General features: G+C 70.1%; 50 protein-coding genes and 1 pseudogene (2 of these 51 only partly in view). 23 read left to right on the top strand and 28 right to left on the bottom strand.

Going from position 1 to position 55,588, the window contains the following annotated elements:
• Positions 1 to 1,404, bottom strand: partial view of an aminotransferase-like domain-containing protein gene (locus MWN52_RS17295; RefSeq protein WP_286575664.1) — the 5' portion only. Its footprint begins 12 nt before the window's first position; only the first 1,404 of its 1,416 coding nucleotides appear in the window; it begins with the start codon at positions 1,402 to 1,404; its stop codon lies beyond the left edge, outside the window.
• Between the two features lie 103 nt (positions 1,405 to 1,507).
• Between MWN52_RS17295 and MWN52_RS17290 the strand changes: the two genes are divergently transcribed.
• Entirely contained in the window at positions 1,508 to 2,425 is a 918-nt protein-coding gene (locus MWN52_RS17290) for a DMT family transporter (RefSeq protein ID WP_286575663.1), read from the top strand.
• Between the two features lie 139 nt (positions 2,426 to 2,564).
• On the opposite strand, the gene MWN52_RS17285 is transcribed toward MWN52_RS17290, so the two are convergent.
• Together MWN52_RS17285 and MWN52_RS17280 are read right to left on the bottom strand one after the other, a co-directional pair.
• Positions 2,565 to 2,900, bottom strand: a complete 336-nt coding sequence (locus MWN52_RS17285; RefSeq protein ID WP_130525173.1) for a hypothetical protein — start codon at positions 2,898 to 2,900, stop codon at positions 2,565 to 2,567.
• A 63-nt stretch (positions 2,901 to 2,963) separates the two neighbouring features.
• Positions 2,964 to 3,908 carry a DegV family protein gene (locus tag MWN52_RS17280; RefSeq protein WP_286575662.1) on the bottom strand — a complete coding sequence of 315 codons (945 nt, stop codon included), beginning with the start codon at positions 3,906 to 3,908 and terminating at the stop codon, positions 2,964 to 2,966.
• A 331-nt stretch (positions 3,909 to 4,239) separates the two neighbouring features.
• On the opposite strand from MWN52_RS17280, the gene MWN52_RS17275 reads away from it, so the two are divergent.
• Positions 4,240 to 4,794 (top strand): DUF924 family protein, encoded by a 555-nt coding sequence (locus MWN52_RS17275; protein ID WP_286575661.1) that lies wholly within the window; start codon positions 4,240 to 4,242, stop codon positions 4,792 to 4,794.
• A 336-nt stretch (positions 4,795 to 5,130) separates the two neighbouring features.
• Here MWN52_RS17275 and grxD read toward each other — a convergent pair whose 3' ends face one another.
• Positions 5,131 to 6,060: a Grx4 family monothiol glutaredoxin gene (grxD, locus tag MWN52_RS17270; protein WP_286575660.1), complete on the bottom strand. Its 930-nt coding sequence runs from the start codon at positions 6,058 to 6,060 to the stop codon at positions 5,131 to 5,133.
• Positions 6,061 to 6,127: 67 nt separating this feature from the next.
• Here grxD and MWN52_RS17265 point away from each other — a divergent pair, with 67 nt between their 5' ends.
• Positions 6,128 to 6,901, top strand: a complete 774-nt coding sequence (locus MWN52_RS17265; protein ID WP_286575659.1) for a polysaccharide deacetylase family protein — start codon at positions 6,128 to 6,130, stop codon at positions 6,899 to 6,901.
• A gap of 1 nt (position 6,902) precedes the next feature.
• Here MWN52_RS17265 and MWN52_RS17260 read toward each other — a convergent pair whose 3' ends face one another.
• The 4 genes from MWN52_RS17260 to MWN52_RS17245 form a co-directional block, all read right to left on the bottom strand.
• A complete protein-coding gene (locus MWN52_RS17260; RefSeq protein WP_286575658.1) occupies positions 6,903 to 7,211 on the bottom strand; it encodes a hypothetical protein in 309 nt (102 codons plus the stop codon).
• Between the two features lie 101 nt (positions 7,212 to 7,312).
• A complete protein-coding gene (locus MWN52_RS17255; RefSeq protein ID WP_286577783.1) occupies positions 7,313 to 7,984 on the bottom strand; it encodes a class I SAM-dependent methyltransferase in 672 nt (223 codons plus the stop codon).
• Positions 7,985 to 8,036: 52 nt separating this feature from the next.
• Entirely contained in the window at positions 8,037 to 8,684 is a 648-nt protein-coding gene (locus MWN52_RS17250) for an SGNH/GDSL hydrolase family protein (protein WP_286575657.1), read from the bottom strand.
• Positions 8,685 to 8,689: 5 nt separating this feature from the next.
• Complete coding sequence (locus MWN52_RS17245) at positions 8,690 to 9,970, bottom strand: pyridoxal phosphate-dependent aminotransferase (protein WP_286575656.1); 1,281 nt, start codon at positions 9,968 to 9,970, stop codon at positions 8,690 to 8,692.
• Positions 9,971 to 10,109: 139 nt separating this feature from the next.
• On the opposite strand from MWN52_RS17245, the gene rsgA reads away from it, so the two are divergent.
• On the top strand, positions 10,110 to 11,198 hold the full coding sequence (gene rsgA / locus MWN52_RS17240) for a ribosome small subunit-dependent GTPase A (protein ID WP_286575655.1): 1,089 nt from the start codon (positions 10,110 to 10,112) through the stop codon (positions 11,196 to 11,198).
• Here the strand turns inward: rsgA and MWN52_RS17235 are convergent.
• Positions 11,195 to 11,586: pseudogene (locus MWN52_RS17235) on the bottom strand (MerR family transcriptional regulator). The gene rsgA and the pseudogene MWN52_RS17235 sit on opposite strands and share 4 nt — an antisense overlap.
• Before the next feature lie 89 nt (positions 11,587 to 11,675).
• Between MWN52_RS17235 and MWN52_RS17230 the strand changes: the two are divergent.
• Positions 11,676 to 12,599: an alpha/beta fold hydrolase gene (locus tag MWN52_RS17230; RefSeq protein WP_286575654.1), complete on the top strand. Its 924-nt coding sequence runs from the start codon at positions 11,676 to 11,678 to the stop codon at positions 12,597 to 12,599.
• A gap of 105 nt (positions 12,600 to 12,704) precedes the next feature.
• A complete protein-coding gene (locus MWN52_RS17225; protein WP_286575653.1) occupies positions 12,705 to 13,529 on the top strand; it encodes a COG4705 family protein in 825 nt (274 codons plus the stop codon).
• Here MWN52_RS17225 and MWN52_RS17220 read toward each other — a convergent pair.
• The gene (locus MWN52_RS17220; RefSeq protein WP_130521732.1) at positions 13,459 to 14,421 is read right to left on the bottom strand and encodes a LysR family transcriptional regulator; all 963 of its coding nucleotides are present in this window, start codon (positions 14,419 to 14,421) and stop codon (positions 13,459 to 13,461) included. The genes MWN52_RS17225 and MWN52_RS17220 overlap by 71 nt on opposite strands.
• A 117-nt stretch (positions 14,422 to 14,538) precedes the next feature.
• Here MWN52_RS17220 and aceB point away from each other — a divergent pair, with 117 nt between their 5' ends.
• The 4 genes from aceB to MWN52_RS17200 all read left to right on the top strand — a co-directional run bounded on the left by aceB (position 14,539) and on the right by MWN52_RS17200 (position 19,590).
• Positions 14,539 to 16,173, top strand: coding sequence for a malate synthase A (gene aceB, locus MWN52_RS17215; protein ID WP_286575652.1), 1,635 nt, complete (start codon positions 14,539 to 14,541; stop codon positions 16,171 to 16,173).
• Positions 16,174 to 16,274: 101 nt separating this feature from the next.
• Positions 16,275 to 17,606, top strand: a complete 1,332-nt coding sequence (gene aceA, locus MWN52_RS17210; RefSeq protein ID WP_286575651.1) for an isocitrate lyase — start codon at positions 16,275 to 16,277, stop codon at positions 17,604 to 17,606.
• 252 nt (positions 17,607 to 17,858) lie between these two features.
• Positions 17,859 to 18,230 (top strand): hypothetical protein, encoded by a 372-nt coding sequence (locus tag MWN52_RS17205; RefSeq protein WP_286575650.1) that lies wholly within the window; start codon positions 17,859 to 17,861, stop codon positions 18,228 to 18,230.
• Positions 18,231 to 18,579: 349 nt separating this feature from the next.
• Positions 18,580 to 19,590: a DUF2884 family protein gene (locus MWN52_RS17200; RefSeq protein WP_286575649.1), complete on the top strand. Its 1,011-nt coding sequence runs from the start codon at positions 18,580 to 18,582 to the stop codon at positions 19,588 to 19,590.
• A gap of 256 nt (positions 19,591 to 19,846) precedes the next feature.
• On the opposite strand, the gene MWN52_RS17195 is transcribed toward MWN52_RS17200, so the two are convergent.
• The 8 genes from MWN52_RS17195 to speE all read right to left on the bottom strand — a co-directional run bounded on the left by MWN52_RS17195 (position 19,847) and on the right by speE (position 29,672).
• On the bottom strand, positions 19,847 to 21,361 hold the full coding sequence (locus MWN52_RS17195; RefSeq protein WP_286575648.1) for a YifB family Mg chelatase-like AAA ATPase: 1,515 nt from the start codon (positions 21,359 to 21,361) through the stop codon (positions 19,847 to 19,849).
• Between the two features lie 35 nt (positions 21,362 to 21,396).
• The gene (gene ubiK / locus MWN52_RS17190; protein ID WP_130521742.1) at positions 21,397 to 21,651 is read right to left on the bottom strand and encodes a ubiquinone biosynthesis accessory factor UbiK; all 255 of its coding nucleotides are present in this window, start codon (positions 21,649 to 21,651) and stop codon (positions 21,397 to 21,399) included.
• 193 nt (positions 21,652 to 21,844) lie between these two features.
• Positions 21,845 to 22,360: a GNAT family N-acetyltransferase gene (locus MWN52_RS17185; protein WP_286575647.1), complete on the bottom strand. Its 516-nt coding sequence runs from the start codon at positions 22,358 to 22,360 to the stop codon at positions 21,845 to 21,847.
• Positions 22,361 to 22,403: 43 nt separating this feature from the next.
• Positions 22,404 to 23,120: a DUF998 domain-containing protein gene (locus MWN52_RS17180; protein ID WP_286575646.1), complete on the bottom strand. Its 717-nt coding sequence runs from the start codon at positions 23,118 to 23,120 to the stop codon at positions 22,404 to 22,406.
• Positions 23,121 to 23,565: 445 nt separating this feature from the next.
• Positions 23,566 to 24,225 carry a BUD32 family EKC/KEOPS complex subunit gene (locus MWN52_RS17175; RefSeq protein ID WP_130535469.1) on the bottom strand — a complete coding sequence of 220 codons (660 nt, stop codon included), beginning with the start codon at positions 24,223 to 24,225 and terminating at the stop codon, positions 23,566 to 23,568.
• 470 nt (positions 24,226 to 24,695) lie between these two features.
• Positions 24,696 to 26,990, bottom strand: a complete 2,295-nt coding sequence (locus tag MWN52_RS17170; protein WP_286575645.1) for a TonB-dependent receptor — start codon at positions 26,988 to 26,990, stop codon at positions 24,696 to 24,698.
• 154 nt (positions 26,991 to 27,144) lie between these two features.
• Positions 27,145 to 28,260, bottom strand: coding sequence for a glycerophosphodiester phosphodiesterase (locus MWN52_RS17165; protein WP_286575644.1), 1,116 nt, complete (start codon positions 28,258 to 28,260; stop codon positions 27,145 to 27,147).
• Between the two features lie 551 nt (positions 28,261 to 28,811).
• The gene (gene speE, locus MWN52_RS17160) at positions 28,812 to 29,672 is read right to left on the bottom strand and encodes a polyamine aminopropyltransferase (RefSeq protein ID WP_131660992.1); all 861 of its coding nucleotides are present in this window, start codon (positions 29,670 to 29,672) and stop codon (positions 28,812 to 28,814) included.
• A 116-nt stretch (positions 29,673 to 29,788) separates the two neighbouring features.
• Between speE and MWN52_RS17155 the strand changes: the two genes are divergently transcribed.
• Both MWN52_RS17155 and speA read left to right on the top strand, forming a co-directional pair.
• Positions 29,789 to 31,639, top strand: coding sequence for a M48 family metallopeptidase (locus MWN52_RS17155; RefSeq protein WP_286575643.1), 1,851 nt, complete (start codon positions 29,789 to 29,791; stop codon positions 31,637 to 31,639).
• A gap of 61 nt (positions 31,640 to 31,700) precedes the next feature.
• Positions 31,701 to 33,590 (top strand): arginine decarboxylase, encoded by a 1,890-nt coding sequence (speA, locus tag MWN52_RS17150; protein ID WP_286575642.1) that lies wholly within the window; start codon positions 31,701 to 31,703, stop codon positions 33,588 to 33,590.
• A gap of 310 nt (positions 33,591 to 33,900) precedes the next feature.
• Here speA and MWN52_RS17145 read toward each other — a convergent pair whose 3' ends face one another.
• Entirely contained in the window at positions 33,901 to 34,911 is a 1,011-nt protein-coding gene (locus MWN52_RS17145; protein WP_286575641.1) for a pyridoxamine 5'-phosphate oxidase family protein, read from the bottom strand.
• A 296-nt stretch (positions 34,912 to 35,207) separates the two neighbouring features.
• On the opposite strand from MWN52_RS17145, the gene MWN52_RS17140 reads away from it, so the two are divergent.
• The 4 genes from MWN52_RS17140 (at position 35,208) to MWN52_RS17125 (ending at position 38,789) form a co-directional block, all read left to right on the top strand.
• The gene (locus MWN52_RS17140; RefSeq protein WP_286575640.1) at positions 35,208 to 35,732 is read left to right on the top strand and encodes a nuclear transport factor 2 family protein; all 525 of its coding nucleotides are present in this window, start codon (positions 35,208 to 35,210) and stop codon (positions 35,730 to 35,732) included.
• Positions 35,733 to 35,737: 5 nt separating this feature from the next.
• Positions 35,738 to 36,805, top strand: coding sequence for a sensor histidine kinase (locus MWN52_RS17135; protein WP_286575639.1), 1,068 nt, complete (start codon positions 35,738 to 35,740; stop codon positions 36,803 to 36,805).
• The gene (locus MWN52_RS17130; protein ID WP_286575638.1) at positions 36,802 to 37,548 is read left to right on the top strand and encodes a LytR/AlgR family response regulator transcription factor; all 747 of its coding nucleotides are present in this window, start codon (positions 36,802 to 36,804) and stop codon (positions 37,546 to 37,548) included. The genes MWN52_RS17135 and MWN52_RS17130 overlap by 4 nt, the downstream gene beginning before the upstream one ends.
• A gap of 104 nt (positions 37,549 to 37,652) precedes the next feature.
• Positions 37,653 to 38,789 carry an acyltransferase family protein gene (locus MWN52_RS17125; protein WP_286575637.1) on the top strand — a complete coding sequence of 379 codons (1,137 nt, stop codon included), beginning with the start codon at positions 37,653 to 37,655 and terminating at the stop codon, positions 38,787 to 38,789.
• A 27-nt stretch (positions 38,790 to 38,816) separates the two neighbouring features.
• On the opposite strand, the gene MWN52_RS17120 is transcribed toward MWN52_RS17125, so the two are convergent.
• The 5 genes from MWN52_RS17120 to radC all read right to left on the bottom strand — a co-directional run bounded on the left by MWN52_RS17120 (position 38,817) and on the right by radC (position 43,315).
• The gene (locus tag MWN52_RS17120) at positions 38,817 to 39,566 is read right to left on the bottom strand and encodes an SDR family NAD(P)-dependent oxidoreductase (RefSeq protein ID WP_286575636.1); all 750 of its coding nucleotides are present in this window, start codon (positions 39,564 to 39,566) and stop codon (positions 38,817 to 38,819) included.
• On the bottom strand, positions 39,548 to 40,012 hold the full coding sequence (locus MWN52_RS17115; protein WP_286575635.1) for a hypothetical protein: 465 nt from the start codon (positions 40,010 to 40,012) through the stop codon (positions 39,548 to 39,550). The genes MWN52_RS17120 and MWN52_RS17115 overlap by 19 nt, the downstream gene beginning before the upstream one ends.
• Positions 40,009 to 40,827 (bottom strand): SPOR domain-containing protein, encoded by an 819-nt coding sequence (locus MWN52_RS17110; RefSeq protein ID WP_130525142.1) that lies wholly within the window; start codon positions 40,825 to 40,827, stop codon positions 40,009 to 40,011. The genes MWN52_RS17115 and MWN52_RS17110 overlap by 4 nt, the downstream gene beginning before the upstream one ends.
• A 27-nt stretch (positions 40,828 to 40,854) precedes the next feature.
• Positions 40,855 to 42,546, bottom strand: coding sequence for an arginine--tRNA ligase (argS, locus tag MWN52_RS17105; RefSeq protein ID WP_286575634.1), 1,692 nt, complete (start codon positions 42,544 to 42,546; stop codon positions 40,855 to 40,857).
• Positions 42,547 to 42,640: 94 nt separating this feature from the next.
• A complete protein-coding gene (radC, locus tag MWN52_RS17100; protein ID WP_130532294.1) occupies positions 42,641 to 43,315 on the bottom strand; it encodes a RadC family protein in 675 nt (224 codons plus the stop codon).
• A gap of 141 nt (positions 43,316 to 43,456) precedes the next feature.
• Between radC and coaBC the strand changes: the two genes are divergently transcribed.
• The 3 genes from coaBC to MWN52_RS17085 are packed head-to-tail and all read left to right on the top strand — an operon-like array spanning position 43,457 to position 47,519.
• Positions 43,457 to 44,671, top strand: coding sequence for a bifunctional phosphopantothenoylcysteine decarboxylase/phosphopantothenate--cysteine ligase CoaBC (gene coaBC / locus MWN52_RS17095; protein WP_286575633.1), 1,215 nt, complete (start codon positions 43,457 to 43,459; stop codon positions 44,669 to 44,671).
• A complete protein-coding gene (gene dut, locus MWN52_RS17090; RefSeq protein ID WP_130525138.1) occupies positions 44,668 to 45,126 on the top strand; it encodes a dUTP diphosphatase in 459 nt (152 codons plus the stop codon). The genes coaBC and dut overlap by 4 nt, the downstream gene beginning before the upstream one ends.
• A gap of 17 nt (positions 45,127 to 45,143) precedes the next feature.
• On the top strand, positions 45,144 to 47,519 hold the full coding sequence (locus tag MWN52_RS17085; protein ID WP_286575632.1) for a phosphomannomutase/phosphoglucomutase: 2,376 nt from the start codon (positions 45,144 to 45,146) through the stop codon (positions 47,517 to 47,519).
• 491 nt (positions 47,520 to 48,010) lie between these two features.
• On the opposite strand, the gene MWN52_RS17080 is transcribed toward MWN52_RS17085, so the two are convergent.
• Positions 48,011 to 48,664, bottom strand: coding sequence for a hypothetical protein (locus MWN52_RS17080; RefSeq protein ID WP_286575631.1), 654 nt, complete (start codon positions 48,662 to 48,664; stop codon positions 48,011 to 48,013).
• A gap of 26 nt (positions 48,665 to 48,690) precedes the next feature.
• A complete protein-coding gene (pyrE, locus tag MWN52_RS17075; protein ID WP_130521764.1) occupies positions 48,691 to 49,347 on the bottom strand; it encodes an orotate phosphoribosyltransferase in 657 nt (218 codons plus the stop codon).
• 100 nt (positions 49,348 to 49,447) lie between these two features.
• On the opposite strand from pyrE, the gene MWN52_RS17070 reads away from it, so the two are divergent.
• The 3 genes from MWN52_RS17070 to MWN52_RS17060 are packed head-to-tail and all read left to right on the top strand — an operon-like array spanning position 49,448 to position 51,790.
• Positions 49,448 to 50,248 carry an exodeoxyribonuclease III gene (locus MWN52_RS17070; protein WP_130532291.1) on the top strand — a complete coding sequence of 267 codons (801 nt, stop codon included), beginning with the start codon at positions 49,448 to 49,450 and terminating at the stop codon, positions 50,246 to 50,248.
• Complete coding sequence (locus MWN52_RS17065) at positions 50,245 to 51,582, top strand: AmpG family muropeptide MFS transporter (protein WP_286575630.1); 1,338 nt, start codon at positions 50,245 to 50,247, stop codon at positions 51,580 to 51,582. Before MWN52_RS17070 ends, MWN52_RS17065 begins: the two co-directional genes overlap by 4 nt.
• Positions 51,560 to 51,790, top strand: coding sequence for a hypothetical protein (locus tag MWN52_RS17060; RefSeq protein ID WP_130521767.1), 231 nt, complete (start codon positions 51,560 to 51,562; stop codon positions 51,788 to 51,790). Before MWN52_RS17065 ends, MWN52_RS17060 begins: the two co-directional genes overlap by 23 nt.
• A gap of 61 nt (positions 51,791 to 51,851) precedes the next feature.
• Here MWN52_RS17060 and MWN52_RS17055 read toward each other — a convergent pair whose 3' ends face one another.
• Positions 51,852 to 52,931: an anhydro-N-acetylmuramic acid kinase gene (locus MWN52_RS17055; protein ID WP_425608136.1), complete on the bottom strand. Its 1,080-nt coding sequence runs from the start codon at positions 52,929 to 52,931 to the stop codon at positions 51,852 to 51,854.
• A gap of 71 nt (positions 52,932 to 53,002) precedes the next feature.
• Entirely contained in the window at positions 53,003 to 54,460 is a 1,458-nt protein-coding gene (locus MWN52_RS17050) for a peptidoglycan DD-metalloendopeptidase family protein (protein ID WP_130532289.1), read from the bottom strand.
• Positions 54,461 to 54,642: 182 nt separating this feature from the next.
• Between MWN52_RS17050 and tyrS the strand changes: the two genes are divergently transcribed.
• On the top strand, positions 54,643 to 55,588 hold the 5' portion of the coding sequence (gene tyrS / locus MWN52_RS17045; RefSeq protein WP_130521769.1) for a tyrosine--tRNA ligase. The gene runs 263 nt beyond the window's last position; the window shows 946 of its 1,209 coding nt (coding positions 1-946); it begins with the start codon at positions 54,643 to 54,645; its stop codon lies beyond the right edge, outside the window.

The raw sequence follows: 55,588 nt of genomic DNA, 5'->3' as shown, positions 1-55,588 counted from the left end.
ACCGCTCTGCCTGGCCGCCAGCCTGCCGAGCTGGCGCATCGCCTGGTCCAGGCGCGCATCCCATGGCATGCCGCAGCTCAGGCGCACGCAGTCGCCGTAGTCGCCGCGGCTGGAGAACAGCACGCCGGGCGAGATGCCGATGCCGGCGGCCAGCGCGGCATCGAACAGCGCCAGGCCGTCGCCGCCGGCGGGCAGCTGCAGCCACAGCGACAGCCCGCCGGCCGGCGCGCTGCAGCGGGTGCCGGTGGGCCAGTAGCGGGCGACGGCATCGCGCATGCGCTGGCCATTGTCGGCCACGGCGCGCCGCAGGCGCCGCAGATGGCGCTCCAGCCTGTGGCGCGCCAGGTATTCGCCCACCGCCAGCTGCGGCAGGCTGGCATTGCTGGAGCTGGAGAAGTACTTGGCCCGGCCCAGCGCCTCGGTCCAGGCGGCGCCGGCCAGCCATCCCACGCGCAGCCCTGGCGCCAGCGTCTTGGAGAACGAGCCGCAGGTGATGACGTTGCCGCCGGTGTCCCAGTGGCGCAGCGGCAGCGGGCGCTGGCCCGACCAGGCCAGCTCGCCATACACATCGTCCTCGATCACCACGGTGCCATGCCGCGCGCAGCTGGCCAGCAGCGCCTGCTTGTCGGCATCGCAGGTCAGGCTGCCGCTGGGGTTGCTGAAGTTGGGCACCAGGATCGCCGCGCGCACCGCGGTCTGCTGCAGGACACGGTCCAGCCGCGCCACATCGATGCCCTGGCCGAGCCGGTTGGGCACTTCCAGCACCTTCAGTCCCAGCGCGGCCACCGTCTGCAGGATGCCGTAATAGGTCGGCGTCTCGACCAGGACCACATCGCCGGGCGAGGTGGCCACGCGCAAGGCCAGGCTGAGCGCCTCGGTCGCCCCGGCGGTCACCACGACCTCATCGGCCTGCATCGGCGTGCCGGTCTGTTCGTAGCGCAGCGCGATCTGCCGGCGCAGCGCCGGGTCGCCCTGCGGCGGGGCGTATTCCAGCGCGGCGCTGGGTCGCCGCCGTGTGGTGCGGGCGAGGGCGACGCTCAGGGACGCCTGCGGCAGCAGGGAATGGTCGGCCACCGCCGCGTGCAGCGGGAACAGGCCCGGGCGCTGCGGGAGCTCCAGCAGCCGCTGCAGCGCAGGGTTGGCCACCTCGCCGGGCGCGCGCCGGCGCGGCGTCGGCAGCGCGGGCAGCGCGGAGGGCGCGGCATGGACGAAGTAGCCCGAACGCGGGCGCGCCTGCACCAGGCCTTCGCGCTCCAGCTGCAGGCAGGCCTGGACGGCGGTGGCCGCGCTGATCTGGTGCGCCTGCGCGAGCTGCCGCACCGACGGCAGGCGCTCGCCCGCGCGCAGCGTGCCCTGGGCGATCTGCCGGCGCAGGCCGTCGGCGATGGTTTCGTAGAGCAGCATGGGGTGGCATCTGTATTGGTCAAATTCGAGATTAACTGAATCTGTATTGCCGCGCGTGGCCGGCCTAGCCTGTCCGCTCCCCTCCTGCCGCGAAGCCGCCGTCATGTCGCCTGCCTCTCCCCCCGCCGCGTCGCGCACCGCGCTGTGGCAGCTGCTGATCGCCGAGGTGCTGATCGGCTCGGTCGGTGTGTTCGTGCACGAGAGCGGGCAGGACCCGGTGACCGCCGTGTTCTACCGCTGCCTGTTTGGCGCGCTGTTCCTGCTGGCCTGGGGTCTCGCGCGCGGTCATCTGCGCGGCGTGCTGCGCGACCGGGCGCTGCTGCGCGGCGCGGTGATCTCCGGGGTGCTGCTGGTGCTCAACTGGGTGGCCCTGTTCGCCGGCATGGCGCGCTCGTCGATCGGCGTGGCCACGCTGGTCTATCACTTCTTCCCGTTCGTGATGCTGATCCTGGCGGCGCTGCTGCTGGGCGAGCGCACGCGGCCGGCGGACTGGGGCTGGACCGCGCTGGCGTTCGTCGGCGTGGTCTGTTCGGCCGATCCGCTGCGGCTGCTGCAGCATGTCGATGCCGGATACCTGGCCGGCATCGGGCTGACCCTGTTGGGCGCGGTGCTGTGCGGTGCTTCCCTGCTGATGTCGCGCAGCGTCGGGCGCCAGCGGCCGTTCGCGGTGGTCACCATCCAGTGCTGCGTCGGCTCGGTGATGCTGGCGGGCTTCTCCTCCGGCACCGCACTGCACTTGGGCACGCACTGGGCCTGGCTGGTCGGCCTGGGCGTGATCCACAGCGGCATCGTGTATGTGCTGTTCTACTCGGCCTACCGGCACCTGTCGGTGGCGACCATCGCGGTGATCGCCTTCGTCTATCCGCTGGTGACGCTGGTGCTGGACTACGCGCTCTACGGGCATCGTCTGGACGCCGTGCAGCTGCTCGGCGTGGCGCTGATCATCCTCGGCACGCTGGGCGTCAACCTGAAGTGGCGGCTGCCTTCGCGCCGCGCGGCGCCGTTGGATGTAGTCCGGTAAACGCCGTCGGCAATGCTTCAACCATCGTTCCCGCGTTCGCGGGAACGACGGATTCCTGTTGGCGGTTCCAGTGGCGCCCGGCCCAGGAAAAAGAAAGGCCGCGCATGGCGCGGCCTTTCGCAGCCCTGGCGTTGCGCCATCAGCGCACGTCGTGCAGCCGCCAGCCGCTGCCGGCCAGCAGGCCCAGGCGATGCTTGAGCACCTCGCTCGGCAGGCTGGTGTCCACCACCAGGTCGATGTGCAGGTCGTCGATCTTGCCCTGCACATGCGCGGCCGGATCGACCGCACCCAGCGAGGGCGGCACCTGGTCCGGCTCGTCCTGCGCGTCGCGCCAGCGGGCGAACAGCACGTCGGTGCGCAGCGCATCCTGCAGCTGCTGCGCATAGCCCTCGGCGCTGCTGGAGGTGAAGCTGAACTCCGGCTCCGGGCCGCGCGCCTTGTCGGGGTCAGGCAGGGCGATGTAATAGGTCGTCATGGGTGTTCCCTCCGCGATGGCATTGAGGCGCAGCCTAGGACGGCGCGCGTCAGCGCCCCGTGTTCAGGCCGAGAAGGTGTGCGGCGGCGCGGCGAAGCCCACGCCCAGCGCGCCCTTGCCCACGTTGACCATGCCGGTCAGGCTCATCACCGACTCGTACAGCCGCACTCCGTGTTCCTCGCAGGTCTGGCGCAGGCGCGCATAGCCGGGCAGGGCGTGCAGCTCGGCCAGTTCGCCGCCATAGCCCAGGTTGACCACCGGCGTCAGCAGTCCCTCGCGCACCTTCTGCCCGGTGAACTCGAACAGCTTCTGCGCCGAGGGCTCGAAGCCCTTGAGCTTGGCCACCGGCTCGGTCACGCCGCGGTAGGCGCGCAGCACCGGCTTGATGTCCAGCGCGCTGCCCAGGGCGGCGCTGAGCAGGCCCACGCTGCGGTCGCCCTTGGTGCGGGCGCGGGCGCGCAGGTAGTAGAGGTCGCGCGGAATCATGTAGCCGTAGGTGTTCTCGGCCAGCGCCTCCAGCGAGGTGCGGATCCTGGCCACGCTCTCGCCCGCATCGCGCAGGCGCACGGCCTCGATCGCGGCCACGCCTTGGCCTGCGAACACGTTGAGCGTGTCGATCACGCGCAGGGCGAAGGGCGAGGTGTGCCCGGCCGCCTGGCGGATCGGCTTGTAGTCGTTGAGGATCGCGAAGCTCGCCTGCATCGCGTTGTCGTGGATCTGGCTGCGCAGGCGCGAGATGGTCAGGCAGAACACGTGGTCGTAGTCGATCGCCAGCCGCTGCAGGAACAGGTCGCGGATCTGCACCACCGAGAACGGCGTGGTCTGAGCCTCATGGCCGCGCTCGGCCACATGCGTGCGCAGGAACTCCAGCGTGGCCTCCTCGTCGCGGTGGTCGGCCAGGATGGCATCGCCGATGCGCACCGTGATCGGCAGGACGACGAGGTTGTGTTGACGGATGAAGTCGGCGGGCAGATCGCACGCCGAGTCCACCACGATCCCGATCCGCATGCGCTTTCCCCTTCGAAAGCCGGCGTGAGCCGTGTTGCCAGGTCTTGTGATGATGTTGCGGCGCGTCACGTCGATCCGTGGCGGCGCCCTCCCGGCGCGCATTGTGGACGATCCGGTCACGGCAAAATTGCAGGACGTTTCGCAGTTGTCGAACCCCAGCGGCTGCCAGGCGACGCATGACGGCCTTGTCAGCCAACTGGACCGGCCCTGCGGGTTTGCACGTCTCGTTCATCGCCGCTTCTTATGCTCGCCGGTCCATCCATCCCGTTGAGGCAGGCGGCATGTCCAGGCGCAAGCAGGCAGGCGAGGCAGGTCAGGTGAGGCGCCGCGCATGCCGGTGAAGCGCAAGCCGAGCCGGCAGCAGGAAGTGGTGGAGTTCTGGCGCCAGGCCGGGCCGGAGCGCTGGTTTGCGAAGAACGAATCGTTCGACGCCAACTTCCGCACCCAGTTCCTGGCCGATCACCACGCCGCCGCGCGCGGCGAGCACGAGGACTGGCTGCACAACGCCGAAGGCGCGCTGGCGCTGCTGGTGCTGCTGGACCAGTTTCCGCGCAACGCCTGGCGCGACAGCGGCCACGCCTTCGCCACCGACGGCCTGGCCCTGGCCTATGCCGCGCGCGCGCTCGATGCCGGCCATGACCAGGCCACCGAGCTGGCGCTGCGGCCGTTCTTCTATCTGCCCTTCAGTCATACCGAGGATGCCGCGCTGCAGGCGCGGGCGGTGGCGCTGTTCGCGTCGCTGGGCGACGCAAAGCACCTGGAGTTCGCGCACGCGCACCAGGCCGTGATCGCGCGCTTCGGCCGCTTCCCGCATCGCAACGCCGCCCTGGGCCGCACCAGCACGCCCGAGGAACAGGCCTGGCTGGACGCGGGCGGCGGCTTCTAGTCCCGGGAGTGGCCTTGTGGGCCTTGCGAGCAACCGTCTCTCCCGATCACGTCGCGGCCCCTTGTAGAGCGGAGCTCGCTCCGCTGGGGCTTTTCCATGATCCGACCGAAACGCCTTGTAGAGCGGAGCTCGCTCCGCTGAGCCTTCCCCGTGATCCGACCGAAACGCCTTGTAGAGCGGAGCTTGCTCCGCTAGGCCTTCCCGGCGAACCGGCCGAAACGCAGCGGAGCAAGCTCCGCTCTACAGAAGGGGCGAAGACCGCTCCCTTGAATCGATCACCCAAACGACAACACGCCCCAAGCGGGGCGTGTCGTGTGGGCCATGCGCGCGTACGGATCAGTAGCGCGGCACGCTCGGATCGATGTCGTTGGACCAGGCCTCGATGCCGCCGGCCACGTTGTGCACGTTGGAGAAGCCGAGCACGCGGAACTGTTCGGCGGCCTGGTGGCTGCGCCCGCCGGCATGGCACAGGAACGCGAGCTGCGTGTCCTTGGGCAGGGCCTCCAGCTCGGCACGGCCGTTGCCGTCGAAGGTCTTGAACGGCACGTTGACCGAGGCGATGGCGCGCTCGTCGGCCGGGCGCACATCCACCAGCAGCAGCTCGCCGGCGGCGATCTTGGCGGCGGCCTCGGTCACCGAGAGCTGATTGACCGGGCGCGGCGCGTTCGGGTTGTCGATGGCCAGGCCCTTGCCGCGGATGTCGTCGACCCAGTCGATGGTGATGCCCTCGGCGCGGCGCGCGCTGGCCAGGTCGAACTGGATGCGCACGCCGTTGGACTCGGCGGCGATGGCGTTGGCGTCGAACGGGCCCAGCTGGAAGTTCGGCTGGAACTGCGCGTCGATGGACAGCACCAGCGCCGCGCTGCCGCCGGCGTCGGCCACGGCATTGGCCAGCATCTCGGCCGCGGCCGGGGTCACGGTGATCGACGGCGGGGTGCGGTCGGGCGCGGCCACGCCCAGCAGCGCGGCCAGCTCGCCGGAGTTGGTCATCTGCTCGATGATGTCGCTGCCGCCGACCAGCTCGCCATCGACGTAGAGCTGCGGGATCGTCGGCCAGTCGCCATAGACCTTGATGCCCTCGCGGATCTCCTGGTCGGCCAGCACGTTGACGTGGGCGTAGTCCACGCCCAGCGTGGACAGCGCGCCGACCGCCTTGGCCGAGAAGCCGCACTGCGGCATGGTCGGCTGGCCCTTCATGAACAGCACCACGCGGTTGGACTGCAGCAGGGAATCGATGCGCGAACGCAGGGCGGGATCGAGGGACATGAGGGCTACCGGCGGGTTGGACGACGAGAAAGGAGGGGAATTTTACCCGCGTGGCATGATGCGCGGGATGGAGCCCGAAGCAACGCAGCATCGCGCCACGCCCAGGCCCTACTTCAGGTTGGGGCTGCTGGCGCTGTCACAAGTAGTCGCCCTGGCGCTGTGGTGGCTGGTCGGCTGGCCGCTGGGCCTGGCCGTGCTGCTGGTCAGCCATGGCGCGGTGCTGTGGTCCACCTTCCACCCGCGCTCGCAGCTGTTCTGCCCGGCCCTGGTGCGCCTGTCAGGTGCGCAGCCCCAGGTCTGGCTGACCATCGACGACGGCCCCTCCGACGACACGCGGCCGATGCTGGACCTGCTCGATGCCCACGGCGCCAAGGCCACCTTCTTCGTCGTCGGCGAGCGGGCCCGCGCCCGGCCCGACCTGGTGCGCGAGATCGTCCGCCGCGGCCATGGCCTGGGCAACCACAGCGATAGCCATCCGCAGGCCGCGTTCTGGCGGCTGGGGCCGGCCACGCTCGAGCGCGAGATCGCCGCCAACCAGCGCAGCCTGACTGAACTGGCCGGCGCGCCGCCGCGCTGGTTCCGCTCGGTGGTTGGCCACACCAATCCCTTCATCGCGCCGGTGCTCGCCCGCCACGGCCTGACCCGCGTGGCCTGGAGCGCGCGTGGCTTCGACGGCGTGCGCTGCACGCCCGACCAGGTGCTGGAGCGCCTTGTCCCCGATCTCAAGCCAGGCGCCATCGTCCTGCTGCACGAAGGCGCCGCGCATGGCCACAACATGGAGATCCTGCGGCGCGTGCTGGCCATGCTGGAGGCGCGCGGCTTGAGCGCGACGCTGCCCTGACCTAGGGCTGTTGAACGCCGTCTGGCCGATCGGTGGCGCCGGCCTGCCCATACGCTGAAGCGAACGTCTTGGTTTCTCCGACCAGCGCGTCGACATCTTCCGCCGAGAACTTCGCAAGTTCTTCCGCTGCGCGTGAGGTCGCCTGCTTGTCGCCGCTTCCTTCACCGTAGAGGTGCAGGCCCTTCTCGTCGCGGAAGAACATGAAATAGAAAGGCGCGGTGGGCGAGCCTGCCACGGAATAGAGGATGACGGTCCTGCTGTCGGCGCAGCTATAGATCCCCCACTCGCTGCCGCCATACGCCTTCTTCAACGGCCCGACGTCGCATGCCAAGGGAGCGGGCCGCGTCTGCGCCGCTGCATCGAGGGAGCACGCAGCGACGAGCGCGATCGCGGCGGTCGCCCTGACCAAGCTCACGCGCGCTGGGCCACGATCAGCCAGTTGTTGAACGGCGTGTTGCCGTACAGCGGGACGAAGCTGGCGCTCAGGCCGGCGTTGGTCAGGTGGTGCTCCAGGCTCTCGCGCGTGGGATAGCGCTTGGGCACTTCCTGCATCCAGCCGGTGAAGTGCGCCATCAGGTCGGTGATCCTGGAGGTGCGGCCACGCCCGCTGTCGTCGCCCAGCGCGCTGCGGATCACCAGCTTGCTGTCCGGCGCGAGCATGCGCGCGGCGTGCTGCAGCATGCCGGCCTGCACGTGTTCGGGCAGGTACTGCAGCATGTCCAGGACGCACACGTTGCCGCGGTGCTCGGGCCAGCGCGCGGCCAGGTCGACCACCTCGAAGCGGGCGTCGTGCAGGCCATTGCGTCGCGCGATCCGGCCGGCGCGCGCGATCTTGTCCGCGTCGATGTCCACGCCGTGATAGCGGCGCGGCTGGCCGTCCGCGCGCAGCGCATGCGCCAGCAGGCCCAGGCCGCAGCCCAGGTCCAGCACCGGGCCGGGCGCCTCGCGCAGCGCGGCCAGCACGCCGGGATACAGCGGATCGGTGCGCAGCTTGATGCGCGTGTAGTAGTAGTCGTGACGATTGCCCCAGGGCCGGCGTGGCAGAAAGGCGCGGGCGATGGCCAACGCTTGCTGGGGCGGCATGGGACGGGTGGCTTCGCTCACGTCGATCCTTCGGCGCAGGGGCGGGAGCGCGCTAGGCTAGCGCATCCCGGGCGGCGGGAAACGCGCGCTGCATCCACAGGCGATACATCGCGCCGGAGGGATGCAGGCCGTCGCCGATCAGCATCGCAGCTTCGGCCCCCTGCTGGCGACTGACGGTGGTGACATCCACGAACGCCACGTGTCGGCGCTGGCAGGCGAGCCGGGCCTCGCGGTTGAACGCATCGATCTGCGCGGCGATCTGCGCCACATCGCGCCCGGAGGCGGCCGCGAACGGGGTCACGCCCCAGTCCGGAATCGACAGCACCACCACCCGCCGCGCGCGCCCACCGGCCAGTGCGATGGCGTGCTCCAGCAGGCCCTGGAACTGTCGCAGGTACTCGTCCAGCGGACGACCGCGGTACTGGTTGTTGACCCCGATCAGCAGCGTGACCAGGTCGAAGCCCGGCGTCGGCGCGGCCCGATCGATCGCGGCCTGCAGCTCGTCGGTGGTCCAGCCGGTGGTGGCGATGATCTGCGGATCGTCCACGCCCAGCCCGTCGGCGCGCAGCGCGCGGGCCAGTTGCACCGGCCAGCGCTCGCTATCGGCCACGCCCTCGCCGATGGTGTAGGAATCGCCCAGCGCCAAATAGCGCAGGCCGTGCGGCGCGATGCTGCCCGCCGCCGGACGCACGCCGGCCATGGCGGTCAGGCCGCGGCCGGCCGCGACTTGGGCTTGAGCGGCACGACCTTGGTGGCCGCCTCCGCGCGCTTGGCCAGCGCGCGGTCGATGCGCGTGAACACCTCGCGCATGGCCACCGCATCGGGCAGCAGGGTGACGCGGAAGTGGTTGCGGTAGGGCACGTTGAAGCTCGAGCCCGGCACCACCAGCACGCCCTCGTCCTCCATCAGCTCCAGCGCGAAGGCGTAGTCGTCGAAGCCCTTGGCCGCATCGCCCACCACCGCCGGGAACGCATACAGCGCGCCGGCCGGCGCGCTCAGCTTGAGGTGCTCGCTGGCCGTGCAGGCCTCGACCACCGCGCGGCGGGTCTCGTACAGGCGGCCGCCCGGCGCGGTGAGCGCGCTGATGGTGTCCGGGCCGTTGATGGCCGCTTCCACCGCATACTGACCCGGCACGTTGGCGCACAGGCGCAGCGCGCCCAGCAGGTCCATGGCGTGCTGCAGCGGGGTGATGCGCTGCGCGTCGCCGGACAGCAGCGCCCAGCCCACGCGCCAGCCGCAGGCGCGATGCACCTTGGACAGGCCGGAGAAGGTGATGCACGGCACTTCGCCGGCCAGCGGCGCCAGCGGCTCGAAGGTGGCCCCGTCGTAGAGGATCTGGTCGTAGATCTCATCGACCATCAGCAGCAGCTGATGCTTGGCGGCGATGGCGACGATGCGCTTGAGCAGCTCGCGCGGGTAGGTCGCGCCGGTGGGGTTGTTGGGGTTGATCAGCACGATGGCGCGGGTGCGGCTGGACACCAGCGTCTCGATCTCCGACGGATCGGGCAGGAAGCCGTTGGCCGCATCGCACTGGTAGTACACCGGGCGGCCGTCGTTGAGGATGGTCGCGGCCGACCACAGCGGATAGTCGGGCGAGGGCACCAGCACTTCGTCGCCCGGGTTGAGCAGCGCGCGCAGCGACAGGTCGATCAGCTCGGACACGCCGTTGCCGATGAACACCCGGTCCGGATGCGCGTCGGGCGTGTTGCGGCGCGCGTAGTAGGCGGCCACCGCCTCGCGCGCGGCCGGCAGGCCCTGCTGGTGGGTGTAGGGGTCGGTGCGGCCCATGTCGTCGGCGATCGCGTGCTGCAGATGCTCGGGCGCGCGGAAGCCAAACGCGCCGGGGTTGCCGATGTTGAGCTTGATCAGCTTGCGGCCCTGGGCCTCCAGCTCGCGGGCTCGCCGGGCCAGCTCGCCACGGATCTCGTAGCGGACTTCGGACAGGCGTTCACGGATGGCGAGGGGCTTGAGGGGAGCGGAGGACATGGCACGGGCGCGTGGAGGTGAAAAAACGACCAAAGCATACGCCTGATGGCCCGTGCTGCGGGCGTTTCAGCGGAAACCATGGCCGCGGGCCAGGCCGCTCGCCTGCGGCGCCGACGGGCCAGCCCGTAGAATCGCCGCCATGACCGATGCTGTCTTCGACGATGCCGACCTGCGGCGGATTGGCTGGCCCTGGCCTGGCGCGCCCGAGGACCCGGCGTGGCGGGCGCTGATCCAGGCCCATCCCGGCGCCCGGCCGGCGCGGGTGATCGAGCAGCATCGCTCCGGCTACGTGGTCGCGCGCGGACTGCTGCCCGAGCAGACGCTGCGGCCCGAGTCCCTGCCGGACTGGCAGCGCCCGCGCTTTCCCGCGCACGAGCGCCCCGCGGTGGGCGACTGGGTGCTGGTGGAGGAGGACAAGCGCATTGTTGCCCTGCTGCCGCGGCGCACGGCGATCAAGCGCGCCGCCGCCGGTGAGCATTACCACCAGCAGGTGATCGCGGCCAATATCGATGTGGTCTTCATCGTCTGCGGGCTGGACGCCGACTTCAATCCGCGTCGCATCGAGCGCTATCTGATGCTGGTCGGTGGCGGGGGCGTGCAGCCGGTGGTGGTGCTGACCAAGGCCGACCGCACCGAGTACGCTGAAGACGCGCTCGAGGTGCTCGCCGATCTGGCCGCGCAGGACGTGCCGCTGCGCACGGTCAACGCCAAGGACGCGGCCAGCGTGGCGCAGCTGCACGGCTGGCTCGGGCCGGGCCGCACGGCGGTGCTGGTGGGCTCCTCGGGCGCGGGCAAGTCCACGCTCACCAACACGTTGCTGGGCGTGGAGAAGATGAAGACCAATGCGGTGCGCGAGACCGATTCACGCGGCCGCCACACCACGACCTACCGCGCGCTGATCCCGCTGCCCTCCGGCGCCTGCCTGATCGACACCCCCGGCATGCGCGAGCTCAAGCCCACCGGTGAGGAAGACCTGGCCGAGGGCGGCTTCGCCGACATCGAGGCGCTGGCCGCGCAGTGCCGGTTCCGCAACTGCGCCCACCAGGGCGAACCGGGCTGCGCGGTGCAGGCGGCGATCGAGGCCGGCGAGCTCGATCCCGGCCGGCTGGCCAATTACCTGAAGCTGCAGGAAGAGGTGACCACCGCGGCGGCCAAGCTGGCCAAGCGCGTGGCCGAGCAGCAGGGCAAGACAGGGCGGCGTCCCACTGGGAAGCCGTCCCGCCGCTAGACCGGATCGCGATCCGCCTGCTGTCCCTTTTCCAGCATCTGGCGCAGTCGGCTGCGTCGCTGCTCGAGTTCGGCGATCTGCCGCTCGATCGAGGCCAGCCGCCGGCGCTGCACCTCGGTCGTCTCCGAACAGGCCGCCGCGCCTTCGATCATCCGCATGCAATCGGGAAACTCGCGGATCTCGGCCAGGCTGAAGCCTGCGCCATCAGGCGCTGGATCTGCCGGACCTGGGTCACGGCCAGGGCGGAGAACACGCGATAGCCGTTCTCGGCGCGAACCGACGACAGCAGCCGATGGTCGTCGTAGTGGCGGATCGAGCGCAGGCTGGCGCCCGTCTCGCGGGCCAGTTCGCCGATGGACAGGTCGGCTTGGGGACGGGCCTTGGGCATGGGCGAACGCTAGCACAGGCCGCGCTTGACTCTCACATCAGTGTGAGGCTCGAGACTGCGCGCCTCCCAGGCATCGATGAGGATTCGCCATGCTTTCGTCCAGGCTTCACCGCGCGTTCGGCGCGCTGATCGTCGGGCTCGCGCTGCTGACCGGCGCGCCGGCCGCGCTCGCCGTCACCAGGCAGTACACCGTCGCCGCGCCGGACGGCGTGGCGCTGGCCGTGCAGGAGTCCGGCGATCCGGACGGTGCTCCGGTCATCTTCATCCACGGCTTGCTGGGCAGCCGGCTGAACTGGGACAAGCAACTGCGCGACCCCCAGCTGCAGCGCCATCGGCTGATCACCTACGACCTGCGGGGACACGGCCTGTCCGGCAAGCCCACCGACACCGCGGCCTACACGGACGGGCGCCGGTGGGCCGACGACCTGGCGGCGGTCATCGCGTCCACGAAGGCGCGCAGGCCGGTCCTCGTCGGCTGGTCGCTGGGCGGTGCGGTGATCTCGAACTACCTCGCCGCCTACGGCGACGACGCCATCGGCGGTGCGGTCTATGTCGATGGCGTGATCGAGCTCAAGCCCGAGCAGCTCGTGGCGCATCCGGATGTCTATCGCGACATGGTCGCCGTGGACCTGAAGACCCATCTGCAGGGCGAACGCGCCTTCCTGCGGCTGTGCTTCCACCGGCAGCCGGATGCGGACACCTTCTCGCTGCTGCTGGCCAATGCGGCGCTGGCGTCGTGGGAGATGCAAGCTGCCGTCCCGTCGATGACCGTCGACGCCGCCGGCGGGTTGGGCCGGGCCAAGGTCCCGGTGCTGCTGCTCTACGGGGCGCGCGACGCGCTGGTGAAGGCCGAGCCGAGCATCGCGCGCGCCAAGCGCCTCAATCCGCGGATCCGCAGCGTGCTTTACGCCGAGTCCGGCCATGCGCCGTTCCTGGAAGAGCCGGACCGCTTCAATCGTGACCTGCTCGCGTTCATCCGCTCGGCCGCGTCCGCCTCGGCCGGTCGAGACTGAGGAGGGGTTGAGCTCGGCGACCGCTGGCCCACGGCGTGAGGTGCGACCGAAATCCGACAGCGCGGCTGCGACCGTGTCTGCCCTACTCGAGACCGAGGGCTGGACATGTCCGAATACGGCACGCCGCCGGCGGTCGCCAACAAGGTCGCCGCAGTCACGCTGGGCTTCTGGATCCTCAAGATCCTGGCGACCACGCTGGGCGAGACCGGCGGCGACTGGCTGACCATGACGCTCGGGCTGGGCTACGGGCCCGGAGCCTTGCTGCTGCTGGGCCTGTTCGCGCTGACCCTGCTGGCGCAGCTGCGGGCGCGCGGCTTCCATCGCGGGCTGTACTGGGTGGTGATCCTGTCCACCAGCACAGCGGGCACGGCGATGTCGGACTTCCTGGACCGCACGCTGGGGCTGGGCTATCTGCGCGGCGCGCTGCTGCTGGTGGCGCTGCTGGGCGGGGTGCTGGCCGCCTGGTACCACAGCGAGGGGCATCTGTCGGTGCAACGCATCGCCAGCCGCCGGGCCGAGGGCTTCTACTGGATGGCGATCCTGGTCAGCAACACGCTGGGCACGGCGCTGGGCGATTTTCTGGCCGATTCCTCCGGCCTGGGCTTCGCCGCCAGCGCCGGGCTGATCGCGGCGGTGATCGCCACCACGGCGCTGGCCTACCGCTTCACGTCCGTCAGCCGGGTGCTGCTGTTCTGGATCGCGTTCGTGATGACCCGGCCGTTCGGTGCGACCTTCGGCGACCTGCTGACCAAGCCGGTCGCGCATGGCGGCCTGGAACTGGGCACCGGCGGCGCCTCGCTGGTGCTGGCGGTCCTGCTGGTGGCCGGGCTGCTGGTGCAGGGATGGGGCGGCAGGACGCTCAGCGCTCCGAATGCCCGCTCTCGTCGTGGTCGCGCGGGTGGAACAGGTCCGGCCGGATCAGCGCGATGAACGCCCGCGCCTGCGGCGAGAGGTACTTGCCCTTGCGCACCACCACGCCATAGCTGCGCGAGGGAAAGTACGCGCTCAGCGAGCGCGCGGTGATGCGGCCGCGGTCAGCCTCGCCCAGGCAGATCGAGCTGACGATCGACAGGCCCATGCCCATGGCCACGTACTGCTTGATCACCTCCCAGCCGCCGACCTCCAGCGCCACGGTGTACGGCACGCGCGCCTGCTGGAAGGTCAGGTCCACCAGCCGATAGGTGATCTGCCGGCGCGGCGGCAGGATCAGGCCGTAGGGCGAGATGTCCTCCAGGGTCACCTTGTCCTTCTTCGCCAGCGGGTGGTCGTGCGGGGTGATCAGCATCGGCTCGAAGCGGTAGACCGGCTCGTAGCTCAGGTCGGCGGCGACGTCGACCATCGAGCCCACCGCCAGGTCGACCGCGTCCTGGCGCAGCAGGTCGGTGCCGTCGGCGCTGATGGCGTTGTGCAGGGTCAGGCGCACCTCGGGGTGCTCGCGGCGGAAGGCGTCCACGATCCGCGGCAGCAGGTAGAGGATGGTCGAGCTGTTGGCGGCGATGTTCAGCTCGCCGGCGTCCAGCCCGCTGACCTTGTGGCGGAAATCCGAGGCCAGCGAATCCACCCCTTCGACCAGCGGCTGGGCCATCTCGTACAGCAGCTGGCCCTCGCGGGTGGGGGTCAGGCGCCGCCCGCTGCGCTCGAACAGCCGCGTCCCGTACTCCCGTTCCAGCGCCTGCAGCTGCAGCGAAATGGCCGGCTGGCTGACGAACAAGGCCTCCGCCGCCCGCGAAACCGAGCCCAATCGCACCACTTGGCAGAACGCGCGCAGTGGTTTGAGTCGATCGGATTTGTAGGAAAAACGAGGGGTTACGTTCGCTGGCATGGGTCTGAATCCGTTCTCATGAGCAGAACTTATGAATTGAATTGATAAAACTAAGTTGTCAAATACTAACCCCCGGAGCACGGTGGCGGCCCAGCTGAAACGACGAGGAACACCGCCATGTCCGCCACCGCCTTCGCCCTGTCGCCCACCGCCCGCGGCGCCACGCCCGGCCTGGCGCTGACGGTCCGGGCCCCGGGCCAGGACGCGCTGCTGCCAGCCGGCCTGCTGGGCCTGCTGACCTCGCTGCACCGGGCGATCGAGCCCGAGCGCCAGGCCCGCCTGGCCGCCCGCGCCACCCGCCAGGCCGCGTTCGACGGCGGCGCCCTGCCGGACTTCCGCGCCGACACCGCGCAGATCCGCGAGGGCGACTGGACCGTGGCGCCGATCCCGGCCGCGCTGGCCGACCGTCGCGTGGAGATCACCGGCCCGACCGACCCGAAGATGGTCATCAACGCGCTGAACTCCGGCGCCAAGGTGTTCATGGCCGACTTCGAGGATTCGACCTCGCCGACCTGGGCCAACCTGCTGACCGGCCAGCGCGCGCTGATCGGCGCGGTCGACGGCGAGCTGACCTTCCAGGCGCCGGCGGCCGGCGACAAGCCGGGCAAGCGCTACACGCTCAAGCCGGCCGACGAGCAGGCGGTGCTGATCGTGCGTCCGCGCGGCTGGCACCTGGACGAGAAGCACGTGCTGGTCGATGGCGCGCCGATCGCCGGCGGCCTGTTCGACGTGGCCACCTTCGCCTTCCACAACGCCCGCGCGCTGCAGGCCAGGGACCGCGGCCCCTACTTCTACCTGCCCAAGCTGCAGTCGATGGAGGAGGCGGCGCTGTGGGAGACCGCGCTGTCGCACATCGAGGCGACCCTGGGCCTGCCGCAGGGGCAGATGAAGGTCACCGTGCTGATCGAGACGCTGCCGGCGGCCTTCGAGATGCACGAGATCCTGTACGCGCTGCGCAGCCGCATCGTCGGCCTGAACTGCGGCCGCTGGGACTACATCTTTTCCTACATCAAGACCTTCCGCGCCCACCCCGACCGCGTGCTGCCCGAGCGCGGCCAGGTCACCATGACCCAGCCGTTCCTGAAGGCCTATTCGGAGCTGCTGATCCAGACCTGCCACCGGCGCGGCGCGCACGCGATGGGCGGCATGGCCGCGCAGATTCCGATCAACAACGATCCGGCGGCCAACGAGCAGGCCATGGCCCGCGTGCGCGCCGACAAGCTGCGCGAGGTCACCGCCGGCCACGACGGCACCTGGGTCGCGCACCCGGCGCTGATCCCGGTGGCGATGGAGATCTTCGATGCGCACATGCCCGGCCCCAACCAGCACGGCGTGGCCCGCGCCGACGTGCATGTCGGCCGCGACGACCTGATCCGCCCGTCCACCGGCACCATCACCCGCGCCGGGTTCGAGGGCAATGTCGAGGTCTGCGTGCGCTACCTGGCCGCCTGGCTGGATGGCAACGGCTGCGTGCCGATCCACTGGCTGATGGAGGACGCGGCCACCGCCGAGATCTCGCGCACCCAGATCTGGCAGTGGCTGCACACCGACGGCCTGCACCTGGACGACGGCACCGCCATCGACCTGGCGCTGCTGGAGACCACGCTCAAGCGCCTGCCCACCCGCCTCGGTGATGCGGCGCTGCCCGGCGCGGCCAAGGTGCCGCAGGCCATCGCCTTGCTGGACCAGCTCTCGCGCAGCGACACGCTGGCCGAGTTCCTGACCCTGCCGGCCTACGCGCAGATCGATTGAAGCCGGGGTCGGGCTTCGGATCGAAGAAGCCCGCCCAGCCCTTAACCGCATTCCGCTTGCACCCCATTCGACGGGCATCCGTCAACGACCGGAGAAGCACCATGAGCACTCGCCAGGAACAGATCGACGCCCTGCAGAAGGACTGGAACACCAACCCGCGCTGGAGCAGCGTCAAGCGCAACTACAGCGCCGCCGACGTGGTGCGCCTGCGCGGCAGCGTGCAGCCCGAGCACACCCTGGCCAAGCGCGGCGCCGAGCGGCTGTGGAAGCTGGTCAACGGCGAGGCCAGGAAGGGTTACGTCAACGCCTTCGGCGCCATCAGCGCCGGCCAGGCGATGCAGCAGGCCAAGGCCGGCCTGGAGGCGGTCTACCTGTCCGGCTGGCAGGTGGCCGCCGACGGCAACACCTCCGAGACCATGTACCCCGACCAGTCGCTGTACGCCTACGACTCGGTGCCGACCATGGTCCGCCGCATCAACAACACCTTCCAGCGCGCCGACGAGATCCAGTGGAAGAACATCTGCGACGGCAAGCTGGAAGAGAAGGACGCGATCGACTTCTTCCTGCCCATCGTCGCCGACGGCGAGGCCGGCTTCGGCGGGGTGCTCAACGCCTACGAGCTGATGAAGAACATGATCATCGCCGGCGCGGCGGGCGTGCACTTCGAGGACCAGCTGGCGGCGGTGAAGAAGTGCGGCCACATGGGCGGCAAGGTGCTGGTGCCCACCCAGGAGGCGATCCAGAAGCTGCAGGCCGCGCGCCTGGCCGCCGACGTGCTGGGCGTGCCGACCATCGTGCTGGCCCGCACCGATGCGGAGGCCGCCAACCTGCTGACTTCCGACTTCGATCCCAACGACAAGCCCTTCGTCAACGGCGAGCGCACCAGCGAGGGCTTCTACCGCGTCAGGAACGGTCTGGAACAGGCCATCAGCCGCGGCGTGGCCTATGCGCCGCACGCCGACCTGGTGTGGTGCGAGACCGGTACCCCCGACCTGGGCTTCGCCCGCGAGTTCGCCCAGGCCGTGCACGCCGCCAGCCCGGGCAAGCTGCTGAGCTACAACTGCTCGCCCTCGTTCAACTGGAAGAAGAACCTGGACGACGCGACCATCGCCCGCTTCCAGGACGAGCTGTCGGCGCTGGGCTACAAGTACCAGTTCATCACCCTGGCCGGCATCCACATCAACTGGTTCAACACCTTCAAGTTCGCCCACGACTACGCGCGCGGCCAGGGCATGAAGCACTACGTCGAGCAGGTGCAGCAGCCGGAGTTCGAGGCCCGCGAGCAGGGCTACACCTTCGTCAGCCACCAGCAGGAAGTCGGCGCCGGCTACTTCGACGACGTCACCACCGTCATCCAGGGCGGCAGCTCCAGCGTGACCGCGCTGACCGGCTCGACCGAGGAGGAGCAGTTCTACGAACACAAGGCGGCCTGAGCCTTGGCGCCTTGATCCAGGCAGGACGCGCCCGGCACCGGCGCGTGCGATGAACCTTGAGAGGAGCGGCGTTGCGCAGGCGACCCTCGCGAGCAGGGGCGCAAGGGTCTGGCGCGACGCGGGCTGGGAGGCCCCGCCCTCGATCAAAGACATGGCACGCGCTGGCGTCGGGTGCTTTGGCAACACCCGCGGCATCGCTTCAGCGTCATCGAACACCCACCAGCGTCGTTCACCCACTGAGAAAGGTGCGCCATGCTTCGAGCCCGTCACGACAACCGCTATCGCGGCCAGGATGCGTTGATGTTCCGCGGGGATCGCCCCGGCATCGCCATGCTCGCCTCCATGCTGGATCACCTGGCCTCCAGTCCGCGCCCCGACGCGGTCGGTCGCCGCCATGCCATCCCCGGCGTGCTCAACGTCAGCCTGGAGGTGACCGACTCGGTCTCCCGGCTGATGCTGGACAGCGCCTGTCCCACTCCGTTCGTGTGGCTGCTCAAGTGGGCCGACCTGGCCGACTGTGGCGCCAGGGTCGGCGCACTGGCCGGCGAAGCCCAGGGCCAGCTGCGCATCCAGGGCGAGCGCGACGACCTGCAGCTGGTCCTGGCGATGGATGAGGACGCCTGAGGCACAGCCTGGGGCGACATGAACCTGGTGGGAGCCGCCATGGCGGCGATGGGGCTTTCCCGGTAAAGCCCCTCGCCGGCAATGGCCAAGAAGGCCACAAGGGCGGTTCCCACCTGTAGAGCGGAGCTTGCTCCGCTGGGCTTTGCCGATGATCCGGTCGAAGCGCAGCGGAGTCCCCAAAAGGGGATTGCCACAAGCTCCGCTCTACAAGGAAGCCGCGGCTTGACCTTAGAGACAGTTGCTCCCATCAAGCACGCCAGCCATCGGTCCTCGTGACTTCAGGCACGCGCCTGCATCCGGCGGCCGCGCGGAAGCTGGCTGCCAGTTGGCAGACAGGACGTTCGAGAAGATGCGCAAGCGATGGCAGGTGGTGATGCTGGCGTGCCTGGCGCCTGCTGCCTGGGCGCAGCAGGCGAATGCGCCCGCCGACAAGGCGCCGCAGACCCAGGCTTCTGCCGAGAAGGTGCCGCAGACGCCTGCCGACAAGCCCCAGTCCGACCCTGCGCAGCAAGGCCGGCACGACCGCCGCCCGCACGTGTCCTCGCGCCAGTGCGGCCTGGGGACCGACTTCAACGTGTTGGCCGATAGCGGCGGCATCTGGCTGTACCGCGACAGCGGTTCGCCGCGCGAGATCTTCTTCCACGGCGGCGAGCTGAGCGTGGACCGCAAGCTGCGCCCGGTCAGCGCCGCCGATGCGCAGCGGCTGTGGCAGATGGAAAGCCAGGCCCGCGCGCTGATGCCGAAGGTGGCCGGGCTGGCCAACGAGGTGGTCGACCTCAGCTACGACGCGCTGGGCGGCGTGATCGAGATCATGACCGGCAGCTCCTTCAACGCGCGCAAGATCGCGCGCATGCGTACCCAGGCCCATGGCTATGTCGATGGCACGTTGGGCAAGGGCCGTTGGGAGCAGGACGCCTTCGGCGGCAACTTCGAGCGCTACGTGGAAGACCAGGCCGAGGCGTTCAAGGGCAGCATCGCCCGCCACCTGCTGTTCCAGATCTTCACCGGTCGCAGCGATGCGATCGACGAGCGCGCCGACCGCCTGGGCGACGAACTGGACGCCAAGCTCGAGGCGCGCAGCGAGGCCATCGAGGCCCAGGCCGAGGCGATGTGCGACCAGGTCGACCAGCTGCGTGCGCTGCAGGACGCGCTGGAGTTCCGCTACGAGGGCAAGCCCCTCCAACTGCTGGAGCCGATCGAGGGCCACGCCGCCGCCGATGCGGCCGATGCGGCGGAAGACGCCGAAAAGCGCGACGCACCGGACCACAGCGAGGAGGCGAGTTCGAAGAAGCCCGCCGCCGCGCGCGAAGACGCCCCGCGCGACACCACCATCAAGCCTCGAGCCGTCCCTCATCCTTGACCGCGCGACCTGTGGGAGCAACTGTCTCTCAGATCAAGACGCGGTCTCCATGTAGAGCGGAGCTTGCTCCGCTGCGTTTCGACCGGATCATCGGCAAGGCCCAGCGGAGCAAGCTCCGCTCTACAGGTGGGAGCCGCCCTTGTGGCCTTTTCGGCCAATGGCGGCAATGCGGCTCGCCTGAAGATCCTCACTGACGCCACGGCTCGACGTTGTTGCAACTACAGCGACGCAAGAGATGCGGCGCTCGCTGTCCTGCTCACGCCGCATCGACGTGCGGCGCCATCGCCTGCTGGCGGTAGCCCAGGGCTTCGGTCAGATGCGCGGTGGTGATGTCTTCGCTTTCGGCCAGATCGGCGATGGTACGGGCCACGCGCAGCGTGCGCTGCATGGCGCGTGCGGACAGCCGCATCTGATCGATCGCGCGCTCCAGCAGCGCCTGGTCGGGCGGTGCCAGCCGGCAATGGGTGAGGGTCTGCGCCTGATCCAGGCGCGCATTGAGCACGCCGGCGCGCTGCAGCTGTCGCGCTCGGGCGGCGGTGACGCGTTCGCGCACGGTGGCGCTGTCTTCGCCGGCCGGTGCGTCGGGGCGCAAGGCCTGCGGCGGCACGCGTGCGACGTCGATCTGCAGGTCGATCCGGTCCAGCAGCGGGCCGGAGATGCGGCCGCGATAGCGGGCGATGCGCTCGGCCGTGCAGCGGCAGCGGCCGTTGGCATCGCCGGCCCAGCCGCAGGGACAGGGATTCATCGCGGCCACCAGTTGGAACCGCGCGGGGAACTCCGCGCTGCGCGCCGCGCGCGCGACGGTGACCGTGCCCGACTCCAGCGGCTCGCGCAGCACTTCCAGCGCACGCCGGTCCCACTCGGTCAGCTCATCGAGGAACAGCACGCCGTGGTGGGCCAGTGAGACCTCGCCGGGTCGAGGCAGCGCGCGGCCGCCGATCAGCGCCACCGCGCTGGCGGTGTGGTGCGGACTGCGGAACGGGCGCTGCCGCCAGCGCGCCGGGTCCAGCCCGCGGCCGCTGACAGAGGCGATGACGGCGCTCTCCAGCGCTTCGTCCTCGCTGGCCTCGGGCAGCAGGCCGGGCAGGCGCGAGGCCAGCAGCGTCTTGCCGCAGCCGGGCGAACCGACGAACAGAAGGTGGTGCCCGCCGGCCGCGGCGACCTCCAGTGCGCGTCGCGCATGCAGCTGGCCGCGGACATCGCGCAGGTCCGGCACGGGCCAGGGCGTGACCGGCTCGGCCACCGCCATCGCCGGTGCGCGCGTGCCGCACAGCATGGCGCAGACCTCCAGCAGGGTGCGCGCGGTGCAGGCCTGGCCGGTGGCCACCAGCGCGGCCTCGGCGCCATTGCCCGCCGGCACGATCAGGCGCCGGCCCGCGTCGCGCGCGGCCAGCACCGCCGGCAGCACGCCGTCGATGCTGCGCAGCTCGCCGGTCAGGCCCAGCTCGCCGACGAATTCCCAGCCGGCCAGGGCCTGGCGGTCGAGCTGGCCGCTGGCCGCCAGGATGCCCAGCGCGATCGGCAGGTCGAAACGGCCGCCGTCCTTGGGCAGGTCGGCCGGCGCCAGATTGACGGTGATGCGCCGCGCCGGGAACTCGAACTGCGCACACAGCAGCGCCGCGCGCACCCGGTCGCGGCTCTCGCGCACCGCCGCCTCGGGCAGGCCGACGATGTGCGTGGCCGGCAGGCCGCCGGAGAGATGCACTTCGACCTGCACGCCAGGCGCCTGCACGCCGCAGCGCGCCCGGCTATGGACCAGGGCCAGACTCATGGGGACGCTCCGTGTCCGCCGGAAGGGGAGAACCGTCAGCTGCGCGGGGCGACGCGCGCCTCCAGCGCGGCCAGCTCGCGCTCCAGCGCGTCGAGCTTCTCGCGGGTGCGCAGCAGCACGGCGCGCTGCACCTCGAACTCCTCGCGCGTGACCAGATCCAGCTTGGCCAAGCCCGACTGCAGGGCGCTCTTGAAGGTGCGCTGCAGGTCCTCGCGCGATTCGCGCAGGCCGGGGGGCACCAGCTCGCTCAGGCGGCGGGCGAGGTCATCGAGGGGATTGAGATCGATCATGGCAGGCTCCGTGGGCTCAAGGCCAAGGTCGCATGCGCCCTGCGCGCGCCACCATCGGCCGGGCGCGCGCAGGCGGGTCGGAAAAGTCCGATGCCGCGCGGGCCGGTTCGCGCACATTATCGTGGAAGGACCGTTCGTTAGCGGTCACGCGCCAGAGGCGACGGTTCCGATGCGGCCCGGCCGCGGGCTGGTCTCAACTGCCGCAGGACGTCTCAGCGAGGTCGAACGCCATCCGCGGGAGCAAGCGCCCCGGGACGGAGCCGCTCGGGACCAGGCCGATCCTGGCGGCACCGAAACGGGCGTAGAACGGCTCGGCGCCCGGATCGGCGTCGAGGACGAGCCGCTCGAATCCAAGGGCCGCCGCATCGCGAAGCGCGTTCTGCAGCAACAGCCGTCCGCATCCGGTGCCGATCGCGGATGGATCGACGAAGAGCGCGCACAACTCCCCGATGGGAGGCGTTCGGCCGATCAGGCTGAAGCCGAGGATCCGATCGTCGTCCGCGACGGCGACCCAGAAGCGCCCGGATGCGCACGCCTCCGCGCTCCAGGAAAGCTCGGCGCGGCAGGCTTCGAGAAACTGCGGCGAGTAGCCCCAGTATCCCTTCGAGCGCAACGCCAGGGCCGACAGGGCCTGATGGTCGGCGCCAACCGCCCTCCGGAGTTTTGGCGGCTTACGCTGCTCGATGTTCGAGGGCGCTATCTGGGTCATGGGTCCGAAACCCGGTGCGATCGCATCACCATTGCGGCGTTGGTCAGCGCGATCGCCAGCCGCCGTCAGCCCGACCCGAGCCGCCGAGCGCGATCAGGACGATGCCGGCGACGAGCTCCCACAGGATGATCGTGTAGACGCTCCCACGCTCCCAGAGGCCGTCCGCCACGGCCGCGATCCCGAGCGCGTTGTGCGCAAGCAGCCCGACCAGCGAGAGAAGACCGACCATGGCAATGGCGATGCTGAAGCCGCGGAACCCGCGCCCGCTGATCGCGAAGCCTCCGGCCGCCGCGGCCAGGTTCCCGCAGATGATCGCGAATGCGGCGCCGATGCCGTGGAAGACGGCCATGCCGGACTGGATGGCCTGCTGGCTGCCGGGCACGGCGGCCACGAGCACGATGCCGAAGGCGTGCAGCGCCGACAGCGTCACCCAGAGCGTCGTCTTGCGCGGCCTGCGCGTCAGCGCGCGAGCGGCTAGCAGGGCTGCGATCAGGAAGAAGACGCCCTGCAGGACGAAGCCGGTGTTCATGACCCAGCTCAGCGGCGAATCGAGATGCCGGCCGTCCACGACGCCCACTTCGGGCACGCCTAGGTCGCTGATGTAGTTGGTCGCATAGCTGTAGCCGGGAAAGGCGGTGGACGCCACGTATTCCGCGGCCAGGTAGATCACGCCGGCGGCGATCCACAGCGCGCCGGCGAGGCGTCGAGCGGCGCGGGACGGCTGCGGCTCGGGAGCGGACGCGCGCGCCTTGTCGTCCATCGTGGCCGCGGGATGTAACTGCCTTCTGTTCACCGGATGGTCCTTCGAATGCGGCGATCTCGCCATCATCTCAGGACCGCGGTGAGCGCAGCGCGGTGCAGACCTGCGCGGGCTAGCGCTCCTTGCAGGAGCAGGTTGGGCATCCGCTGAAGCAGGCGGGGCGCCGCCTGGCGGTGATAGACGCGCAGTCGACGTGGAAGGGCATATCCGATCGGGAGGGTCCCCGCGCAAAGCCCCCTGCAAGCCGGCGTCAGGCAATAGCTCAGCGACGGCTACGTGCAGCCCCGCCAGCAGGCGTCTTCTCTATCCAGCCCGACACGAACGGATGCTGGAGGCAGGCTCGCAAGCGGTGGCCCACGTCGTTCCTGCTCGGGCGCGTTCGCTCATGGAGCGGGCCTGAAATTCCGAGGACGAGCCCCGCCGCGCAGGGCGGCGGGCGCTGGGCTCAGGCCTTGCTCCAGGCGTAGAAGCGCTTCCAGCCGTTGCGCACGCCGCTCACCCAGGGGCGCTGGGCGACCACGCGTGCGCGCATGCCGGTGATCTCGCGCCCGGTCAGGCGGCGCTGGATCTTCAGCGCGTTGGCCAGGTCCGAGCGGCGCAGTTCGCGCAGCAGGGGCAGGCGCATCATCCAGCGCGGCAGGCGCATGGCCGAGGCGTAGTCGAGCAGCACCAGGGTGCCGCCGCTGACCATCAGGTTGGAGGTGTGCAGATCGTTGTGGGTGATGCCGGCGGCGTGCAGCTGGGCGATCATGGCGCGCAGCTGGCGGAACACCGTCTTGCCGGCGTCCATCGCATCGCCGCCCAGCACGGTACCCGAGACGAACTCCATGCCCAGCAGCAGGCCGCCGGCCGTGCCGAGCAGCATCGGCGCATGGCGCCAACCGGCCAGGTGCCGGAGCATGCGCGCCTCGCGCCAGACCAGCAGCCGGGCCAGCAGCGCCATCGGCGTGCCGGCATAGCGGCGGTAATCCTTGACCACCACCGGGCGTCCCTCGTAGGGCGTGACGTAGACGTCCGGTTCGAGGACGCGCTCGCCGCGCTTGAGCAGCTTGGCGGTCGCCGGCAGGCGGGCGCCGGGGTGGAAGGGGAGCAGGGCGGTATTCATAAGTCGGTTGCCTCGCGCGTGGGCCGGTGGGACTCCGGGGACCAACAGCTGCGGAATTACTGAACTTTTTGGTTCGGCAAACAATTCTAACGGCTTTCCGACATGAGGGTGTAACGAAATTCCGACAGAGACTGTTCCGCTGGAGGGGGTGATCGGACGGGCTCCGAAGCGCCAAACGTCCGCCTGGGGCCACGAGGGCTCGGTAAGCCGCGGCCTCCTTGTAGAGCGGAGCTTGCTCCGCTGCTTTTCGTTCGGTTCGTGGGCAAGCTCCAGCGGAGCAAGCTCCGCTCTACAGGGTGGGAGCCGCCATGGCGGCGAGGGCGTTTCCAGGCCGGTCCCAGACGCCGGAAATCAGACCCTCGCCGCTCCGGGCGCCGCTCGTCCGGCCCCGCCCCAGCCCCAAAAACGCAAGCGGGGCGCGGACTTACGTCCGCGCCCCGCCCGGGGTCACACCAATCTGGCCTGGGCGGTCAGAAGTCCGCGCCGAAGGTCAGGAAGTACTGGCGCGGCGCATCGGCATGGATGGCATAGCGCGTGCCGGCCGGGTCGGTCGGGGCGAACGAGCTGAGCTGGCCGGCGTAGCGCTTGTCGGTCAGGTTGGCCACGTTGAAGGACACCCGCACGTTGCGCAGGCCCAGGCCGGGTCCGAAGTCGTAGCCGGTGCCGAAGTCGAAGGTGGTCACGCCCGGCACCGACTGGTCGTTGGTGTAGGTGTAGTAGCGCTTGCCGGTGTACTTGCCGCGCAGGCTGACGTTCCAGCCGCCGCCGCGCCAGCTCAGTTCGCTGGAGGCCATGCGCTGCGGCGTGTCGACGGTGATCTTGCCGGCCACCGGCACGACCTGGCCGCCGGAGACGTAGTTGTCCTCGTAGGTGCTCTTGTTCCAGGACAGCGCGTTGTACCACTCGAAGCCCGCGCCGGGCTTGAGGATGAAGGTCAGCTCGGCGCCGTTGCTCTTGACCGAGCCGACGTTGACGAACTTGGTGACGCACTCCGGGCGCGTGCCGACTTCGATGCTCGAACACGGGTTGAGCGAGAGCAGGCGGTTGTCGAACAGCACGTGGTAGGCCGCCAGCGAGGCCTGGTAGTGCTCGCCGAAGGTGCGCCAGCCGGCTTCCAGCGTGCGCGACTTCTCCGGCTCCAGGCCCTTGGCCGCGGCGAAGGACTGCGGCGTGACCTGCAGCGGGCCGCCGCTGCCGCCGCCGACGAAGGCGGCGATGTTCTGCGCGTAGGAGGCGAACAGCTCGTTGTCCTGGTTCAACTTGAAGCCCAGGCCGACCTGCGGCAGGGCGCTCTTCTTGGCCACCAGGGTGCCGCTGGCGAGCAGCGTTTCCACGCCGGGCTTGGCCTTGGCGGTCATCTCGGTGCGCGGGCTCTTGACGCCCACGTCCACGGTCAGGCGGTCGTCGAGGAAGCGCATCCGGTCCTGCACGTAGAACTGGCGGGTGCGGATGGTGTAGTCCTGGTCGAACAGGCGGCGGTTGGGCCGGTTGAGGTAGAAGTCGTCCAGGAACGGGCCGCTGACGTAGTAGAAATTGCGCTCGACGTTGTGGTCGTTGTACTCGTACCACAGGCCGGCCTCGAGCTCGTGCAGGCCCCAGCGCCAGTCCAGCGCCGCGGTGCCGCCGGTGCGGTTGATGGTGTAGTTGGTCGAGCGGATCGAGATCGGCAGCGCCTGCGGCGTGTTGGGGTAGGAGGCCTGGCCCGGCGCCCACCAGTGGCCCTGGCCGCGGTTCTCGTGGTGATAGGCCAGCAGCTTCAGATGCGCCTCGCTGCCCAGCGCGATGTCGCCATCGAGCGCGTAGAGGTTGTCGTCGCGCAGCGCGCGGCTCTGGTAGTAAGCGTCGTCGATGCTGTTGACCCCGCCGCTGAAGCGGCAGCGCGCGGCGTTGTAGGTCGCCGGCGCGCAGTAGGCCGCGGCCACGGCGCGGTCCCAGTCGGGGGCGTAGATGTTCCAGTCCCAGCCCAGGCCGCGGGCGAGCATGCTCTTGGACAGGTAGGAATAGTTGGGCTGGTTGACGCGCGAGGTGGCGATGAACGCGCCGAAGCGGTGGTCGCCCACGTTCCACACCGCCTTGGCGTTGAACTGCTTGGTCTTCTGCGCCTGGTGCGGCGGCGCCCACATGTCGGCGTCCTGGCGCACGGCGGAGACGTAGGCCGAGAAGCCGTGCAGGTCGCCGGTGTCGGCGCGCAGGTAGGTGCGGTTCTGGTGGTTGCTGCCGATGGTCTGCTGCACGCGGCCGCCGGCCTCGGTGTCCGGGTCCTGCGAGTAGTACTGCAGGGTGCCGCCCAGGTTGCTGGTGGAGGCCACGCCCAGCGAGCCGATGCCCTGCGACAGTTCGACGCCGGCCAGGTTCTCGGGAATCAGCGCGCGCGAGATGCTCAGGCCGTTGTAGTTGCCGTAGCTGTTGTCGCCCAGCGGGATGCCATCGAGCGTATAGCCCAGGCGGCTCTTGTCGAAGCCGCGCAGGGTGATGGACTGCGATTCCTCGTTGGCGCCGAAGGCGTCGTTGGACTGCACCGACACGCCCGGCAGCTTGTCCAGCAGCTTCTGCCCGCTGGTGCCCGGCGGCAGCACCTGCTTGTCGACCTGGGTGATGCGCTGCACCTGGCGGGTTTCGCCGCGGCCGATGACCGATACGCTGTCCAGCGTCTTGGCGGTGGTGTCGGCGTCGGCCGGCGCGGCGGGCGGGGTGTCGTCGGTGGCGTAGGCGTTCGCAGCGCACAGGGCGAGCGACACCGCGACCGTCAGGGAGCGGATGTGCATGTTCGAAGCGTCGTTGGTCAAGGGAGGGCGCGTAGGCGCCCGAACACCTTGACCGACGAACATGAAAACTTTCTTACGAAGTTGGCGCGGCGTTGCACGCGTGCCGGGTGATGCGCGCGTTGTGACGGAATGCCGCGCAGGCGCTCAGCATTCCTCAGGGTTTATGCCAGCCGTCTACCGCCTGTCTTCCCAGGGCCGGATCGTCGGTGAAGAAGCCATCGACGCCGGCATCGAGGAAGGCGCGCATCTCGCGGATCGAACCGGCGTCGCTGCGCGTGGCCGGTTCGCGGCCCTGCTGCAGGTCCTTGGGCAGGAAGGCGTTCTCGGGGCGGAAGGTGTAGGGCACCACCTTCAGCCCGGCCGCATGCGCGTCGGCGATGATCGCATTGGGCTTGCCCAGGTTGCCCTGGGCGTCCAGCGGCAGCAGCATGCGGTTGGCGGGGCCGAGCAGTTGGGCGTACTGGGCGATGGCCTTCAGGCCCTGCGGGGTGAGCATCTGCGCATAGGTGGTGCTGCCGCCGGCGGCGAGCACGTCGCCGGGGCGCTCGTTCGGTGCCTCGATCAGCTGGACCAGACGCACGTTGGGATGCGTATCGCCCAGCAGGGCGTGCAGCTGCTTGAGGTTGGCGATCTCGAAGGACTGGATCACGACCGGCGCGCTGCGTGTGTAGGCGTGCGCATTGAGCGTGGCCACGACCTTGGCCTCCATCGGCAGGCCCTGCTGCTGGAAGTAGGTCGAATGCTTGATCTCCGGGATCAGCCCGATCACGCGCCCGCGCGCGGCCGACTCGGCGGCGGTGAAGTCGATGATCTCGTCCAGGGTGACCAGCTGGAACTGGTCGTCGAAGGCGGTGCCGCGCAGCTTGGGCAGGCGTTCGCGCGCGCGCAGGGTCTTCAGTTCGGCCAGGGTGAAGTCTTCGGTGAACCAGCCGGTGACGGCATGGCCGTCGATGGTCTTGGTGGTCTGGCGGGCGGCGAATTCGGGGTGCGCGGCCACGTCGGTGGTGCTGCCGATCTCGTTCTCGTGGCGCGCCAGCAGGGCGCCGTCCTTGCTGGAGACCAGGTCGGGTTCGATGTAGTCGGCGCCATCGGCGATGGCCTTGGCGTAGGAGGCCAGGGTGTGTTCGGGGCGCAGGGCGCTGGCGCCGCGGTGTCCGATCACCAGGGGCCGGTCGCTCGGCACCGGGGTCGGCGGCGTGTCCTGTGCGGCGGCGTGGAAGGACAGGGCGGCGCCCATGCAGGCCATCAGGAACAGGGTCGATCGCATCATGCACTCCTTGGAAGCAGGCGCGCGTGGTCGCCCCTGCGTGACCGTGCAGCCTCGCATGCGGGGATGGCGTGTGGGTGACATTGCGTTACGGGCTGGGCTGGAGTCCTTCGAAGACAAGGAGTCTTTTGCTGATCGCGGGATCGCAGCGCGTGCGCGTCTCGGCTGCGGAAGGGCAGCGGGCCGGCGGGCGGTGGCCGCTTATCCCTCAATCAGGGCATCCTGCCCTGATTCGGGCGCTCGGCCTCCTGCCTCGCTCGTCGCGGCCACCGCCCGCCGGCCCGCTGCCTCGCGCGTCAAGTCATAAGGCTTCGGTCGGAAGACGTTCTGATCCCTTTTCTTTGTGAGCCCCCTCCCACCGGGAGAGCTCGAAGTCGCGGCTGGCGACTGAGTGGGGGAGGGTCGGACGAAGTCCGCAACACCCAAAGCACTGGGTTGGGGTCCATCCGCCGCCAAGCTTCGCCAACAGGGGCATGCAACGAAAAACGCCGCGCGGGCTGCCCCGCGCGGCGTTGGGTTGCCTGGCGTGCGCCCTGTCCGGGCGCTGGCGGGGATCAGCCTTCGCCCAGCGCCTGGGCGACGAACGGCGGCGGCACCAGCGTGCCGGTGTGCTGGTGGGCGGTGTAGTACAGGGTCTGGAACGGCTTGGCCTGCGCGTCCTGGACGCGGAACGCGAAGTCCGCGCCGGCGTCCTTGGAGGCGATGGTCACGCTCCACCAGCCGGTCGGGTAGCACGGCTGCGGGAAGGGCAGGGTCTTGAACGACTTGAAGCCCGCCTTGCCCATCTCCGCGCGCATGTCGCGGATCAGGTCCAGCAGCGCCAGCGGCGATTCGGACTGCTGCACCAGCAGGCCGTCGGGCTTGAGCGCCTTGAAGCAGCTTTCGAAGAAGGCCTGGTTGAACAGCCCCTCGGCCGGGCCGATCGGGTCGGTGGAGTCCACGATCACCACGTCCACGCTGCCCGCCGGGCAGTTGGCCATGTAGGCCACGCCGTCGTCGAACAGCAGCTCGGCGCGGGCATCGCCGTTGGATTCGCACAGCTCGGGGAAATACTTCTCGGCCATGCGCGTGACCTGCTCGTCGATGTCGCACTGGGTCGCGCTTTCCACGCCCGGGTGCTTGAGCACCTCGCGCAGGGTGCCGCAGTCGCCGCCGCCGATGATCACCACACGCTTGGGGTTCGGGTGGGTGAACAGCACCGGGTGGCTGATCATCTCGTGGTAGAAGAAGTTGTCCTTGGTGGTGAGCATCATCGCCCCGTCGATCACCATCAACTTGCCCCAGTCGGTGCTGTCGTAGATCTCGATTTTCTGGAACGGGGACTGCACTTCGTCCAGCTTGCCCTTCAGGCGAAAGCCGATCGCCGAGCCGGTGGGCTGGAAGTGTTCGATGTACCAGGCGTCGTTGTCGCTCATCGGGGGGCGGTCCGGGCAAAAAAGGGGCGCAATTGTAGCCCACCGCCTGTTGCGTTCCCGGGTCTGTGGCTTAGCATCCGCCGTGGGGGATGGAGTTCACGAACAGGGGACGCAGGATGCAGTCTGTCGAGGCATATCGAGCGCTCGTGGAGCGCCTGCAGCGCCGCGCGGTGGCCGCGCCGCTGCTTTACCGGCTTCAGCTGGCCGGGCTGGCGGGATTGGGATTCGCGGTGCTGGCCGGCTCGGTGGTCGGGGCGCTGGGCGTTTCGGTCGGATTGGTCGTGGTGCTGGCGGCGATCAAGCCGGCGCTGGTCGCCCATTTGTTCAAGCTGATCCTGATTCCGCTGATCTTCGGCTATTCGGTGCTGCGCGCGCTGTGGGTGCGGATCGAGCCCCCGGACGGCTACCGGATCGCGCCGGGCGAGGCGCCGCTGCTGGAGGCCGAGGTCGAGCGCCTACGCAGGGCGGCGGGCGCGCCGGCGCTGGCGGGCATCATCGTGGATACCGACCTGAATGCGGCGGCAGCCAGCGTGCCGCGCGTGTTGGGGCTGTTGGGGCATCGACACTTCCTGGTGCTCGGCCTGCCTCTGATGCAGGCCTTGAGCCGCGAGCAGCTGGCTGCAGTGATCGCCCACGAGTTCGGCCACCTGGGCGGCGGTCACGGCCGTTTCGGGGCGTGGATCTATCGGGTGCGGCTGAGCTGGTTCAGGTTGCTGCACGCGCTGGAGGTACGCGAAGCCTGGGCGGCGGGCATGTTCCGCAAGTTCTTCGGCTGGTACGCGCCTTACTTCAATGCCTACAGCTTCGTACTGGCGCGCGATAACGAGCTGGCGGCGGACCGGATCGCCGCACGGGTGTCCGGTGGCCAGACGGTGGCCGACGCCCTGGTCAAGACCAGCGTGCTGGGCGCTCGCCTGCATCAGGACTTCCTGCCCGCGGTGCATCAGACCGTGCGAGAACGGCCGCACCCGCCCGAGCTGCTGTATCGCGACATGGGCGCGGCGCTGCGTCACGCCCATCCGGGCGACGCCCAATGGCTGGAAGGCGCGCTGGCCCATGATGCCGGGTTGGACGACACGCACCCACCGCTTAGCGTCCGCCTCTCTGCCCTTGGCGCGACGGAGATTGCCCTGACCGAGCCGGCGCAATCAGCAGCGGAGGCCCTGCTGGGCGACCTGTTGCCGCGCCTGGAGCAGCAATTCAGCCAGCGCTGGCAGGCTGAGGTGCAGGGCAACTGGATGGCCGAATACCAGCGGCGCCAGGACCAGGCCCTGCGCGTGGCCGAGCTGGCCCGGATGCAGCGCTCGCCGGAGCAGGAGGTGGAATACCTGCTGCTGGCCGGGCATTTCCAGCAGGACGAGCAGGACCAGCTTGCGGCGCTGCAGGCGGCGGTCGCGCAGGTGCCGACGCATCTGCAAGGCCAGCTCCGCCTTGGGGCGCTGCTGCTGGACCGGGACGACGCAGCCGGCGTGGCGCATCTACGGCAGGCCGTTGCGCTGGATGCCGGCTATACCGGCGCGGTCCTGCAGCGCCTCCATGCGTTCTACCAGGCGAGGGGGGACGCGCCGTCGGCCCGGGCCGTGGAAGCCGAGTTCGATGGCTGGCAGCGGCGGCAGCGCGCACTGGCCAAGCGCCGCTTCACGTTGTCGGGAGAGGATCGGTTCCTGCCGCACGGCCTCCAGGGCGAGGCGCTCGCGCGACTGCGACAGGCGCTGGTCAAGACCAACGTGGTGCGGCGCGCCTGGCTGGTGCGCAAGGCCCTGCCCGACGACGATGCAGGCGAGCACTTTCTGCTGCTGGTACAGCTGCGCGGCCTGATGTTCAGCCGCGGAAAAGCGCTGCAGCGCGTGCTGGATGCGGTGGAACTGCCCGGTTCGATCCAGGTGTTCGACGGTGCCGATCGCCGTCGCTATGCCGGTCGATTGCGCAAGGCGGCCGGGACGCCGATCTGGCGGCGGGGGCGCTGACACAGCGGCGAAAGGAGGGGGGCGATAGAATGCGCGCCCCTCACGTTTCCAGGCAGCACCGATGACGCAGTGGTCCACCGACCAGGCACGCAAGACCTATTCGATCCCGCACTGGGCCGATGGGTATTTCGACGTGGACGCGGCCGGGCGCATCACGGTGGCCCCGCAGGGCCCGGGCGGCCCGGTGGTGGCGCTGCCGGAGGTGGTCGACGCCGCGCGCGCCGAGGGCGCCAAGCTGCCGCTGCTGGTGCGGTTTCCCGACATCCTGGGCCAGCGCCTGGGCAAGCTGCAGGCGGCCTTCGCCCAGGCCCAGGCGGACTGGAACTACGCCGGCGGCTACACCGCGGTCTATCCGATCAAGGTCAACCAGCATCGCGGCGTGGCCGGCACGCTGGCCGCGCACCATGGCGAGGGCTTCGGCCTGGAGGCCGGCAGCAAGCCCGAGCTGATGGCCGTGCTGGCGCTCTCGCGCCCCGGCGGCCTGATCGTGTGCAACGGCTACAAGGACCGCGAATACATCCGCCTGGCGCTGATCGGCCGCAAGCTGGGCCTGGAGACCTTCATCGTCATCGAGAAGCCCTCCGAGCTGAAGCTGGTGCTGGAGGAGGCCAAGGCGCTGGAGGTGATGCCCGGCCTGGGCGTGCGCATGCGCCTGGCCTCGCTGGGCGCGGGCAAGTGGCAGAACAGCGGCGGCGACAAGGCCAAGTTCGGCCTGTCCCCGCGCCAGGTGCTGGACCTGTGGAAGACCCTGCGCGACACCGAGTACGCGGCCTGCCTGAACCTGCTGCATTTCCACATGGGCAGCCAGATCTCCAACGTGCGCGACATCGCCAACGGCATGCGCGAGGCGGTGCGCTACTTCGTCGAGCTCTCCGCGCTGGGCGCCAGGATCAGCCATGTCGACGTCGGCGGGGGGCTGGGCATCGACTACGAAGGCACGCGTTCGCGCAGCTACTACTCGATCAACTACGGGCTCGGCTCCTACGCCGGCAACATCGTCCAGCCGCTGGCCGAGGCCTGCGAGGAACACGGCCTGGCCCCGCCGCGCATCGTCACCGAATGCGGCCGCGCCATGACCGCCCACCATGCGGTGCTGATCGCCAACGTGTCTGAGGTCGAGCAGGCGCCGGAGGGCCGCGTGCCCGATGCGCACGACGACGAACCGGCCGCGGTGCGCCACCTGCGCGAGATCCACGACGAGCTGGACACGCGCCCGGCGGTGGAGCTGTTCCAGGAGGCCCAGCACTTCCACGCCGAGGGCCTGGCCGCCTACGCGCTGGGGCAGATCGACCTGACCCACCGCGCGCGCATCGACGATCTGTTCTACGCCATCGCCCACGGCGTGCGCGCGCGCCTGAGCCACGAGGAAAAGAGTCACCGCCCGGTGCTGGACGAGCTCAACGACCGGCTGGTGGACAAGTACTTCGTCAATTTCAGCGTGTTCGAGTCGATCCCGGACGTGTGGGCCATCGACCAGGTGTTCCCGATCGTGCCGATCGAGCGCCTGGACGAGCGCCCGCAGCGCCGTGGCATCGTCTGCGACATGACCTGCGACTCGGACGGCATGGTCAAGACCTATGTCGAGAACGAGAGCCTGGACAGCTCGCTGCCACTGCATGCGATGAAGCCGGGCGAGTCCTACCGCATCGGCTTCTTCCTGGTCGGCGCCTACCAGGAGATCCTGGGCGACATCCACAACCTGTTCGGCGACACCGACGCGGTGGAGGTCACCTGCCAGGACGGCACCACGCGCATCACCCAGCAGCGCCGCGGCGACACCACCGACGTGATGCTCGACTACGTGGGCTATTCCCTGGACGAGCTGCGCAGCGCCTACGCCCAGCGCGTGGCCGCCGCCGACCTGTCGGCCGAACGCGCGCAGGAGTTGTCTGCCGCTTTGGAGGCGGGGCTGACGGGGTACACGTATCTTTCGGATGAGCCGTTGGCGTAGGGCTGTTTTTCCCTGCTTTCTGGGGCGGTGCGCGTTTGGGATTGGGGATTCGGGATTCGGGATTCAAAGCCGAAGCGCCACCAAGCCAAAGCGACACTAAAGCCAAAGCAATACTTCACCTCGTCATCCCCGCGAAAGCGGGGATCCATGGACTTACGCGCCGTGCACGGCGCGCAGCGACGCGCTGACCTACACGATCCACCAATCGTCGTTCCCGCGAACGCGGGAACCCAGCGCCTTGCGCGACCTGCGTGAACGTCCATGGGTTCCCGCCTTCGCGGGAACGACGATGCAGCGGCCATCGCGCCGCCTAATACAGGTTTTTCTTGTAATCCTGATCCAGCCCGTGGCGCACCAGTCCCGGCACCGCGACCGCCGCGCGTACCATCGCCGCCTGCAGGCCGCTGCTGCGGTTGAGCCGCACATGGGCCTTGAAGATCTCCGCGGGCGCCAGGTCGTCGGGAGGCTGCGCCGCCGGCCACAGTGCGGCGGCGGCCAGGGCGGCGCTGTCGCGCACCGCCCAGTGCGCCGGGGCGATGCGGGTCACCAGCTTGGGCGGCTTGTCGCCGACGGCCAGGCGGGCCCGGGCCGCGGCATCGGTGGTCAGCGTGGCCGTGCCACGGACATGCAGCAGCCGCGTCTGGCCCGGCACCAGCGCGGCCAGCGACAGGCGCGGCTGTTCGAGCAGGTTGCGGAAGCTGTCCACGCGCCGGTTGCCGGGGCGGTCGGGCAGCCACAGCGCCGCCTCGTCCGCCTGCAGCAGGGCGCCGGCCGGATCGCCCTTGGGACTGAGGTCGGCCTGGCCGGCGGCATTGACCGTGGCCAGGACCAGGAAGCGGCTGCGTGCGGCCGCCTGGACGGGGGTGAGCGGCGCGGCGAGTGGATCGGGTACGGCCTGCCAGAAGTCCGAGCGGATCAGCGCCTTGGCGCAGTGCAGATAGCACTCGCGCACGGCGATGCCGATCCGGCCGTCCTCGACCCCGGCGACCTGGCCGTTGATGCGCAGGGTCTCGCCCAGCCCCGGCACGAGCCACAGTGAGCAGAAGCTCTGCCCGGCGCGCGCCAGGCGCGGATCGTCCAGCCGGGTGGGCGGCAGATCCAGCGTGGTCGGCGTATCGGTCCGGGCGAACCCGGCCGGGCCGCCGCCGACGGTGATGGCGATGCCTTCGGCGTCGCCGAAGCCGAAGAACGCCAGCGGCGAGGCCTGCAGCCAGCGCACCGCCCAGGCGTCCAGGTGGTCGATGACCTTCATGTCGCGCGGACCGGGCAGCGCGCCGATGCAGCGCTGCAGGGTGTCGGCGTCGGTGATCTGGGCGGTCATGGCCGCCGCACCGGCAGTGGCGGCGGGCAGGGAACAGGGCAGGTGCGCAGCATCGTCATTCCTCGATCGATCGGATGAGATCGCTGGCACGACGCTGGCGTGCGCACGTTATCACGCCCGTCCGCGCATGGCCCGGCGACTGCGCTGAAGTGCGCGCTGGGCCTCGCTCGCACAGCTGTCGGATGGCCGTCTGGCGCATCGCGGGCACGGCTCGGCGCATGGAGCGAGAAGGCGTATGGCGTCATGCCGCGCCGCGTGGAGTAATGGCGCCGCCCTCACTGACGTCTCTCGATCCCATGGCAATCAGATCCAAGGCCGCGCTGGTGTTCGTGCTGCTCGCCCTGACCGTCCAGCCCGCGCTGGCCACGCAGAACAGCGAGCGTGACGTGTCCGCGATCCGGCAGGTCGTCGAAGCCTTCCGCAGCGCCATCGTCGAGAAGGACAAGGCGCGGTTCACCGCGCTGTTCTTCTCCGAGGACCCGGCCCGGGTGACCTGGCAGTTCGTCAACGACGATGCGCGCCTGGCGCGGTTCCGCGCCATCAAGCCGGACGCCAGGAAGGCCCGCTACATCCCGCAGTCCAACTACCTCAGCTTCATCGATTCGATCGTGACGAGCGCCCAGGCCAGCGAGGAAGTCTTCTCCGACGTCAGGATCGACACCGACGGCGAGATCGCCGCGGTCGCCTTCGACTACGCCTACCTGGAGAATGGCAGGCAGACCAACCGGGGCAGGGAAATGTGGCAGCTGATCCGTACCGAGGCAGGCTGGAAGATCATCTCAGTCGTCTGGACCATGCGCGATCCCGAGCGGGCCAGCTGACGACGATGGCGCCGGACGCGTCGGTCTTCTCGCCACCGCCGTGGCGCGTGTCGCTGATGGCGGCGCTGCCGATCGGCCTGTGCCTGCTGGTGATGGCGGTGCCGGCGGTGGGGCATGGGCATGCGCTGGCCTACCGCACCCTGTATCTGCTGGCCTTCCTGGCCTGGGTGCCGGTGCTGATCTGGCTGCAGCGTGCGCTCTGGCGAGCCGGGTGGTCGCCGTGGAAGACGGTGCCACTGCTGCTGGCGGTGACGTATCTGATGGCGGTGGTCAACAACGTGCTGGGCTTCCTGCTGCCCGAGGCGATGGGCTGGTCCGGGGCACAGCCGCCGCGCTGGCCGCGCGTGTTCTTCGGCGTCGACGATTGCTGGCTGGCGCTGATCGCCTATTGCGCTGCCAACGCGCTGGTGGGGCATTCCCACGCACTCAAGGAGGCCCACAGCCGTCAGGCGCAGGCGCTGCTGGCCGCGCGCGATGCCGAACTGCGCGCGCTGCGCTACCAGCTCAATCCCCACTTCCTGTTCAACACGCTCAATGGCGTGTCCTCGCTGGTGGCGCAGGCGCGCGGCGAGGAGGCGCGCACCATGCTCGCGCGGCTGGGCGGCTTCCTACGCGCCACGCTGGATCGGCCCTCCCATGAAGTGTCGGTGGCCGAGGAGCTGGCGATGACCGAGACCTATCTGGCCATCGAGCAGGTGCGGCTGGGCGACCGCCTGCGCGTGGAATGGGACATCGGGGCCGGTGTGCTGGACGCGTCGCTGCCGTCGCTGCTGCTGCAGCCGCTAGTGGAGAACGCGATCCGCCACGGCATCGCCCGACGCAGCGCGGCGGGCCGGCTGTCCATCGCGCTGCACGCGCGCGCCGGGCAGCTGCAGCTGCGCGTGGTCAACGATCTCGCGCCGGACGATGAGGCGCAGGGCGGACGAACGCTGGGCCATGCGAACGTGCGCCAGCGCCTGGCCTGGCTGTATCCGCAACGCCACGCCTTCGCCGCCGGGCTGGAGGACGGCGTGTATGTGGTCGCCATCGCGATTCCGTTGCAGCGCCTGGCTCCGCGAGGCGACGCGGCGTGATCCGGATCGCGGTGATCGATGACGAGCCCTTGGCACGCAGCGGCGTGATCGCCAGCCTTGCGCGCCATGAGGATGTCCAGGTCGTGGGCGAGTACGCCGACGGCGAGGCGGCGTTGGCCGGCCTCCCGCAGTGCCGCCCGGATGTGCTGATCCTCGATATCCAGATGCCTGGCCTGGACGGCATCGCGCTGCTCCAGGCCATGGAGGCGCACGCGCGTCCGCTGGTCATCCTGCTGACGGCACACGCCGAGTTCGCCGTGCCGGCCTTCGCGCTGGAAGTGTTGGACTATCTGCTCAAGCCGCTGGACGAGGAGCGCCTGGCCGACGCCCTGGCCCGCGTGCGGCGTCGCCTGCAGGCGAGCGCTCCCGCTCCCGTTCCGCAGTCCAGCGAGCCGAGGACGGAGCCGCTCACGCGCTTCGAGGTCCGGGTGGGGCGGCGGATCGTGTTCGTGCCGGTCGAGGAGGTCGAATATCTCCAGGCCGACGGCGATTACGTCACCCTGCACGTGGGATCCCGGCAATACCTGCTGCGCGATGCGCTGCAGCGCCTGCAGACCCAGCTCGATCCGGCGCGCTTCGTGCGCATCCATCGCTCCACCATGGTCAGGCTGGATTGCGTGGCCGAACTGCAGCCGCTCTCCAACAAGGACGCGCTGCTGCGGCTGCACAACGGCGCGCCGCTGCGCGTCAGCCGCACCTATGTCGATATGCTGCGCGTCCAGCTGACCGGCGCTTCGGGCTGAAGCGCTTCACCGCAGGCGGGGCACGGCCCGGCGCAACGACGGCAACAACCACACTGCGCGGACATAGACTTTCTTTACTTTCCCTGCACGCCTGGCTCGATCCGATGATCCGCACCGACGCTCGTTACCCGGGCCTGGACCTGCTGCGCGCCATCGCCATCGTGTGGGTGATGTTCTTCCATGCCTGGGTGGTGGGTGGATTGGCGCCGGAATGGACCTGGCTGTCGCGCTACGGCTGGATGGGTGTGGACCTGTTCTTCGTGCTCAGCGGCTTTTTGATTGGCGGGCAGGTGCTGGCGCCGCTGTCGCGCGGGCAGCCGCTGCGGTTCGGCGACTTCTATCTGCGGCGCGCGTTCCGCATCCTGCCGGCGTACTGGGTGGTGCTGGCGTTGTATGCGCTGGTGCCGGCCTGGCGCGAGCGGCCGGAGATGGAGCCGCTGTGGAAGTTCGTGCTGATGGTGATGAACCTGGGCAACGACTACAGCCGGCCCGCGTTCTCGCACGCGTGGTCGCTGTGCGTGGAGGAGCACTTCTATCTGGTCTTCCCCGTGCTGGCCTGGTGGCTGATGCGCAGGCCGGCCGCGTGGAAGGTAGCGCTGCTGGCGGCGCTGGTGATGGTCGGTGGCATCGCGCTGCGCGCCGGCATCTGGCTGCACGACACCGCCGCCGAGGCCGCCGGCGGGGCGCAGCGCAACTGGTTCATCGAGGATCTCTACTACCCGACCTGGAACCGCCTGGACGGCCTGCTCTGCGGCGTGCTGCTGGCGATGCTGAAGACCTTCCGCCCCGCGCTGTGGGCGCATGCGCAGCGGTACGCCAACGGCGCGCTGGCGGTGGGGCTTGCGGTGATGGCATTGGCGCTGTGGCTGTTCCGCGACCGCAGCGGGCTGGTGGGCAATGCGGTGGGCTGGCCGGTGCTGTCGATCGGGCTGGCGCTGCTGGTGTTCGCCGGGGCGGGCCGCAGCAGCCTGATCGGGCGTTGGGCGCTGCCGGGCGCGGCCTGGCTGGCCGGCGTGTCCTACAGCCTGTATCTGGTGCACAAGGCCGTGTTCGTGCAGGTGCAGGACCATCTGGGCCAGGCCATCGCCGGCTGGGGCGATGCACAGGTGCTGGTCTATGGCGGCGCGTCGCTGCTGGCGGCTGCGCTGCTGCATTACGCAGTGGAGCGGCCGTTCCTGCGCCTGCGCGGCCGCATGCTCAGGCCGCGCACCACGGCCATGCCGGCCACGGACGCGGCTTGAGCGTCCGCGGTCGGCGCAGGCAGAGACTTACTGGCGCGCGACCTGGAAGCCGGCGAAGGACTGGCTCACCGGCATGATCTCCAGCCGGTTGATGTTGAGGTGCGCCGGCAGCGTGGCGACGTAGAAGATCTGCTCGGCGATGTCCTCGCCGGTCATCGGCGTGGCGCCACCGTAGAGCTTGTCCGAGGCGGCCTGGTCGCCGCCGGTGCGCACCAGGGTGAACTCGGTCTCGGCCATGCCCGGTTCGATGCTGGTCACGCGCACGCCGGTGCCGTGCAGGTCGCTGCGCAGGCCCAGCGAGAACTGGCGCACGAAGGCCTTGGTGCCGCCGTAGACATTGCCGCCGGTGTAGGGATAGGTGGCCGCCACCGAGGAAATGTTGATGATCGCGCCCTTGCGCGCGATCAGCACCGGCAGCAGCTTGCGCGTGATGGTGACCAGCGCGGTCACGTTGGTGTCGATCATCTGCTGCCACTGCGCCAGGTCCGCCTCCTGCGCCGGCACCGTGCCCAGCGCCAGGCCGGCGTTGTTGACCAGCACGTCGATGTCGGCGAAGCCGGCGGGAAGCGCGGCCAGGGCCGTATCCAGCGCGGCGCCGTCGCGGATGTCGAAGGCGGCGGCGTGCACCACCTCGCTGCCGAACTGCTCGACGAACGGCGTCAGCCGCTCGGCGCGGCGGCCGGTGGCGATCACCTTCCAGCCGGCGTTGGCGAAGCGGGTCACCGCGGCGGCGCCGAAGCCGGAGGTGGCGCCGGTGATCAGGACAGTCTTGGACATGTCGATTCCTTGGGGGAGGGAAACAGGGGGCGGCGCGCGTGCAGCGCCGCGCCGGCCAGCGCGCCAAGCGCGGCGGCCAGCAGCTGCAGGCCCACGCCCAGCACGTTGCTGGCCAGCACGTCCTGGATCGTCAGCCACAGCGGCCGCTGCGGCATGTGACGGTCGGCCAGCTGCACCAGCAGGCCCAGGGCCAGCAGCTGCAGGGCGAACATCAGCGCCACGCCGAGCGGAAGAAAGCGTCGCCCGCCGATCCAGCCGCCCAGCAGCAGGCTGAAGGCGCCGGCCAGGCAGTGCGCGGGCTGGATCAGGCTGTTGCCGTGCAGCTCGAGCACGCGCCAGCCGGGCGGCAGCAGCCGCCAGATCAGCACGCCGAGCAGCAAATCCACGGTGAAGGCGACCGCGGCCGCCAGGATCAGGCGCTCGCGCTGAGTCGCCGGGGCGATCACCGGGCCTTGATCGGCATCGCCGGCAGGCCGCCGCTGGCCAGTTTCTGCTTGGCCTCGGCCAGTTCGCTGGCGGTGGCGTAGGGCCCCATGCGCACGCGGTAGACGGTCTTGCCGGCCGAGTCGCCCGATTCCACGCGCGCGCTGAGGCCCAGCATCGCGATCTTGGCCTTGACCGCCTCGGCATCGCCGGACGCGCTGAAGCTGCCGGCCTGCAGGATGTAGGCGACATCGCCCGCGGCGCTGGCCACCGCATTGGACGCGGCGGCCTGGGCGACGGTGGTCTGGGTCGGCGTGGCCGAGGGCACCTTGGTGATCTCATCCAGCGGCGTGGGCTGCTGGGCGGCGGCGGTCGTGGTCTCGGCGATGGGCTGTGGCTGGCCGGCGTTCTTGGCCGCGTCCTCGCGCGCCTGCTGCGCGGCCAGCTTGGCCTTGCGATCGGCCTCGGCGCGCGCGCTGGCGGCCAGTTCGGCGTCGGACATCTGCACTTCGCGGCCCGGCAGCAGCGTGTAGAAGTCGTACTGGGTCGGGCGCTCGGGCGGCTTCTTGGCGGTTTCGGCCGTCGCCGCGGGCGCGGCTCCGGTCTCGGCCGGGGCCGAGGCGGGCGGCGTGGCGCTGTCGTCCTCGCTCACCGGCGCGGGGCGCGCGTCGGGATTGGGCTTGGGCCGCAGGAAGGTGTCGCCGTCCTTCTTCATCAGGTCCGGCACGATGAAGAACGCCGCCGCGCCCAGCACCAGCCCGGCGATCAGCCAGACCCAGCCGGGCGTGCCGTTGCCGTTGGTGCGCTTGGCCTGGGATTTACCGCGTCGTGCCGCCATCTTGTTCTTGTTCTCGTAGAAGTCGTCTTACATGCGCTCGGGCGCGGACACGCCCAGCAGGTCCAGGCCGTTGGCCAGGGCCTGGCGCACCGCCAGGACCAGCGCCAGGCGCGCGTTGCGCGCATCGGCATCGTCGATGAGGATCGGTTCGCCGTCGTACCAGGCCTGGAAAGCATAGGCCAGTTCGCGCAGGTATTGCGCGATGGCATGCGGCTCCAGCGAAACGCCGGCCGCTTCGACCACTTCCGGATAGCGCGACAGTTCCACCATCAGCGCGATCGAGGCGGCGTCCTCGAGCGAGGGCAGCGCGGCGATGCCGGCGGCCTGATCGTAGGCCGCATAGCCCTTCTCCTCGACGCGGCGCAGCAGGCTGCACACGCGCGCATGGGCGTACTGCACGTAGAAGACCGGGTTGTCCTTGCTCTGCTCGCGCGCCAGGTCGATGTCGAAGGTCAGCTGCGAATCGGGCTTGCGCGCGATCAGGAACCAGCGCGTGGCATCGGCGCCGGCTTCCTCGATCAGGTCGCGCAGGGTCAGGTAGCTGCCGGCGCGTTTGGACAGTTTCACTTCCTCCCCGCCGCGCATCACCGTGACCATCTGGTGCAGCACGTACTCGGGCCAGCCCTTGGGGATACCCACGTCCAGCGCCTGCAGGCCGGCGCGCACGCGCGCCAGCGAGCCGTGGTGGTCGGCGCCCAGCTCGGTGATCGCGCGCTCGTAGCCGCGCTGCCACTTGGACAGGTGGTAGGCCACGTCCGGCACGAAGTAGGTATAGGTGCCATCGGACTTGCGCATCACGCGGTCCTTGTCGTCGCCGTAGTCGGTCGACTTGAGCCACAGCGCGCCGCCTTCCTCGTAGGTGTGGCCGGACTTGATCAGCGTCTCGACGGTCTCCTCGACCTTCCCGTCGCGGTAGAGCGCGCTCTCCAGGAAGTACACGTCGAAGCCCACGCCGAAGGCGGCCAGGTCGGCGTTCTGCTCGCGGCGCAGGTAGGCCACGGCGAAGCGGCGGATGGCATCGAGATCCTCGATGTCCTGGGCGCTGGTGACGGTGTGGCCTTCGATCTCGATGGCATCGCCGCGCAGGTAGGCGGCGGCGACATCGGCGATGTAGTCGCCGTTGTAGGCCGCCTCGGGCCAGTCGGCGTCGCCGGGCTTGAGGCCGTGCAGGCGCGCGGAGGTGGACCTGGCCAGGTTCTCGATCTGCACGCCGGCGTCGTTGTAGTAGTACTCGCGCTTGGTGTTCCAGCCGTTGGCGGCCAGCACGCGCGCCAGGCAGTCGCCGATCACCGCGGCGCGGCCGTGGCCCACGTGCAGCGGGCCGGTCGGATTGGCCGAGACGTATTCCACGCCGACCGTGCGGCCGGCGCCGGACGCGTTGCGGCCGTACTGCGCGCCTTGGGTCAGCGCGGCCACGGCCTCGCGCTGGTAGGCGGCGTTGGCCAGGTGGAAGTTGATGAAGCCGGGGCCGGCGATCTCGATCCGGGCGATATCGGCGCTGGCCGGCAGCGCGTCGACCAGGGCCTGGGCCAGGGCGCGCGGATTGCTACGCGCCGGCTTGGCCAGCAGCATGGCGGCATTGGTGGCGAAGTCGCCGTGCTCGCGGGTCTTGGGACGCTCGACGGTGAAGTCCGGGGTGGCGGTCTCGGCGGGCAGGGTGCCGGCCTGACGCAGGGCGTCGATGCCCTGGGCGATGCGGGCACGCAGATCGGATTTCACGGGGTTCTGGCTCGATGGGTCACGCGGGACCGGACATTTTAGCCCACGCCCGCCGCCTTGCCGGCCCCGGCGCCCGGGCCGCCGCATGCGGGGCTCATACCCAGCCGCGCTCGGCCAGCGAGACCGGCGGGCCGTCGGCGATCACGAAGTGGTCCAGCAGGCGCACGTCGACCAGCGCCAGACCGGCCTTGAGCCGCGCGGTGACGGCGCGGTCGGCGGCCGAGGGCTCCGGGTTCCCGGAGGGGTGGTTATGGGCCACGATCACCGCCGAGGCGTTCAGCGCCAGCGCGCGCTTGACCACCTCGCGCGGGTGCACCTCGGACGCGTCCAGGCTGCCGGCGAACAGCTCCTCGAAGGCCAGCGCCCGGTGCCGCGTGTCCAGGAACAGCGCCGCGAACACCTCGCGCGGCCGCGCCCGCAGCTTCAGCGCGAAATAGCGGCCGGCCGCGTGCGGGTCGTTCAGCATCTCGCCCCGGGCCAGGCCGGCGGCCAGGTGGCGCTGGCCCAGTTCGAGCGCGGCGGCCAGCTGGCAGGCGCGCGCCGGCCCCAGGCCGGGCAGGGCGGCCAGCGCCTTGGGCGGGTGGTCGAGCAGGCCGCGCAGCGGGCCGTGGCTGGCGAGCAGGTCGCGCGCGGTGCGTACCGCGTCGCGCCCGGGCAGGCCCGAGCCGAGGAAGATCGCCAGCAGCTCGGCGTCGGACAGCGTGGCGGCGCCGCGCGCCATTAGTTTTTCGCGGGGGCGTTCCTCGGCGGGCCAGTCGCGGATATGCATGGGCGCTTCCTTGGGCTTGGGGCGTGCCGCTTCCCTGCGGCGTCATGGCGATTATTCCGGACGCTCATGCCCTGGGGTTATCAGACCCGGGAGGGGCGTCGGGTAAGCTGTCGCCTTAGTTCTGGTTCGGAAAATTCTGACGTGGCCCAGGCCCTGGAAGGACAACGCATCCTGCTGTGCGTCGGCGGCGGCATCGCCGCCTATAAATCATTGGAACTGGTGCGCCGGCTGCGTGATGCCGGCGCGCAGGTGCAGGTGGCGATGACCGCCGGTGCCCAGCAGTTCGTCACCCCGCTGAGCTTCCAGGCCCTGTCCGGCCAGCCCACGCGTACCAGCCTGTGGGACAGCGCCGCCGAGGCCTCCATGGGCCATATCGAGCTGGCGCGCTGGGCCAACCGCGTGCTGATCGCCCCGGCCACCGCCGACCTGCTGGCGCATCTGGCTCACGGCCTGGCCGACGACCTGGTGACCACCCTGGCCCTGGCCACCACCGCCCCGATCACCGTGTGCCCGGCGATGAACCACATCATGTGGAAGCACGCCGCCACCCAGGCCAACCTGGCCACCCTGCGCGCGCGCGGGGTGCAGGTGATCGGGCCCGAGGACGGTCCGCTGGCCGAAGGCGAATCCGGCCCGGGCCGCCTCAGCGAGCCGGACGCGATCGTGGCCGCGCTCAGCCAGGCGGCGCAGGCGGCCATTCCGCTCGACGGCCCGCTGGCCGGGCTGCATGTCGTGGTCAGCGCCGGCCCCACCTATGAGGACCTGGACCCGGTGCGCTATCTGGGCAACCGCAGCAGCGGCAAGATGGGCTTCGCCGTGGCCCAGGCGGCCGCGCGGCGCGGGGCGAAGGTCACCCTGGTGGCCGGCCCGGTGAGCCTGGGCACCCCGCCCGGCGTGACCCGCGTGGACGTGCGCTCGGCCGCGCAGATGCGCGCGGCGGTGTTCGGCGCCTTCCCGGCCGATGTGTACATCGGCGCCGCCGCGGTCGCCGACTACACTCCGCGCACGCCGGCGCCCAACAAGATCAAGAAGTCCAGCGAATCGCTGGCGCTGGACCTGGTCCGCACGCCGGACATCCTGGCCGAGGTCGCCGCCTCGGTGCAGCCGCTCAAGCTGGTGGTCGGCTTCGCCGCCGAGACCGAGAACGTGGCCGAGTACGCGCGCGGCAAGCTGCTGGCCAAGCGCCTGGACATGATCGTGGCCAACCGGGTCGGCATCCCCGACGGCGGCTTCGAGAGCGACAGCAACGCGATGACCGCGTTCTGGAAGGATGGCCAGCGCGAGTTCCCTTCCGCGCCCAAGACCGCCCTGGCCGAGGCGCTGGTGGACCTGATCGGGGAGCGTCTGCGCGCATGAGCCTGCCGATGGAAGTCAAACTGCTGGACCCGCGCTTCGGCGAGACCTGGCCGCTGCCGGCCTATGCCACCTCGGCCAGCGCCGGGTTGGACCTGCGCGCCGCGCTGGAGACCCCGCTCACGCTGGGGCCGGGCGAGACGGTGCTGGTGCCCAGTGGAATCGCCATCCACCTGGCCGATCCCCATCTGTGCGCGGTGGTGCTGCCGCGCTCGGGCCTGGGCCATCGTCACGGCATCGTGCTGGGCAATGGCACCGGCCTGATCGATGCCGACTACCAGGGCCCGCTGCTGATCAGCCTGTGGAACCGCAGCAGCGAGGCCTTCGTGATCCAGCCCGGCGACCGGGTCGCGCAGCTGGTGGTGTTGCCCATCGCGCGCGTAGCGTTGAAGATCGTGGATACTTTCGTGGAAAGCGCGCGTGGAGAAGGGGGCTTCGGCCACACGGGCGTCCGCTGACAGGGGCGAAGCGTCGCATGGCTGGATTCAAACGAAGGACCGCGAAGACAGGCAGCGGGCAACACGTGCTGCTGCTGTCCGCCCTGCTGGTGCTGCTGGCCGCGTGGTTCGGCTGGAGCGCCTGGGTGCTTTACCAGGAAGGTGCGCGCCGCGACGCGCTGCTGCAGGCGCGCGATGCCGCCGTGCAGGGCCTGCAGCAGAACCTGCAGACCCAGACCGCCAAGCTCGACCAGCGGGTGGCCACGCCCGCCTTCCAGGCCGCGGTGAGCGCCGACGACACCGCCGCGGTCGGCGCGGCGATCAAGGCCGGCTGGCCCGAGGTGGAAGCCGTCGACATGCTGCCGGCCGATCTTCAGTCCGCCTACGCCGATGCCGCCAGCTTCGGCTACAGCAAGCTGGCGCTGCTGGAGGCCGCGCAGCAGGCCAAGGGCGCGATCGTCGGCGCGGTGCGCGACGGCACGGGCACCGGCCTTGCGCTGGCCGTGCCGGTGCAGAACCGGCTGCTCTACGTGCGCCTGCCGATGGCCCTGCTCACCGCCCCGATCGACGGCGCGCAGGTGCCGGGCGCCTATCTGGCCCTGCGCCAGGGCGGCTTCACCCTGCGCGAGGTCGGCGATGCGGGTCTGTCCGGGTCCGCCGACGCGCTCTCGCGCCCGGTCGGCCAGACCGGCCTGCGCGTGGCCGCCGCCGTCCCCGACGAAAGCGAGGGCCCGCTGGGCCTGGGCGCGCTCCCCAGCGCGATCGTGGCCGCGCTGCTGCTGGCGCTGGCCCTACTGGTGGCCGCGCTGACCACCGGCAAGGTCAAGCTCAAGGTGCCCGAACTGCGTCGCGGCAAGGGCGAGGACGTGGCCGACGACGGCCTGACCCTGGACCAGGCCGTGCAGTCGCATCGCGCCGCCGCGGCGGCCAGGGCGGCGGACGAGGCCGATGCCGATGCCGAAGCAACGGCCACCGGCGCGCCGGTCGAGACGGTCGGCTCGGCGGCCGCGCCGGCCGCCAAGCTGGTGCGTGGCACCACCGTGGATCCGGGCATCTTCCGCGCGTACGACATCCGCGGCGTGGTCGGCAAGACGCTGAGCGTGCCGGTGGCCGAGCTGATCGGCCAGGCGATCGGCTCGGTGATGGCCGAGCAGGGCCTGACCGAAGTGGTCGTCGCCCGCGACGGCCGCCTGTCCGGCCCTGAGCTGTCCACCGGCCTGATCGAAGGCCTGCGCAAGGCCGGCCGTGATGTCATCGACATCGGCATGGTGCCCACGCCGGTGGCGTATTTCGCCGCCTTCCACCTGCGCACCGGCACCTGCGTGGCGGTCACCGGCAGCCACAATCCGCCGGACTACAACGGCTTCAAGATCGTGGTCGGCGGCGAGACGCTGTCCGGCGCCGCCATCACCGATCTCTATACCCGCATCAGCGAGGGGCAGCTGCACGGCGCCGAGCGCGGCGGCCTGACCCAGCGCGAGATCGCCGAGGACTACGTCCAGCGCATCGCCAGCGACGTGCAGCTGGCACGCCCGCTCAAGGTCGTGGTCGATGCCGGCAACGGCGTGGCCGGCGAGATCGCCCCGGTGCTGCTGGAAGCCATCGGCGCCGAGGTGGTGCCGCTGTACTGCGATATCGACGGCACCTTCCCCAACCATCACCCCGATCCCAGCGAGCCGGACAACCTGCTCGACCTGGCCTCGACGGTGAAGCGCTTCGACGCCGATCTGGGCCTGGCCTTCGACGGCGACGGCGATCGCCTGGGCGTGGTCACCCACGACGGCCACGTCATCTTCCCCGATCGCCTGCTGATGCTGTTCGCCGCCGACGTGCTCGAACGCAACCCCGGCGCGATGGTGATCTACGACGTCAAGTGCACCGGCAAGCTGCAGGGCTGGACGCTGCGCAACGGCGGCACGCCCTTGATGTGGCAGACCGGGCATTCGCTGATCAAGGCCAAGATGCGCGAGACCGGCGCCGAACTGGCCGGCGAGATGAGCGGGCACTTCTTCTTCCAGGAGCGCTGGTACGGCTTCGACGACGGCCTGTACGCCGCCGCGCGCCTGCTGGAGATCCTGGCCGCGCGCGACGACCAGACCCCGAGCGAGATCCTCGACGCGCTGCCCGACGGCGTGTCCACGCCGGAGATCAAGGTCGAGGTGCCCTCCGGCGATGCGCATGCGATCGTGCAGGCGTTCGTGGACGCGGCCCGGTTCGACGGCGCGCGCCTGTCCACCATCGATGGCCTGCGCGCGGACTGGGACGACGGCTGGGGCCTGCTGCGCGCCTCCAACACCACCCCGGTGCTGGTGCTGCGCTTCGAGGCCTCGGACGCGGCCGCGCTGGAGCGCATCCGCGGCGCGTTCCGCAGCCAGCTGCAGGCCGTGGCGCCGGAGCTCAAGCCCCGCTTCTGAGGCGCGGCGATAGCGCGAAGGCGGAGGGGGCTCCGGCATGTCCACGATCGCCGGAGCAACAACTGCTTTGTGGGAGCAACTGGCCCTTCAACTTTAGCAGCCGCCCGCCTGTAGAGCGGAGCTCGCTCCGCTGCGCTTCGTTCGGTTCATGGGGAAGGACCCAGCGGAGCAAGCTCCGCTCTACAGGTGGGAGCAACTGGCTCCTCAACTTCAGCAGCCGCCCGTCTGTAGAGCGGAGCTCGCTCCGCTGCCCTTCGTTCGGTTCGTGGGGAAAGCTCCAGCGGAGCAAGCTCCGCTCTACAGGTGGGAGCCGCCATAGCGGCGGTGGGGCTTTCCCGGTAGCGCCCCATCGCCGCCATGGCGGCTCCCACGACAGGTTCAGGCCTGGCGGCGAAGCAGCGAGACGCCTGCCGCCATCGCCAAGCCGGACACCGGCAGCTTCGCGAGCCCGGCGCTGCTCGGCACAGCAGGCTTAACCGCCCGCACCCACCTCAACCATTGGCCGCAGCGCTGGCCTTCATGTCGCGATAGCGCTTCAAGGTGTCCTCCACCTCGGCGCTGAGCTGCGTGCGCTGCTGCTCGAAATTGGCCAGCAGCGCCTGCTGGCGCAGCAGGTCGGTGTGGCGCTGGCGCACTTCCTCGGCCAGCTTGGCGTCGACCTTGCGGCCGGCCAGTTCGGCGTTGCCGGCCTGCTGCAGCTTGATCACCAGCGCCTCGCGCATGCTGGTCAGATTGAAGCGCGCGGTCTGCACGTTGTTGTCGATCAGCGTGGTGCGCTCGTTGAACACGCGCTTGAGATCGTCCTCGGACGCATAAGACAGCAACATCGCCTGCTCGGTGCGCTTGCGCGTGTCCTCGGCCGCCTGGTCGGCCCGCGCCTGGGCGGCGGCGGCGGCCAGGTCGGCGCGCTGCTCGGCGGTCAGCGCCTGGCCGACCGCGCCGGTGCGCGCACCGCTGGTGGCGCTGAATTCGTCGCGCGCGCTGTTGACCTGATCCGGCGGCAGCGCATCGGAGCAGGTGCGGCCGCTCTTGGGGTCGTTCCAGCAATAGAGCTTCTTGGCCTTGGGCGCATCCTGCGCGCCCGCCGTCAACGCCGCCGCGGCTAGCGGCATCATCAGCATCGCGGCGAACCTGGTCCTGGTCATGACAGCCCCCTTGCTGCCAGTGGCGATTACGCGGCGCTGCCGTACCGGGCCCGGTAGGCAAGCAACTGCTCGCGGTGGCCGACAAGTTCCGCATTTTCCCCGGCGAATGCAAGCAGATCGTGCAGGCTGGCCACCGCGATCACCGGCACGCCGGTCTCGGCGGCCACGCGCTGGGCGGCCGACAGGCGCTGGCCGTCCTCGCCGAGGATTTCCTGGCGATCCAGCGCCACCACGATCCCGGCCGGCACGCCGCCGGCCGCGGTGATCAGGCCCAACGCCTCGCGGATGGCGGTGCCGGCGGTGATCACATCGTCCACGATCAGCACCCGGCGCTCGTCCAGCGGCGCGCCGATCAGCGTGCCGCCCTCGCCGTGGTCCTTGGCTTCCTTGCGGTTGAAGGCCAGCGGCAGGTCGCGGCCGCGGCGGGCGAATTCCATGCCCAGCGCGGTCGCCAGCGGGATGCCCTTGTAGGCCGGGCCGAACAGCAGGTCGAACGACACCCCGGCCTCCTCGATCGCATCGGCGTAGCAGCCGGCCAGTTCGGCCAGCGCCGCGCCGCTGTCGAAGCGCCCGGCGTTGAAGAAATAGGGGCTCAGGCGGCCCGACTTGAGCGTGAACTCGCCGAAACGCAGCGCGTTGGCGCGCAGGGCCAGCTGAAGGAAGCGCGCACGGTGGTTGGACATGGGCGTCTTGAACGTGTGGGGATGGGCAAAGGTTAGCAGGCGGCGGCGGCCGGATCGGGCGGTATGCTTGCGCGTCGCTTCTGTCTTCGGCTCCAACTCCATGCGCATCATCAGCTTCAACGCCAACGGCCTGCGCTCGGCCGCGTCCAAGGGCTTCTTTCCGTGGTTCTCCGCACAGGACGCCGACGTGCTGTGCGTGCAGGAGACCAAGGCCCAGGAACACCAGCTCGCCGGGCCCGAATTCCTGCCGCCCGGCTACAAGGCCTACTTCCGCGACGCGACCACCAAGAAGGGCTACTCGGGCGTGGCGATCTACAGCAAGGTCGAGCCCGACGAGATCCGCACCGCGCTGGGCTGGCCGGAATTCGACGAGGAGGGCCGCTACCTGGAGGCGCGCTTCGGCAACCTGAGCGTGGTGTCCTTCTACATCCCGTCCGGCTCCTCGGGCGAGCTGCGCCAGGGCTACAAGTTCCAGGTCATGGAATGGCTCAAGCCGATCCTGGACCAGTGGCTGGCCAGCGGCCGCGACTATGTGCTGTGCGGGGACTGGAACATCGTGCGCACCCGGCTGGACATCCGCAACTGGACCAGCAACCAGAAGAACTCCGGCTGCCTGCCGCCCGAGCGGGACTGGCTCAACGGCCTGTGCGCCGACGAGGGCGCGCAGGTCGATGTGGCCGCCGGCCGCGGCTGGGTCGACGCCTACCGCGTGCTGCATCCGGAAGGGCAGGACTACACCTGGTGGTCCAACCGCGGCGCGGCGCGCGCCAACAACGTGGGGTGGCGCATCGACTACCAGTTCGCCACGCCCGGCTTGCGCGATCGCCTGCGCGGCTGCGCGATCTACCGCGAGCAGCGCTTCTCCGACCACGCGCCGTTCACCGTGGACTACGCCCGGTGAGCGCCGCGCCCGGCGAGCGGCCGGTGTCCTACAAAGGGTGGCGCGGGATCAAGGCCGCCTTCGCCACGCCCTCGGCGCTGACCATGGCGCTGCTGGGCTTCGGCAGCGGACTGCCGTTTCTGCTGATCGCCTCGCAGACCCTGTCCACGCGCCTGCGCGACGTCGGCCTGCAGCTGGGCGAGATCGGCCTGATCAGCCTGGCCAGCTTCTTCTACCTGCTCAAATTCGTCTGGGCGCCGCTGATCGACCGCTACACGCTGCCGCTGCTGTCCGGGCTGGGGCGGCGGCGCTCCTGGCTGCTGGCCGCGCAGGTGCTGGTCGCGGCCAGCCTGTTCGCGCTCGGCGCCATGCGGCCGGAACTGGGCGTGGCCGGGCTGGTGACCTGGGTACTGGTGGGCTCCTTCGCCGGCGCCACCCAGGACGCGGTGGTCGATGCCTACCGCATCGAGATCGCCCCGGAGAGCGCCCAGGCCGCGCTGGCGGCCACCTACATCCTGGGCTATCGCATCGCGCTGATCGTCGGCGGCGCCGGCGCGCTGTACATGGCCGAGTTCGAGGACTGGAAGATCGCCTACTTCTGCATGGCCGCGCTGATGCTGGTGCCCATCGTCACCACGCTGGTCAGCCGCGAGCCGGTGCGACCGGAGGCCACGGTGGTGCGGCGGATCGACTTCTTCGGCGCCTTCTGGCAGCCGATCGTTGGCTTCTTCACCACCAACGGCTGGAAGCTGGCGCTGGCGCTGCTGCTGTTCGTCGGCCTGTTCAAGTTCCCCGACCAGGTGATCGGCGTCATGGCCGGGCCGTTCTACCTGGACTCGGGCTTCACCAAGTCCGACATCGCCACGGTGTCCAAGCTGTTCGGCATCTGGATGAGCATCGTCGGCGCCTTCGGCGGCGGCATGGCGGTGGCGGCGTTCGGCTTCAGGCGGATGCTGCTGCTGGCCGCGCTGGCGGTGGCGCTGTCCAACCTGGCCTTCCTGCTGATGGCCCAGCATCCCGGCCAGCTGTGGGCGTTCTACGCGGCGCTGAGCGCGGACAACATCTCGCAGGGCTTCGCCGGCACCGTGCTGGTGGCCTTCATGTCCTCGCTGACCGACCGCAACTTCACCGCCACCCAGTACGCGCTGCTGGTTTCGCTGGCCAACCTGCCGGGCAAGTTCGTGGGCGGCGTCTCGGGCTACATCGTCGAGGCCACCTCGTATTCGACCTTCTTCGCCCTGAGCGCGCTGACCGTGATCCCCACGCTGGCCTTGCTTGCCTGGCTGTGGCGTCGTATCAAGGAGCCTTCCAGGACAGTGGCCGCACCCGACCATGACCGACCTGCTCATCCGTGACCTCGATCCGATCCTGACCGATCGCATCCGCCGCGTCGCCCAGGCGCGCGGCTGGAGCACCGAGGAGACCATCAGCCGCCTGATCGAGCACGGCCTGTTCGCGGTCGAGGCCGAGGTGCGCAACGGCTTCAGCGACCCGGAGGTCGCCGTCCTGTCCGAGGCCATCGCGGCGCTGCGCGCGGTGCCGCACGGCGGCCCGGCGTCTTAGCCGCCGCTTTCGCCCTCAGGTCAATTCCGGGCGCCGCGGTTTCCCGCGAATTCCGGCGCGATCAGGCCGGATACAGCGCGCCCAGCACGCGCAGTCCCTTGGCGCCGCTGACGCTGGGCAGGTTGCCGGGGCGCCCGGCCAGGGTCTCGCGCGCCAGCCAGGCAAAGCCCATGGCCTCGACGTAGTCCGGATGCAGGCCGTGGGCCTCGGTGGATTCGACCACCACGCCGGGCAGCCGCGCCGCCAGACGCTGCATCAGCACCGGGTTGTGCACGCCGCCGCCGCAGACCATCACCCGCGCGGTGCCGGGCTGGGTCGCGCGCAGTGCCTCGGCCACGGTGACCGCGCTGAGTTCGACCAGCGTGGCCTGTACGTCGGCCGACGCCAGCGTGGTCTGGCCGAGCTTGCTTTCGACCCAGGCCAGGTGGAACTGCTCGCGACCGGTGCTCTTGGGCGGCGGCTGGGCGAACCACGGCTCGTCCAGCAGCCGCGCCAGCAGCGCTTCATCGGGCTTGCCGGTCGCGGCGAAGGCGCCGCCGGCATCGAAGGCCATGCCGGTATGCCGCTCGCACCAGGCGTCGAGCAGCGCATTGGCCGGGCCGGTATCGAAGCCGCGCACCGCGCCGCTGCCCGGCAGCAGGGTCAGGTTGCCGATGCCGCCCAGGTTGAGCACCGCCCGGTCTTCGCCCGGGTCATGCAGCATCGCGGCGTGGAAGGCCGGCATCAGCGGCGCGCCATGGCCGCCCGCGGCGATGTCGCGCCGGCGGAAGTCGGCCACGGTCGGGATGCCGGTGCGCTCGGCGATGACATTGCCATCGCCCATCTGCCAGGTGAAAGGGAAGGTGCCCTCCGGGCGGTGGCGCACGGTCTGCCCGTGCGAGCCGATCGCCCGCACCAGCGCACGGTCCAGCCCGGACTGGGTGATCAGCCGGCCCGCCGCATGGGCGAAGGCCAGCGCGACCTGCACGTCCAGTTCGCCCAGCTCGTCCAGCGAGGTCGCCTCGCCGCCCTGGCCCAGCTCGATCAGACGCGTGCGCAGCGCGTCATCCCAGCGGTAGGTGCGGCCCATCAGCAGCTGCGGCTCGGGGTCGAAACGCACCAGCGCCACGTCGATCCCATCGGCGCTGGTGCCGGAAATCATGCCCAGATAGAGGTCGCCCAGCGCCGGCTTGCGTGCCAGCGGTCCGCCGGCGCGCGCCGCAGCCGGCGGAGTCACTGGCGATCCGGCCGCTTGCGCGACGCCTCCAGCGCCTGGGCCAGCGTCACGGACGGCTGCGGCGCCGTGGCCGGCGAGGCATCGGCGTAGATCGCGCTTTCCACGGTGTGGATGCGGGCCAGCGCGCTCGAGGTCTGGGTCTTGAACTGCGCCAGCACCGTGCCGGACAGCGGCTCGGGCGGCGGCAGGGTGACCTTCAGCGGGTTGCGGTGCACGCCGTTGACGCGGAATTCGTAGTGCAGATGCGGGCCGGTGGCCATGCCGGTGGACCCGACGTAGCCGATCACCGTGCCCTGCGCGATGCGCTGGCCGGTCTTGATCTTGGCGAAGCGCGACATGTGCCCGTACAGCGTCGTGCGGCCCTGACCATGGTCCAGGATCACCACATTGCCGTAGCCGCGCTGCTGGCCGGCGAACTGCACGCGCGCATCGCCCGCGGCCATGATCGGCGTGCCGGTGGCCGCGGCGTAGTCCACGCCCTGGTGCATGCGCATCGTGCCCAGGATCGGATGATGGCGCGCCCCGAAGGTCGAGCTCAGCCGCGCGTAGGGAATCGGCATGCGGATGAAGCTGCGCTTGAGCGGCTTGCCGCTGGCGGTGAAGTACTCCGGCTGGCCGCCCGGGCGCGTGAAGCGGAAGCCCGAATGCAGCTTGCCGTCCACGGTGAAGGTCGCCGCCTGGACCGGACCGGTCGCCACCAGCTGGCCCTCGCGCCAGGTCTGCTCGACCACCACGCTGAAGCGGTCGTTGGCCTCCAGGTCGGAGTTGAAGTCGATGTCGTACTTGAAGATCTCGTCGGTCAGCGCATTGATGTTGGCCGCCGTCAGCCCGGCCTTGCGCGCCGAGCGGATCAGCGAGCTGCCGACCTTGCCGCTCAGCACCGCGGTGCGCACGCTGACCTCGCGCTTGATCACCCGCTCGGTGACCGCCTCGTCGCTGATGTCCAGCTGCACGCGCGAGGCCATGTCGCGGTCGTAACGCAGCGCCTTGAGCACGCCCTCGGCGGGAAGATCGAAGGCGATCTCATCGCCCGGATGCAGGCGGCGCAGCTCGGCCGCGGCCGCCTTGTTCTCCATCACCCGCTGCAGGGTGGCGGCCGGCACGCCCATCTCTTCGAAGATCGCGCTCAGGGTCTGGCCGGGGCGGACGTTCACCGTCTGCCAGTTGTCGCCCGCCGAGGCCGCGGCGGCCTGCGTGTCGATCTCGGGCAGCGCCAGCGGCACGCTGGCCAGCGGCTTGCGCTGCGGCTGTACCACGCTGGAGAAGCCCGGCACGATGGTGGCCACCATGATGCCGATGGTGGTGAACAGGGACGCGTGGATCCACTGCCGCCGCGTCCACCGGCCCTGGGGCAGGTGCTGGGTCAGTTGGCGGTGGAGAGCGGACTCTCGAAGGACTTCCAGTCGTTCGCGAAAGCGTTGCTTGCGGCGGCTGCCGTCCCCGTGCGTCTGCATCGATGTCTTCACCCTGGGGCCCAAGCGGAAGGCCCAATCGGGCTACCATAGTCAGGCATGGGGAGCAGGTCAAACCGTTGAGCGGATTGGTTTTTTCCTGCGGTCCGGCGTTAACCTCGATTTAACCGCGCGTTCAACTTTGTGGTGGCCGCGCCGGTCTCTTTCTTCATCTGGAACCTCACGTGTCACAGGCAGACGCACTGCAACTGATCGGCCGCGGCGCCGACGAAATCCTCAAGCTCGAAGACCTGCAGCAACGCCTGCAATCCGGCCGTCCGCTGCGCATCAAGGCCGGGTTCGACCCGACCGCGCCGGACCTGCACCTGGGCCACACGGTGCTGCTCAACAAGATGCGGCAGTTCCAGGACCTGGGCCATCAGGTGATCTTCCTGATCGGCGACTTCACCGGGATGATCGGCGACCCGACCGGCAAGAACGTCACCCGCAAGCCGCTCACCCGCGAGGACGTGCTGGCCAATGCGCGCACCTACGAGGACCAGGTGTTCAAGGTGCTGGACCGCGAGAAGACCGAGGTGCGCTTCAACAGCGAGTGGTTCGGCAAGATGGGCGCGGCCGACATGATCCGTCTTGCGGCGCAGCACACCGTGGCGCGCATGCTCGAGCGCGACGACTTCGCCAAGCGCTACGCCGCCCAGCAGTCCATCGCCCTGCACGAATTCCTCTACCCGCTGGTCCAGGGCTACGACTCGGTCGCCCTGGAGGCCGATGTCGAACTCGGCGGCACCGACCAGAAGTTCAACCTGCTCATGGGCCGCGGCCTGCAGGAGCACTACGGCCAGAAGCCGCAGATCGTGCTGACCATGCCGCTGCTGGAAGGCCTGGACGGCGTCAACAAGATGTCCAAGTCGCTGGGCAACTACATCGGCATCGGCGAGCCGGCCATCGACATCGTCACCAAGACCATGAAGATCGGCGACGCACTGATGTGGCGCTGGATTGAGCTGCTCAGCTTCGACATCGGCGTGGACGAGGCCAAGGCCCTGCAGGCCGAGGTCGCCTCCGGCGCGCTCAATCCGCGCGACGTCAAGCTGCGGCTGGCGCGCGAGCTGGCCACGCGCTTCCACGACGCGGCCCAGGCCGAGACGGCGATCGCCGGTTGGCATGCCG

Source organism: Pseudoxanthomonas winnipegensis (assembly GCF_030322905.1).
GTDB classification, from domain to species: Bacteria; Pseudomonadota; Gammaproteobacteria; order Xanthomonadales; family Xanthomonadaceae; genus Pseudoxanthomonas_A; species Pseudoxanthomonas_A winnipegensis.
This window is presented reverse-complemented; position numbering and strand designations above follow the sequence as displayed.

Excerpts from the sequence above, each read along its gene's own strand:
- MWN52_RS17290 (WP_286575663.1), top strand. The coding sequence starts at position 1,508 with ATGTCGCCTGCCTCTCCCCCCGCCGCGTCGCGCACCGCGCTGTGGCAG.
- MWN52_RS17285 (WP_130525173.1), bottom strand. The coding sequence starts at position 2,900 with ATGACGACCTATTACATCGCCCTGCCTGACCCCGACAAGGCGCGCGGC.
- MWN52_RS17280 (WP_286575662.1), bottom strand. The coding sequence starts at position 3,908 with ATGCGGATCGGGATCGTGGTGGACTCGGCGTGCGATCTGCCCGCCGAC.
- MWN52_RS17275 (WP_286575661.1), top strand. The coding sequence starts at position 4,240 with ATGCCGGTGAAGCGCAAGCCGAGCCGGCAGCAGGAAGTGGTGGAGTTC.
- grxD (WP_286575660.1), bottom strand. The coding sequence starts at position 6,060 with ATGTCCCTCGATCCCGCCCTGCGTTCGCGCATCGATTCCCTGCTGCAG.
- MWN52_RS17265 (WP_286575659.1), top strand. The coding sequence starts at position 6,128 with ATGGAGCCCGAAGCAACGCAGCATCGCGCCACGCCCAGGCCCTACTTC.
- MWN52_RS17255 (WP_286577783.1), bottom strand. The coding sequence starts at position 7,984 with ATGCCGCCCCAGCAAGCGTTGGCCATCGCCCGCGCCTTTCTGCCACGC.
- MWN52_RS17250 (WP_286575657.1), bottom strand. The coding sequence starts at position 8,684 with ATGGCCGGCGTGCGTCCGGCGGCGGGCAGCATCGCGCCGCACGGCCTG.
- MWN52_RS17245 (WP_286575656.1), bottom strand. The coding sequence starts at position 9,970 with ATGTCCTCCGCTCCCCTCAAGCCCCTCGCCATCCGTGAACGCCTGTCC.
- rsgA (WP_286575655.1), top strand. The coding sequence starts at position 10,110 with ATGACCGATGCTGTCTTCGACGATGCCGACCTGCGGCGGATTGGCTGG.
- MWN52_RS17230 (WP_286575654.1), top strand. The coding sequence starts at position 11,676 with ATGCTTTCGTCCAGGCTTCACCGCGCGTTCGGCGCGCTGATCGTCGGG.
- MWN52_RS17225 (WP_286575653.1), top strand. The coding sequence starts at position 12,705 with ATGTCCGAATACGGCACGCCGCCGGCGGTCGCCAACAAGGTCGCCGCA.
- MWN52_RS17220 (WP_130521732.1), bottom strand. The coding sequence starts at position 14,421 with ATGCCAGCGAACGTAACCCCTCGTTTTTCCTACAAATCCGATCGACTC.
- aceB (WP_286575652.1), top strand. The coding sequence starts at position 14,539 with ATGTCCGCCACCGCCTTCGCCCTGTCGCCCACCGCCCGCGGCGCCACG.
- aceA (WP_286575651.1), top strand. The coding sequence starts at position 16,275 with ATGAGCACTCGCCAGGAACAGATCGACGCCCTGCAGAAGGACTGGAAC.
- MWN52_RS17205 (WP_286575650.1), top strand. The coding sequence starts at position 17,859 with ATGCTTCGAGCCCGTCACGACAACCGCTATCGCGGCCAGGATGCGTTG.
- MWN52_RS17200 (WP_286575649.1), top strand. The coding sequence starts at position 18,580 with ATGCGCAAGCGATGGCAGGTGGTGATGCTGGCGTGCCTGGCGCCTGCT.
- MWN52_RS17195 (WP_286575648.1), bottom strand. The coding sequence starts at position 21,361 with ATGAGTCTGGCCCTGGTCCATAGCCGGGCGCGCTGCGGCGTGCAGGCG.
- ubiK (WP_130521742.1), bottom strand. The coding sequence starts at position 21,651 with ATGATCGATCTCAATCCCCTCGATGACCTCGCCCGCCGCCTGAGCGAG.
- MWN52_RS17185 (WP_286575647.1), bottom strand. The coding sequence starts at position 22,360 with ATGACCCAGATAGCGCCCTCGAACATCGAGCAGCGTAAGCCGCCAAAA.
- MWN52_RS17180 (WP_286575646.1), bottom strand. The coding sequence starts at position 23,120 with ATGGACGACAAGGCGCGCGCGTCCGCTCCCGAGCCGCAGCCGTCCCGC.
- MWN52_RS17175 (WP_130535469.1), bottom strand. The coding sequence starts at position 24,225 with ATGAATACCGCCCTGCTCCCCTTCCACCCCGGCGCCCGCCTGCCGGCG.
- MWN52_RS17170 (WP_286575645.1), bottom strand. The coding sequence starts at position 26,990 with ATGCACATCCGCTCCCTGACGGTCGCGGTGTCGCTCGCCCTGTGCGCT.
- MWN52_RS17165 (WP_286575644.1), bottom strand. The coding sequence starts at position 28,260 with ATGATGCGATCGACCCTGTTCCTGATGGCCTGCATGGGCGCCGCCCTG.
- speE (WP_131660992.1), bottom strand. The coding sequence starts at position 29,672 with ATGAGCGACAACGACGCCTGGTACATCGAACACTTCCAGCCCACCGGC.
- MWN52_RS17155 (WP_286575643.1), top strand. The coding sequence starts at position 29,789 with ATGCAGTCTGTCGAGGCATATCGAGCGCTCGTGGAGCGCCTGCAGCGC.
- speA (WP_286575642.1), top strand. The coding sequence starts at position 31,701 with ATGACGCAGTGGTCCACCGACCAGGCACGCAAGACCTATTCGATCCCG.
- MWN52_RS17145 (WP_286575641.1), bottom strand. The coding sequence starts at position 34,911 with ATGACCGCCCAGATCACCGACGCCGACACCCTGCAGCGCTGCATCGGC.
- MWN52_RS17140 (WP_286575640.1), top strand. The coding sequence starts at position 35,208 with ATGGCAATCAGATCCAAGGCCGCGCTGGTGTTCGTGCTGCTCGCCCTG.
- MWN52_RS17135 (WP_286575639.1), top strand. The coding sequence starts at position 35,738 with ATGGCGCCGGACGCGTCGGTCTTCTCGCCACCGCCGTGGCGCGTGTCG.
- MWN52_RS17125 (WP_286575637.1), top strand. The coding sequence starts at position 37,653 with ATGATCCGCACCGACGCTCGTTACCCGGGCCTGGACCTGCTGCGCGCC.
- MWN52_RS17120 (WP_286575636.1), bottom strand. The coding sequence starts at position 39,566 with ATGTCCAAGACTGTCCTGATCACCGGCGCCACCTCCGGCTTCGGCGCC.
- MWN52_RS17110 (WP_130525142.1), bottom strand. The coding sequence starts at position 40,827 with ATGGCGGCACGACGCGGTAAATCCCAGGCCAAGCGCACCAACGGCAAC.
- radC (WP_130532294.1), bottom strand. The coding sequence starts at position 43,315 with ATGCATATCCGCGACTGGCCCGCCGAGGAACGCCCCCGCGAAAAACTA.
- dut (WP_130525138.1), top strand. The coding sequence starts at position 44,668 with ATGAGCCTGCCGATGGAAGTCAAACTGCTGGACCCGCGCTTCGGCGAG.
- MWN52_RS17085 (WP_286575632.1), top strand. The coding sequence starts at position 45,144 with ATGGCTGGATTCAAACGAAGGACCGCGAAGACAGGCAGCGGGCAACAC.
- MWN52_RS17080 (WP_286575631.1), bottom strand. The coding sequence starts at position 48,664 with ATGACCAGGACCAGGTTCGCCGCGATGCTGATGATGCCGCTAGCCGCG.
- pyrE (WP_130521764.1), bottom strand. The coding sequence starts at position 49,347 with ATGTCCAACCACCGTGCGCGCTTCCTTCAGCTGGCCCTGCGCGCCAAC.
- MWN52_RS17070 (WP_130532291.1), top strand. The coding sequence starts at position 49,448 with ATGCGCATCATCAGCTTCAACGCCAACGGCCTGCGCTCGGCCGCGTCC.
- MWN52_RS17060 (WP_130521767.1), top strand. The coding sequence starts at position 51,560 with ATGACCGACCTGCTCATCCGTGACCTCGATCCGATCCTGACCGATCGC.
- MWN52_RS17055 (WP_425608136.1), bottom strand. The coding sequence starts at position 52,931 with ATGATTTCCGGCACCAGCGCCGATGGGATCGACGTGGCGCTGGTGCGT.
- MWN52_RS17050 (WP_130532289.1), bottom strand. The coding sequence starts at position 54,460 with ATGCAGACGCACGGGGACGGCAGCCGCCGCAAGCAACGCTTTCGCGAA.